Annotated in this window: 52 protein-coding genes; 31 read left to right on the forward strand and 21 right to left on the reverse strand. The window is 55.2% G+C overall.

Annotated elements, in window-relative coordinates; all coding sequences use genetic code 11:
- The coding region (locus V8L70_RS10920) for a helix-turn-helix domain-containing protein (protein WP_336269395.1) at window positions 1–226 on the reverse strand (226 nt) is incomplete at its 3' end.
- Window positions 227–602: 376 nt separating this feature from the next.
- Window positions 603–1598, reverse strand: a complete 996-nt coding sequence (locus V8L70_RS10925) for a tRNA dihydrouridine synthase (protein WP_232774972.1) — start codon at window positions 1596–1598, stop codon at window positions 603–605.
- Between the two features lie 178 nt (window positions 1599–1776).
- On the opposite strand from V8L70_RS10925, the gene V8L70_RS10930 reads away from it, so the two are divergent.
- The 3 genes from V8L70_RS10930 (at window position 1777) to V8L70_RS10940 (ending at window position 5264) form a co-directional block, all read left to right on the forward strand.
- Window positions 1777–2034, forward strand: coding sequence for an OadG family protein (locus V8L70_RS10930; protein ID WP_101147916.1), 258 nt, complete (start codon window positions 1777–1779; stop codon window positions 2032–2034).
- Window positions 2035–2125: 91 nt separating this feature from the next.
- Window positions 2126–3931 (forward strand): sodium-extruding oxaloacetate decarboxylase subunit alpha, encoded by a 1806-nt coding sequence (gene oadA, locus V8L70_RS10935; RefSeq protein WP_101147917.1) that lies wholly within the window; start codon window positions 2126–2128, stop codon window positions 3929–3931.
- A gap of 10 nt (window positions 3932–3941) precedes the next feature.
- Window positions 3942–5264 (forward strand): sodium ion-translocating decarboxylase subunit beta, encoded by a 1323-nt coding sequence (locus V8L70_RS10940; RefSeq protein ID WP_101147918.1) that lies wholly within the window; start codon window positions 3942–3944, stop codon window positions 5262–5264.
- 304 nt (window positions 5265–5568) lie between these two features.
- Here V8L70_RS10940 and V8L70_RS10945 read toward each other — a convergent pair whose 3' ends face one another.
- Both V8L70_RS10945 and V8L70_RS10950 read right to left on the reverse strand, forming a co-directional pair.
- Window positions 5569–6195, reverse strand: coding sequence for an IMPACT family protein (locus tag V8L70_RS10945; RefSeq protein ID WP_101147919.1), 627 nt, complete (start codon window positions 6193–6195; stop codon window positions 5569–5571).
- The gene (locus V8L70_RS10950; RefSeq protein WP_101147920.1) at window positions 6195–6599 is read right to left on the reverse strand and encodes a LexA family protein; all 405 of its coding nucleotides are present in this window, start codon (window positions 6597–6599) and stop codon (window positions 6195–6197) included. Before V8L70_RS10950 ends, V8L70_RS10945 begins: the two co-directional genes overlap by 1 nt.
- A 197-nt stretch (window positions 6600–6796) precedes the next feature.
- On the opposite strand from V8L70_RS10950, the gene ccmA reads away from it, so the two are divergent.
- The 13 genes from ccmA (at window position 6797) to V8L70_RS11015 (ending at window position 22509) form a co-directional block, all read left to right on the forward strand.
- On the forward strand, window positions 6797–7444 hold the full coding sequence (ccmA, locus tag V8L70_RS10955) for a cytochrome c biogenesis heme-transporting ATPase CcmA (protein WP_101147921.1): 648 nt from the start codon (window positions 6797–6799) through the stop codon (window positions 7442–7444).
- 86 nt (window positions 7445–7530) lie between these two features.
- Window positions 7531–8244: a heme exporter protein CcmB gene (gene ccmB, locus V8L70_RS10960; protein ID WP_008957503.1), complete on the forward strand. Its 714-nt coding sequence runs from the start codon at window positions 7531–7533 to the stop codon at window positions 8242–8244.
- 14 nt (window positions 8245–8258) lie between these two features.
- The gene (locus tag V8L70_RS10965; protein WP_008957502.1) at window positions 8259–9026 is read left to right on the forward strand and encodes a heme ABC transporter permease; all 768 of its coding nucleotides are present in this window, start codon (window positions 8259–8261) and stop codon (window positions 9024–9026) included.
- Window positions 9026–9217, forward strand: a complete 192-nt coding sequence (gene ccmD, locus V8L70_RS10970) for a heme exporter protein CcmD (RefSeq protein WP_008957501.1) — start codon at window positions 9026–9028, stop codon at window positions 9215–9217. The genes V8L70_RS10965 and ccmD overlap by 1 nt, the downstream gene beginning before the upstream one ends.
- On the forward strand, window positions 9214–9723 hold the full coding sequence (gene ccmE / locus V8L70_RS10975; protein ID WP_101147922.1) for a cytochrome c maturation protein CcmE: 510 nt from the start codon (window positions 9214–9216) through the stop codon (window positions 9721–9723). The genes ccmD and ccmE overlap by 4 nt, the downstream gene beginning before the upstream one ends.
- 52 nt (window positions 9724–9775) lie before the next feature.
- On the forward strand, window positions 9776–11785 hold the full coding sequence (locus V8L70_RS10980; protein WP_101147923.1) for a heme lyase CcmF/NrfE family subunit: 2010 nt from the start codon (window positions 9776–9778) through the stop codon (window positions 11783–11785).
- Window positions 11782–12309 (forward strand): DsbE family thiol:disulfide interchange protein, encoded by a 528-nt coding sequence (locus V8L70_RS10985; protein WP_008957498.1) that lies wholly within the window; start codon window positions 11782–11784, stop codon window positions 12307–12309. Before V8L70_RS10980 ends, V8L70_RS10985 begins: the two co-directional genes overlap by 4 nt.
- A complete protein-coding gene (locus tag V8L70_RS10990) occupies window positions 12300–12770 on the forward strand; it encodes a cytochrome c-type biogenesis protein (RefSeq protein ID WP_101147924.1) in 471 nt (156 codons plus the stop codon). The genes V8L70_RS10985 and V8L70_RS10990 overlap by 10 nt, the downstream gene beginning before the upstream one ends.
- Window positions 12767–14014 (forward strand): c-type cytochrome biogenesis protein CcmI, encoded by a 1248-nt coding sequence (gene ccmI / locus V8L70_RS10995; RefSeq protein ID WP_101147925.1) that lies wholly within the window; start codon window positions 12767–12769, stop codon window positions 14012–14014. Before V8L70_RS10990 ends, ccmI begins: the two co-directional genes overlap by 4 nt.
- 24 nt (window positions 14015–14038) lie before the next feature.
- Entirely contained in the window at window positions 14039–17533 is a 3495-nt protein-coding gene (smc, locus tag V8L70_RS11000; RefSeq protein ID WP_336269399.1) for a chromosome segregation protein SMC, read from the forward strand.
- Window positions 17534–18182: 649 nt separating this feature from the next.
- Complete coding sequence (zipA, locus tag V8L70_RS11005) at window positions 18183–20045, forward strand: cell division protein ZipA (protein ID WP_101147927.1); 1863 nt, start codon at window positions 18183–18185, stop codon at window positions 20043–20045.
- A gap of 155 nt (window positions 20046–20200) precedes the next feature.
- Window positions 20201–22234, forward strand: coding sequence for an NAD-dependent DNA ligase LigA (gene ligA, locus V8L70_RS11010; RefSeq protein WP_101147928.1), 2034 nt, complete (start codon window positions 20201–20203; stop codon window positions 22232–22234).
- Window positions 22234–22509 (forward strand): YheU family protein, encoded by a 276-nt coding sequence (locus tag V8L70_RS11015; RefSeq protein ID WP_008957491.1) that lies wholly within the window; start codon window positions 22234–22236, stop codon window positions 22507–22509. Before ligA ends, V8L70_RS11015 begins: the two co-directional genes overlap by 1 nt.
- A gap of 502 nt (window positions 22510–23011) precedes the next feature.
- Here V8L70_RS11015 and mnmC read toward each other — a convergent pair.
- On the reverse strand, window positions 23012–25039 hold the full coding sequence (gene mnmC, locus V8L70_RS11020) for a bifunctional tRNA (5-methylaminomethyl-2-thiouridine)(34)-methyltransferase MnmC2/FAD-dependent 5-carboxymethylaminomethyl-2-thiouridine(34) oxidoreductase MnmC1 (protein WP_101147929.1): 2028 nt from the start codon (window positions 25037–25039) through the stop codon (window positions 23012–23014).
- 157 nt (window positions 25040–25196) lie between these two features.
- Window positions 25197–25496: a YciI family protein gene (locus V8L70_RS11025; protein ID WP_101147930.1), complete on the reverse strand. Its 300-nt coding sequence runs from the start codon at window positions 25494–25496 to the stop codon at window positions 25197–25199.
- A 151-nt stretch (window positions 25497–25647) separates the two neighbouring features.
- On the opposite strand from V8L70_RS11025, the gene V8L70_RS11030 reads away from it, so the two are divergent.
- Both V8L70_RS11030 and V8L70_RS11035 read left to right on the forward strand, forming a co-directional pair.
- Window positions 25648–26562: a PHP domain-containing protein gene (locus V8L70_RS11030; protein ID WP_198556151.1), complete on the forward strand. Its 915-nt coding sequence runs from the start codon at window positions 25648–25650 to the stop codon at window positions 26560–26562.
- A gap of 102 nt (window positions 26563–26664) precedes the next feature.
- Entirely contained in the window at window positions 26665–27285 is a 621-nt protein-coding gene (locus V8L70_RS11035) for an L-threonylcarbamoyladenylate synthase (RefSeq protein WP_008959039.1), read from the forward strand.
- A gap of 7 nt (window positions 27286–27292) precedes the next feature.
- Here the strand turns inward: V8L70_RS11035 and V8L70_RS11040 are convergent, their stop codons facing one another.
- Together V8L70_RS11040 and V8L70_RS11045 are read right to left on the reverse strand one after the other, a co-directional pair.
- The gene (locus V8L70_RS11040) at window positions 27293–28171 is read right to left on the reverse strand and encodes an ion transporter (RefSeq protein WP_008959038.1); all 879 of its coding nucleotides are present in this window, start codon (window positions 28169–28171) and stop codon (window positions 27293–27295) included.
- 64 nt (window positions 28172–28235) lie between these two features.
- Window positions 28236–29150, reverse strand: coding sequence for a CYTH domain-containing protein (locus tag V8L70_RS11045; RefSeq protein WP_101147931.1), 915 nt, complete (start codon window positions 29148–29150; stop codon window positions 28236–28238).
- Window positions 29151–29287: 137 nt separating this feature from the next.
- Between V8L70_RS11045 and V8L70_RS11050 the strand changes: the two genes are divergently transcribed.
- The 3 genes from V8L70_RS11050 (at window position 29288) to argA (ending at window position 32794) form a co-directional block, all read left to right on the forward strand.
- On the forward strand, window positions 29288–29968 hold the full coding sequence (locus V8L70_RS11050; protein WP_008959036.1) for a TIGR00153 family protein: 681 nt from the start codon (window positions 29288–29290) through the stop codon (window positions 29966–29968).
- A gap of 10 nt (window positions 29969–29978) precedes the next feature.
- On the forward strand, window positions 29979–31244 hold the full coding sequence (locus V8L70_RS11055) for an inorganic phosphate transporter (protein ID WP_008959035.1): 1266 nt from the start codon (window positions 29979–29981) through the stop codon (window positions 31242–31244).
- Between the two features lie 236 nt (window positions 31245–31480).
- Complete coding sequence (argA, locus tag V8L70_RS11060) at window positions 31481–32794, forward strand: amino-acid N-acetyltransferase (protein WP_101148038.1); 1314 nt, start codon at window positions 31481–31483, stop codon at window positions 32792–32794.
- A gap of 35 nt (window positions 32795–32829) precedes the next feature.
- Here argA and V8L70_RS11065 read toward each other — a convergent pair whose 3' ends face one another.
- Both V8L70_RS11065 and V8L70_RS11070 read right to left on the reverse strand, forming a co-directional pair.
- On the reverse strand, window positions 32830–33396 hold the full coding sequence (locus V8L70_RS11065; RefSeq protein WP_101147932.1) for a carboxymuconolactone decarboxylase family protein: 567 nt from the start codon (window positions 33394–33396) through the stop codon (window positions 32830–32832).
- A 44-nt stretch (window positions 33397–33440) separates the two neighbouring features.
- On the reverse strand, window positions 33441–34766 hold the full coding sequence (locus tag V8L70_RS11070; protein ID WP_101147933.1) for an aspartate aminotransferase family protein: 1326 nt from the start codon (window positions 34764–34766) through the stop codon (window positions 33441–33443).
- Between the two features lie 163 nt (window positions 34767–34929).
- On the opposite strand from V8L70_RS11070, the gene V8L70_RS11075 reads away from it, so the two are divergent.
- Window positions 34930–35817, forward strand: a complete 888-nt coding sequence (locus V8L70_RS11075) for a MurR/RpiR family transcriptional regulator (RefSeq protein ID WP_101147934.1) — start codon at window positions 34930–34932, stop codon at window positions 35815–35817.
- Between the two features lie 9 nt (window positions 35818–35826).
- On the opposite strand, the gene V8L70_RS11080 is transcribed toward V8L70_RS11075, so the two are convergent.
- The 3 genes from V8L70_RS11080 to V8L70_RS11090 form a co-directional block, all read right to left on the reverse strand.
- A complete protein-coding gene (locus tag V8L70_RS11080) occupies window positions 35827–37086 on the reverse strand; it encodes a type II toxin-antitoxin system HipA family toxin (protein ID WP_101147935.1) in 1260 nt (419 codons plus the stop codon).
- A complete protein-coding gene (locus V8L70_RS11085; protein ID WP_008959029.1) occupies window positions 37073–37327 on the reverse strand; it encodes a helix-turn-helix domain-containing protein in 255 nt (84 codons plus the stop codon). The genes V8L70_RS11080 and V8L70_RS11085 overlap by 14 nt, the downstream gene beginning before the upstream one ends.
- Window positions 37328–37553: 226 nt before the next feature.
- A complete protein-coding gene (locus tag V8L70_RS11090) occupies window positions 37554–38408 on the reverse strand; it encodes an SDR family oxidoreductase (protein WP_008959028.1) in 855 nt (284 codons plus the stop codon).
- A gap of 629 nt (window positions 38409–39037) precedes the next feature.
- Between V8L70_RS11090 and V8L70_RS11095 the strand changes: the two genes are divergently transcribed.
- The 4 genes from V8L70_RS11095 (at window position 39038) to V8L70_RS11110 (ending at window position 41791) form a co-directional block, all read left to right on the forward strand.
- Window positions 39038–39649 (forward strand): hypothetical protein, encoded by a 612-nt coding sequence (locus tag V8L70_RS11095; RefSeq protein ID WP_101147936.1) that lies wholly within the window; start codon window positions 39038–39040, stop codon window positions 39647–39649.
- A 23-nt stretch (window positions 39650–39672) separates the two neighbouring features.
- Window positions 39673–40110: a phage holin family protein gene (locus tag V8L70_RS11100; RefSeq protein ID WP_008959026.1), complete on the forward strand. Its 438-nt coding sequence runs from the start codon at window positions 39673–39675 to the stop codon at window positions 40108–40110.
- Entirely contained in the window at window positions 40107–41207 is a 1101-nt protein-coding gene (locus V8L70_RS11105; RefSeq protein WP_101147937.1) for a DUF3618 domain-containing protein, read from the forward strand. Before V8L70_RS11100 ends, V8L70_RS11105 begins: the two co-directional genes overlap by 4 nt.
- 437 nt (window positions 41208–41644) lie before the next feature.
- Entirely contained in the window at window positions 41645–41791 is a 147-nt protein-coding gene (locus V8L70_RS11110; RefSeq protein WP_008959023.1) for a hypothetical protein, read from the forward strand.
- A gap of 78 nt (window positions 41792–41869) precedes the next feature.
- Here V8L70_RS11110 and V8L70_RS11115 read toward each other — a convergent pair whose 3' ends face one another.
- The 3 genes from V8L70_RS11115 to V8L70_RS11125 are packed head-to-tail and all read right to left on the reverse strand — an operon-like array spanning window position 41870 to window position 44842.
- Window positions 41870–42802 (reverse strand): hypothetical protein, encoded by a 933-nt coding sequence (locus V8L70_RS11115; protein WP_101147938.1) that lies wholly within the window; start codon window positions 42800–42802, stop codon window positions 41870–41872.
- Window positions 42803–42846: 44 nt separating this feature from the next.
- Complete coding sequence (gene xseA, locus V8L70_RS11120) at window positions 42847–44190, reverse strand: exodeoxyribonuclease VII large subunit (RefSeq protein ID WP_101147939.1); 1344 nt, start codon at window positions 44188–44190, stop codon at window positions 42847–42849.
- Window positions 44191–44194: 4 nt separating this feature from the next.
- Entirely contained in the window at window positions 44195–44842 is a 648-nt protein-coding gene (locus tag V8L70_RS11125) for a DsbA family oxidoreductase (protein WP_232774973.1), read from the reverse strand.
- Window positions 44843–44957: 115 nt separating this feature from the next.
- On the opposite strand from V8L70_RS11125, the gene guaB reads away from it, so the two are divergent.
- Window positions 44958–46427, forward strand: coding sequence for an IMP dehydrogenase (gene guaB, locus V8L70_RS11130; protein WP_101147940.1), 1470 nt, complete (start codon window positions 44958–44960; stop codon window positions 46425–46427).
- Between the two features lie 96 nt (window positions 46428–46523).
- The gene (gene guaA / locus V8L70_RS11135; RefSeq protein ID WP_101147941.1) at window positions 46524–48101 is read left to right on the forward strand and encodes a glutamine-hydrolyzing GMP synthase; all 1578 of its coding nucleotides are present in this window, start codon (window positions 46524–46526) and stop codon (window positions 48099–48101) included.
- 187 nt (window positions 48102–48288) lie between these two features.
- Here the strand turns inward: guaA and V8L70_RS11140 are convergent, their stop codons facing one another.
- Window positions 48289–48936 (reverse strand): hypothetical protein, encoded by a 648-nt coding sequence (locus V8L70_RS11140; protein WP_101147942.1) that lies wholly within the window; start codon window positions 48934–48936, stop codon window positions 48289–48291.
- Between the two features lie 74 nt (window positions 48937–49010).
- On the reverse strand, window positions 49011–50519 hold the full coding sequence (gene dgt, locus V8L70_RS11145) for a dGTPase (RefSeq protein ID WP_101147943.1): 1509 nt from the start codon (window positions 50517–50519) through the stop codon (window positions 49011–49013).
- 191 nt (window positions 50520–50710) lie between these two features.
- On the opposite strand from dgt, the gene V8L70_RS11150 reads away from it, so the two are divergent.
- Together V8L70_RS11150 and V8L70_RS11155 are read left to right on the forward strand one after the other, a co-directional pair.
- Window positions 50711–51844: a Fic family protein gene (locus V8L70_RS11150; protein ID WP_101147944.1), complete on the forward strand. Its 1134-nt coding sequence runs from the start codon at window positions 50711–50713 to the stop codon at window positions 51842–51844.
- Window positions 51845–51990: 146 nt separating this feature from the next.
- On the forward strand, window positions 51991–52941 hold the full coding sequence (locus V8L70_RS11155; protein ID WP_101147945.1) for a DUF808 domain-containing protein: 951 nt from the start codon (window positions 51991–51993) through the stop codon (window positions 52939–52941).
- Between the two features lie 91 nt (window positions 52942–53032).
- On the opposite strand, the gene V8L70_RS11160 is transcribed toward V8L70_RS11155, so the two are convergent.
- Entirely contained in the window at window positions 53033–54205 is a 1173-nt protein-coding gene (locus V8L70_RS11160; protein WP_101147946.1) for an MFS transporter, read from the reverse strand.
- Between the two features lie 88 nt (window positions 54206–54293).
- Between V8L70_RS11160 and V8L70_RS11165 the strand changes: the two genes are divergently transcribed.
- Window positions 54294–54794 (forward strand): Lrp/AsnC family transcriptional regulator, encoded by a 501-nt coding sequence (locus tag V8L70_RS11165; RefSeq protein ID WP_008957864.1) that lies wholly within the window; start codon window positions 54294–54296, stop codon window positions 54792–54794.
- A gap of 149 nt (window positions 54795–54943) precedes the next feature.
- Here V8L70_RS11165 and V8L70_RS11170 read toward each other — a convergent pair whose 3' ends face one another.
- Both V8L70_RS11170 and V8L70_RS11175 read right to left on the reverse strand, forming a co-directional pair.
- Entirely contained in the window at window positions 54944–55438 is a 495-nt protein-coding gene (locus V8L70_RS11170; RefSeq protein WP_101147947.1) for a hypothetical protein, read from the reverse strand.
- Between the two features lie 160 nt (window positions 55439–55598).
- Entirely contained in the window at window positions 55599–56471 is an 873-nt protein-coding gene (locus tag V8L70_RS11175; RefSeq protein WP_198556152.1) for a flagellar hook capping FlgD N-terminal domain-containing protein, read from the reverse strand.
- Window positions 56472–56680: the final 209 nt, after the last annotated feature.

Consider the following 56680-nt stretch of genomic DNA (forward strand, 5'->3'; position numbering starts at 1 on the left):
GCTCCTCTTGTCTCATCCGTTGCAACACCGACAATTTGAACTCAGCGCTGTAGCGGCTGGACTTCTTCTGCAGGCCGCTCAGGCCATGCTGTTCATAGCTTTTCACCCAACGCCTGACGGTGGCATGGTCAAGACCGTACTGCTTGGCCAGCCTCCTATAACCCTCTTGTCCTTCTGTGTAGCGCTGTACGACTAATAGCTTGAACGCTTCCTTATACTTCGCCATGAAAAACACCCCAATCGCTGGATGAGTGTCCAACTTTTGGGGTGCAGTTCATTAACGAGAGCGGGTTTTCTGTTTCCAGTCTGCCTGCTTGTTTCTAACCTGACTGTCTATTTTCCAGCCTGACCGGTATATAAGCTCGCGCTCCGGTCTTGCGATCGTGTGTAGCGCCCCCGCTTTGCGGTAGGGCGCTTTTTTTTGGCTATAAACTGATAAGGCGTTGCAGAAAGGAGCGCTAGGGCTCTGCCTGAAAGGTCGGCTAGCGAAGACAAGACAAGGCAAAAATTGGCAAAGAAACGGAGTTTACGGGGTGTAAATGAGTATTCTGAGCCAATTTTTAACGCCGTATTGTCGAGCTCAGGCACTTTTCAGACAGAGCCTAAGCCAGGGTGGCGTGCTGCTCGTCAACCACAAGGCTATCGAGCAGGAGATCCAGTTCGGTAATGCGCTTCACCCGCTGAAAGTTCTGCTCGGCTTCGGCGCTGCCTTGGCGCATTTGGGCAAGCCACTGCTTTACTAGAGAGACGACAACGCGGTCAGGCAGCTGTTGGCGCTGTAGGGCGGCGTACTCCTTGAGCACATTGGCGCGCATTGCCCAGCTGCTTTCGGGCAGTCGCTCACCGGTTTGAAGCCAATGGCGAATGCGTGGGGCAAGCCAAGGGTCCGCGAGGGCGCTGCGCCCTAGCATCACATCGCGACAGCCTGAAAGCGTGCGCGCTTTCCAGTAATCTTCCAGCGTCCAGATGTCGCCATTGGCGACCACCGGGATGCTTACGTTGCGGCGAATCTTGCCGATCCACTCCCAGTGGGCTGGGGGGCGGTAGCCTTCGTCACGGGTGCGCGCGTGCACCACTAGTTGTGCTGCGCCACCGGCTTCAGTGGCTTGAGCGCAGGCAACCGCTAAACGGCGATTAGCAAAGCCCAGGCGAATCTTGGCGGTCACCGGGATTTCCCCGTCTAAAGCATCGTGAACGGCTCTAACCGCTTGATAGACGCGATCGGGCTGACGTAGCAGCGAAGCGCCGCCATCGTGGCGATTAACCAGTTTGGCTGGGCAGCCGAAATTAAGGTCAACGCTGACGGCGCCAAGCTTGAGCGCCTGCTGCGCATTCGCCGCTAGAGCAGCAGGGTCAGAGCCCAGTAGCTGTAAATGCACAGGAATACCGCTCGGCGTTGCTACCGGCGGTTGCGCAAGTTCCGGGCAATGCTTATAAAAGACTCTTGGCGGTAGGCGTGCATCGACCACGCGGACAAATTCGGTAACCGTCCAGTCGAAACCCGCATGACGGGTCAGCAGATCTCGGGTCAGTGCATCAATCACCCCTTCCATCGGGGCTAGGCCGATTCTGCCGTTTTGTAGTAAATTAACAACCATGTCTTCCACTATCGCGCCATTGCATTCTATTCTGGGTGTGGCAGGTTAGTGTATTCCCCTCACTGCGCCAAGCGCCTTTATCGGTATTGGCGTAATGATGCGCGTATGAACTATTTAAAAATGGTACACAAAGACGGTACTTAGAGACACGCTACTTAGAGATATAGGAGAGCGCCTTATGCAGAATCAAGAACTCTTACAAGATGGGTTGGCGTTGATGGCGCTGGGTATGGGCGTGGTGTTTGTTTTTCTTACCCTTTTAGTTATCAGCGTCACACTGATGTCGAAGCTTATTGGGCGGTTTCAACCCGTTCCGGTACCTGTTGAAGCGGGCAGAAAATCGCCGCCGCCGCCAGCCGCTTCCACTGAGAAAGATGAGATCATGGCGGTGATCAGTGCTGCAGTGCATCGATACCGTTCAACACGGCGTCGCTAACTTTCTCGATTTTTTTCATTTCAGCCCTCTTTTGGCTATTTTTTTGTTATTTTTACTACAAACTTATAACTCTCTACGGTGAGCCAAGACCATGAACGAAACAAAACGCCCACTAGGCATTACCGATGTCGTGCTGCGCGATGCCCATCAATCGCTGTTTGCCACGCGTATGCGCTTGGACGATATGCTGCCGATTGCTGAAAAGCTTGATCGCGTTGGCTATTGGTCGCTGGAAACCTGGGGTGGGGCGACCTATGACGCCTGTATCCGCTATTTGGGCGAAGACCCGTGGGAGCGTATTCGTGCCCTGAAAGAGGCCATGCCCAATACGCCCCAGGCGATGTTACTACGTGGTCAAAACCTGCTGGGCTACCGCCACTACGCCGATGACGTGGTCGATAAATTTGTCGAACAGGCGAAAACCAACGGTGTTGATGTCTTCCGGGTCTTTGACGCCATGAATGATCCGCGTAATTTGGAGCGCGCCATTCAGGCGGTGCGTAACGTAGAAGGCCATGCCCAAGGCACCATCTCTTATACCGTGAGCCCGGTACATACCCTGGATAGCTGGGTCGATCTCGCCAAAACCATTGCCGGTTTGGGCGCAGATTCATTGGCTATCAAGGATATGGCGGGGCTGCTGACGCCCTACACGGCGTTCGACTTGGTGACGCGGCTCAAGAAAGAGCTGTCGATTCCAGTGCATTTGCACTGTCACGCGACCACCGGCCTTTCCACCTCCACCATTTTGAAAGCGGTGGAGGCGGGCATTGATAACGTTGATACCTCAATCTCCTCCATGTCGATGACCTACGGCCACAGCCCGACCGAATCTGTCGTGGCGATGCTCAAAGACACCGGCCGCGACACCGGGTTGGATCTCGAGCTGCTGGAAGATATTGCCGGTTACTTCCGCGAAGTGCGCAAGAAGTACGCCGCCTTTGAAGGCTCGCTGCGCGGTATTGATTCGCGCATTCTGATTGCTCAGGTGCCCGGTGGCATGCTGACCAATATGGAAGGCCAGCTCAAAGAGCAGGGCGCGGGCGATAAGCTGGACGACGTGCTAAGCGAGATCCCGCGCGTACGCGAGGACCTGGGCTTTATCCCGCTGGTAACGCCCACGTCGCAAATCGTCGGCACCCAGGCGGTGATGAACGTGATGATGGGCGAGCGTTATAAGTCGATCTCCAAGGAAGTTCAAGCGCTGCTAAAGGGAGAATACGGCGCCGCCCCGGCACCGTTTAATGCCGAGCTGCAAAAGCGCGTGTTGGAAGGCGGCGAACCGATTACCTGTCGCCCGGCGGACAATCTCTCACCTGAAATGGATAGATTGGCCGCCGAACTGAAGGAGAAGGCCAGCGCTGAAGGTATCCGCTTGGCCGAAGGCAAGCGCGAAGTCGATGATGTGCTGACCTATGCGCTGTTTCCGCAGATTGGTTTGAAGTTCCTCAAGAACCGCGATAATCCCGATGCCTTTGAGCCCGTTCCCCAGTTAGCTGAAGCAAGCGCTGAAAAGACGCCCGCCAAGGCAGAAAGCAAAGCGCCCGCCACGAGCAGCGGCCCGGAAACCTACACTGTGAAACTCAACGGCAAATCCTTCGTGGTGGAGGTTTCTGAAGGCGGTGAGCTGGGCGAGGTGCAAGAGCAAACGGCAGCCGCACCCAAAGAGGAAGCGCCTGCACCCAGTGGTGAAAGCATTGATGCGCCGCTAGCAGGTAATATCTTTAAGGTGAACGTTCGCCCCGGTGAGCAAGTCGCTGAAGGTGATGTGGTCATCATTCTTGAAGCGATGAAAATGGAAACCGAAGTGCGTGCCAGCAGCGCAGGCACAGTGTCTAAGGTCAACGTCAGCGAGGGCGACAGCGTAGCCGTAGGCGATACGTTGATCGAGCTCTAAGGGCCCAGTAATGGATAAATTAGTGACGTTATGGGAAGGCTCGGGGCTATATAACCTTGAGCTCGGTCAAGCGGCGATGATCATGGTGGGTCTTCTGCTGCTTTACCTTGCCATTTATAAGAAGTTTGAGCCGTTGCTACTGGTGCCGATTGGTTTTGGCGGCATTCTGGCCAATATCCCTGAAGCCGGGCTAGCCATTTCTGCGCTCGACCAGGCGATTGAGGTGGCCAAGCCGGCGGTGCTACAGCAAATGGCAGCAGCGCTGGGTGCGTCCCTTGACCCACTGGCGAACTTAGACGCATGGCGGGAGTCGCTGAAGATGATCGCCCATGATGGCGTCGCACCCGACCAGCTGCGTGCTGCGCGAGACATCGCCGTGGGTGTTGGCTACAGCGACGGCATGCTTTATAACTTCTATAAAGTCGCAATCGGCTCGGGTATCGCCCCGCTGATTATCTTTATGGGCGTTGGGGCAATGACTGACTTTGGCCCGCTGCTGGCGAACCCGCGCACGCTGTTTTTAGGTGCCGCCGCTCAGTTTGGTATTTTTGCTACGCTGTTTGGCGCCGTGGCGCTGACCTCGATGGGCGTCATGGACTTCTCTCTCAATCAGGCGGCCGCGATTGGTATTATCGGCGGTGCGGATGGCCCGACCTCCATCTACGTCTCCAGCGTACTGGCGCCTGAATTACTGGGGGCGATTGCCGTGGCCGCTTACGCCTACATGGCGTTGGTGCCGCTGATTCAGCCGCCGATCATGCGTCTGCTGACGACCGATAAAGAGCGGCAAATCAAGATGACCCAGCTGCGCCCGGTCTCCAAGCTGGAAAAAGTGGTCTTCCCACTGATGCTGTTGATTCTGGTCGCACTGTTTCTGCCCGATGCCGCCCCGCTACTCGGTATGTTCTGCTTCGGTAACTTGATGCGCGAGTGCGGTGTGGTCGAGCGTTTATCGGATACTGCGCAGAATTCCCTGATCAATATTGTGACCATTATTCTGGGGCTGTCCGTCGGCTCCAAGTTAATGGCCGATAGCTTCCTGACGTTTGAAACGTTAGGCATTCTCGGGCTGGGGATTGTCGCCTTCGGGATCGGCACGGCCGCGGGGGTGTTAATGGCCAAGCTGATGAACATGGTCAGTAAAATGCCCATCAACCCGCTGATTGGTGCTGCCGGTGTTTCTGCGGTGCCGATGGCTGCCCGGGTGGCCAACAAGGTGGGGCTGGAGTCGAACCCGCATAACTTCCTGTTGATGCACGCCATGGGACCCAATGTGGCAGGTGTTATTGGGTCGGCGGTTGCGGCCGGGGTGATGATTAAATACCTTGGTTAACTAGTCCTCTGTCATCGCGAGCGAAGCGCGGCGATCTCGGTTTGTGTGCCACCGCAGGACGAGATTGCCGCGTCGCAAGCTCCTCGCAATGACATAGGGGGTGTTCATTGCGAACACAGTGAAGCAATTGTGGATTGGTTTTCAGTGTAGGCTTGAGATTGCTTCGTCGTAGGCTCCTCGCAATGACCGGTGGGTGTCATTGCGAACGAAGTGAAGCAATCTGGGGTTAGTGCTCAAGATAGGATGAGATTGCCGCGTCGCAAGCTCCTCGCAATGACATAGGGGGCCTTTTCGCTCTGCTGCGTCATGCCATTGGTGCAGAGAGAACCTCAATAGCGCTCTTCAAGCGGTTTTCTAGCGGGGAAAGGTCAAGTGGGTTGTCCCGTGGCCAACCAATGGTCAAGCGAACACCGTCGCCATCGTAATCCGCTTGCTCAATGGGGATAGCCTGCTCTTCGCACCAGGCGCGGGCAATCGCTTCATTGGCAAAGCCGAGCCGCAAGGTATAAAGATCGCGCTCGACCACTTCCCGGGTAGGTAGCGTCTCCAAAGCATGACTAACCGCCTGAGCGTAAGCGCGGGCCAAGCCGCCGGTACCTAACTTCGTCCCGCCAAAATAGCGGATCACCACGCAACCAATTTGACCTAATTGGCTGCCCTGCAGAACTTGATACATTGGGCGACCCGCGGTGCCGCCAGGTTCGCCATCATCAGAGAAGCCAATCAAATTTTGCTCGCCGGGTGGGCCAGCAATATAGGCCGTGCAGTGATGGCTCGCATTGGGATGCTCGGCTTTAGCCGCCGCCAGCATGCGGGTGAATGCATCAATGTCTGAGGCGTGGCAGGTCCAGGTAATAAAGTGACTTTTTTCGACTTCGATGTCAGTGGTCTGCCAAGACGAAAGGGGGAGTTCCGGCACCCGGTAACGCATTAATGCTCCGTGATAGTAGCCTTATTTTGCAGGCCAGTTTTTGGATGAGATTCAACACCCATCACCATGCCGAGCACCTGAATATCACGGTTATGCAAAAATAGCGCTGGCTGCAACGTATCCTCAGGCCATAGCTCTACGCCAAAGCGGCTGATCGAGAGCTGCTTCAAGACGATTTTTTGCTGGTTGATTTCGGCAACGGCGGTTTCTGTTTGGGCATCATGCTGATAACGCCGAATAATAATGACATCGCCATCGAACAAGTTGCAATCACGCATTGCGTTACCACGCACTTTAAGCGCATAGGTATTGCGACGAGTAATGCTAGGCGTCGGCGCATAGGTACGCGGGACCGAGTGTAAGTGGTTAGGCTTAACGGTAGGTGCTGCCATCGATATGGTCATTGAGAAATCTCCATTGCATGTTCTTTCATACAGTGGTTTTCAGTATAGACCTGTTTTTGCATACAGTGCTAGCAGTAATTGGTCTTACGCCATATTGATTGAGGTCATGCTGCGACCCAGCGCCGCATAGAGTGAGTGGCGAGAAACGGGCTTTCCGTGTAGAGTTCGACGCGAAATCAATGTGCCTGGAGAGACTCTTGAGCCTGTGTCTACAAGCCCGACAGCTGTCCTGCGAACGTGATGATCGCTCACTGTTTAAGGGGCTGGATCTCGATATTCGCAGCGGTGAAATCGTGCGAATTGAAGGGCCTAATGGCAGTGGTAAAACTAGCCTGCTTAAAATTCTCTCCGGGCAACTGAGCGACTATGAAGGCGAGCTGTTCTGGAATGGCGCTGCAATGCAGAGTGTCCGTGAACATTTTCTCGCTAATTTGCTCTATTTAGGACATGCCCCAGGCATCAAGTCTGGGCTATCCCCCTTAGAAAATTTAGCGTGGTATCAGGCGCTGAGTGGCGAGAGCAGTGGAGGACAGGGCAGCGGGGCACAAGAGGGCGAGGAGCAGCGCCTGGATGCCCTTGAACAGGTTGGCCTGGCAGGCTTTGAAGACGTGCCCGCCGCTCAACTCTCGGCAGGCCAGCAGCGCCGTGTGGCGCTGGCGCGATTGACGCTGACACCCCGCGCGCTGTGGGTGCTAGACGAGCCCTTCACCGCCATTGATCGCCACGGTGTTGCAGCCCTTGAAAGGCAACTGATTAGGCATGCTCAAGCGGGCGGCTGCGTGCTAGTAACGACACACCACGAGTTAGCCGCGTCATCGCTGTTAAGACGCATAGCGCTGGGGTAGAGGAGACCGGATTGCAGGAAACAGGGTTGCAGAAAACAGGCTTGCACAGCTCTTCAGATAGCTCTCTAAACGGATCAGACTCCGTCATGGATGCCCCTTCAGTGCCACTGCTTGAGCATCAGGGCGGGCTGATGATCGCGGTGAAGGCCACGTTGGTGCGTGATTTGACGCTGCTGCTGAGACGTCGCGGTGAAGTGCTCAATCCGCTGGTGTTTTTTGCTCTGGTGATCACCCTGTTTCCGATCGCTATTTCACCCGACCCTGAGCTGTTGGCGACGATTGCGCCGGGGTTGCTATGGGTGGCGGCACTGTTAGCCGCGCTGCTGTCACTAGATAGCCTGTTTCGCAGTGACTACGACGACGGCAGCCTTGAACAGCTGTTACTCGCTCCGCAGCCGCTGGCTGCATTAAGCGTGGCGAAAGTGGCCGTGCATTGGCTGCTGACCGGGCTGCCGTTGGCACTGATGGCGCCACTGCTGGGCATTATGCTCGCACTGCCTGCGGGTAGTTACGCGGTGTTGGCGCTATCGCTGGCGCTGGGCACGGCGAGCTTGAGCCTGATTGGTGCCATTGGGGCGGCGTTAACCGTCGGCTTGGCGCGGGGCGGCGTACTGCTCTCGCTGCTAGTGCTGCCGCTGTATATTCCGGTACTCATTTTTGGCGCAGGTGCCGTCCAGGCGGCTATTTTGGGCGACGGTGTCTCTGCGCACTTGGCTATCTTAGGCGCGCTGCTGGCCGCTTCACTTATGTTAGCGCCGTGGGCGATTGCCGCATCGCTGCGTATCAGTATTAACGGTTAAGGACAGGACACGCTATGTGGGCCTTTATACACAAACTGGGATCACCCAAGTGGTTCTATGGCATTAGCGCCAAATTACAGCCCTGGTTTTGGGCCGCAGCGGTGCTGTTATTGGTCACTGGCTCGCTGTGGGGGCTGGCGTTTGCGCCTGCGGATTATCAACAGGGCAACAGCTTCCGGATCATTTATGTTCACGTGCCGGCGGCCTTTTTAGCTCAATCGATTTTTATCTCCATGGCAGTGTCTGGGCTGGTGTTTATGGTCTGGAAAATTAAAGTCGCCGATATGGCGGCGGCAGTCATGGCACCGCTGGGCGCTGCGATGACCTTTGTCGCGCTATTTTCCGGTGCTGTATGGGGGGTGCCGACCTGGGGTACCTGGTGGATGTGGGATGCCCGGCTTACCTCCATGCTGATTCTGCTCTTTCTCTATTTAGGCGTGATTGCCCTGCGCGGTGCGTTTACCAGCCGCGATAGCGCCTCACGGGCAGCCTCGGTGCTGGCCATGGTGGGCGTCATCAACATTCCCATCATCAAATACTCGGTGGATTGGTGGTACACCCTGCACCAGCCAGCCTCGTTTACATTAACCTCGCGCCCAACGATGCCCACCGAAATGTGGCTACCGCTGGTCATTATGGTGCTGGGTTTCTACAGCTTTTTTATTGCCTTGACGCTGATGCGCACGCGCAGCGAGATCCTACGCCGAGAGTCGAGCAAGCGCTGGGTACAGGAGCTCGTTAACGGCCAGGTAGTGAATGCACAGGCAGAGGAGACGCGCTAATGGCATTTGCCTCATTTTCCGAATTTCTCGCCATGGGTGGCCATGCGCCTTACGTATGGTCTGCCTGGGGAGTAACGGCACTGCTGCTGGTGGCCACCGTTTGGCATGCACGTGTTGAACAACGTCAGTTACTGAATGGCATAAAGCGTCGGGCACGGCGCGCAAATAGCTTGAGAGAGAACGCCCAATGACCCCTAAACGTAAACAGAAACTCTTCGTCATTTTGGGTTTGGTATCGTTAACCGCGATTGCTGTCGGGCTAACGCTGTATGCGCTACGTGCCAACATTAATCTGTTTTTTAGCCCGGTGCAGATCGCCCAGGGCGATGCGCCCGTGGAACGACAGATTCGCGCGGGTGGCATGGTGAAAGAGGGCTCGGTGTCCCGTAACCCTGACAGCCTGGACGTCGCGTTTACCGTGACTGATTATGTCGATGACCTAGAGGTCTACTACAGCGGCATCCTTCCCGATCTATTCCGCGAAGGCCAAGGTGTGGTGGTGGTCGGGGAGCTTCAAACCGATGGCCGTTTGTATGCCGATAAAGTGCTGGCGCGTCACGATGAGAACTACATGCCGCCTGAAGTAGCGCAGGCACTTGAAGAGGCGGGCTATTCGCCAGCCGACTATCAGGCCAAAGCTGCCGAAGTGGGTAAGCGGCTTGATGAAGAGGGCGTCCCTCAAGCAAGCGAGTATTAACCCCCATCGTTTAACCGACTTGCCCTACCGCCAGTGCTAATTCGGAGCGCACATGCTGATTAAAATGATTCCTGAAATTGGCCACTTCGCCCTCATCATCGCGCTGTTGATGGCGATGGTGCAGGCAGTGATGCCCCTGGCCGGTGCAGCGACCCGCCGCCCACTGTGGATGGCGTATGGTCAGCCCATGGCGGCCGGGCAGTTTCTGTTCATTGCCATCGCCTACGCCTGTTTGACCGCGAGCTATATGCTGGATGACTTTAGCGTGGCGAACGTAGCGAATAACTCCAATACGCTGCTGCCGTGGTACTACAAATTCAGCGCGGTGTGGGGCAACCATGAGGGCTCTGTCCTGCTATGGAGCCTAATGCTGGCAGGCTGGGGCTTTGCGGCGAGCCTGTTCACCGGCAACTTGCCGCGGGATATGGTCGCTCGGGTGATGGGCGTCATGGGCATGGTATGTGTCGGTTTCTTACTATTCATCCTGATCACCTCTAACCCTTTTGAACGCTTGCTGCCCGACATGCCGCAAGACGGTGCCGACCTCAACCCGCTGCTGCAAGACTTCGGGCTAGTGGTGCATCCGCCGATGCTTTACATGGGCTATGTGGGTTTTTCCGTGGTCTTTGCCTTTGCGATTGCGGCTCTCATGGGAGGGCGCCTAGACGCCGCCTGGACGCGCTGGGCACGTCCCTGGACGAATCTGGCCTGGGCGTTTTTGACCGTGGGGATCGCCCTGGGCAGTTGGTGGGCCTATTACGAGCTTGGCTGGGGCGGCTGGTGGTTCTGGGACCCGGTCGAAAACGCGTCGCTGCTGCCCTGGTTAACGGGGACTGCGCTGGTGCACTCGCTGGCGGTGACCGAAAAGCGCGGCTCGTTTAAGAGCTGGACCGTGCTATTGGCGATCTCGACCTTTTCGCTGTCGCTGATGGGAACCTTCCTGGTGCGCTCCGGCGTGCTCACCTCGGTACATGCGTTTGCCAACGACCCTGCCCGTGGCTTCTTTATCCTGATGCTGCTGGCGATTACGGTGACGCTCTCGCTGCTGGTATTCGCACTGCGAGCCCCACGGGTCAGCCATAAAGTGGGCTTTAACTGGCTCTCTCGCGATGCGCTGCTGCTGGTCAATAATATCTTCCTGGTCATCATGACGGTCACCGTTTTGCTTGGCACCGTCTACCCGCTGATTCTTGACTCCCTGGGGCTGGGTAAAATCAGCGTGGGCCCGCCTTACTTCAATGCGCTGTTTGTACCGCTCACCGTGATGATGTGCATCTTTATGGGACTAGGCTCGGTAACGCGCTGGAAGGGGATGGCGGTGCGCGACCTAGTCCGTAAGCTCTGGTTGGCGGGCGTTTCTGCGCTGGTATTGGGCATACTGATGCCGCTGCTTTATCGCGGTGAGTGGAACCTGTTTGTCTCCCTGGGGATCGTCTCTGCGCTTTGGATTGTGCTACCGATGGTGCGCGATGTATTTGATAAAACTCGTCACGCCAGCTCGTTTATCGCCGGGTTACGCAAGCTCTCACTCTCTTACTGGGGCATGGTGTTAGGACACATTGGTGTGGCGGTCACGATTGTGGGTGTTGCGGTGGTTTCCAACTACAACATCGAGCGTAACGTGCGCATGTCGCCGGGTACCACGGTTGAAGTGGCGGGCTATCAGTTCACCATGACGGAGTTAGCCGAGCGTCGCGGGCCGAACTTTTTGGCAGACACCACGATCCTTCAGGTACAGCGTGGCGACACCGGTAGCAGTTTCACCATGCGCCCTGAAAAGCGCCTTTATCTCGCGACCGGTATGCCGATGACCCAGGTGGCTTTGCGACCGGGGCTGTTCCGTGATCTCTATGTGGCCATGGGCGAAGACCTTGGCGACGGCAGTTGGGCGATGCGCGTCCAATACAAACCCTTTGTACGCTGGCTATGGCTGGGTGCTCTGTTTATGGCATTTGGCGGCGTATTGGCAGTGCTCGACAAGCGCTATCGCCGCGCGACGGTCACTCGTGAGGCACCGAAAGCGTCCGGCAAAGGCGATACTGCGCAGGAGGCCGCTGTATGAAGCGTCGGTTACTGCTATTACTGCTGCCGGTTTGCTTTTTAGGCTTGGCGTTGTTCTTTTTCCAGGGCCTATCGCTGGATCCTTCCCAGCGCGATTCCGCGCTGATGGCGCGAGAGTTCCCGGCCTTTGAAGCCACCACGCTGCGCGATGAGAATCGGCGCGTGGATCAATCGCTGCTTCAGGGCGACGTCACCCTGGTTAACGTATGGGGCGAGTGGTGCCCCGCGTGTAAGCAGGAGATGCCCCAACTGCTGGAGCTGGCCGATCAGGATATTCGGATGGTCGGGGTTAACTACCGCGATACCCGCGAGAAAGGCATGGAGTTTCTCAGCGAGTTTGGCGATCCGTTTGAAGTGAATATTTTTGATCCAGAAGGCGAACTGGGTTTTGATCTTGGCGTTTACGGCGCTCCGGAAACCTTTCTGGTCGATGCCGACGGCGTTATTCGCTATCACCATAAGGGCTACGTATCGCCACAAGACGTCCGCGAACGAATCCTGCCGGAGGTGGAAAAATGGCGCTAATGCGAACCATGGCAGCGCTACTACTGCTGGTCATAGCGTTTGGTGCAGCGGCGGGGGGGATCGAGCTACGCGAGTTTGACGATCCGGTCATGGAGAAGCGCTATCACGATTTAACCGCCTCGATGCGCTGCCCGCTGTGTGAAAACCAGGCCATTGACGATTCCGATGCCCCTATCTCGGGGGACATGCGCGAGCGTGTCTACCAACTGCTGCAAGACGGCCAGTCGGACATCGAAATCGTCAATCATATGGTCCAGCGATTTGGCGAATATATTCTCTATAACCCGCGTTTGGAAAGCCGCACCTATCTGCTTTGGGGGCTGCCTATTGCGCTGGTGCTGCTAGGCGCGCTGGTGGTTGTGTTAATGATTCGTGCCCGCCGAAATGCCTCTGCTAAAGCGTTGAGCGCCGAAGAGCGCCAGCGTATAGATGCGCTGATTAACCGTAAGAGGTCTTCATGACGCTGCTCTGGATTGCGATTGCCGTTTTACTGCTCCCCGCGCTGTGGCTGCTGGTAGCGCCGCTAAGAAACGCACGTCGATTACATGATCAACAACACGCGTTTGAAACCAATGACACCTCTGCCGAGCAGAACGTGGCGATTTTTAAGCGTCGCTTAACGTCATTAGAAGCGGCGCGAGAGCGTGGCGACATTGACGCCGAGCGCTTTGAAGAAGACCGCTTGGAGCTTGAGCGTAGCCTGCTGGAAGACACCGCCGTGCGTGCGCGCCGGCCGCTCAAACCAGCGGGGGCGGGTCGCCTTGTGGTGCCGGTCGTTATGGTGGCCGTGGTAGTGGTCAGCGTGCTTTGGTATCAGCAAAAAGGTGCCGAAGGCGACCTAGTGCTGCTAGCGGTACAGCAAGAAGTACAGAATGACCCCGAAGGCTCGCTGGAAATGTATATCGAGCGGATGGAAGAGCAGGCCGAGCGTCAGCCGGATAACCCAAACGTGTGGAGCGCGCTGTTTCCGGTCTATCGCGAAACCGGACAGATGCCCCAGGCCGTCGATGCGCTTGAACGCTTGATGGAGATTGAGGGCCGCATTCCACCGCTGCTTGCTCAACTAGCGCAAATTCGTTTCTTTATGGCCGAGCGCGAACTCACCGATGAAGTGCAGGCGCTGGTCGATGAAACGCTGGAACAAGATCCACGCCAGCCGACCGTGCTAGGCATGCTAGGTATTCATGCCTTTGATAACGGTGACTATGAACAGGCTATCGACCGCTGGCGCCGTGCTGTGGCCAACATCGAAGACCCCAATACCGCCGCCTCGCTACGCGATGGCATTCGTGTTGCCCAAGAGCGGATGGGCGTTGCGCCTGAAGAGGCTGCCGTGGAAGCTGCCCAGAGTTCAGGCATTCGTGTGAGTGTCTCGTTAGACGAAAACCTCGCCGATCGCGTTGACGGTGATGACACGGTGTTTATTACCGCTCGTGATGTGGAAGGTGAGTTACCACCGCTGGCCGTGGTACAAGCACAAGTGTCTGAACTGCCCATGACCGTCGTGTTAGATAATAGCGTCGCCATGTCGCCCCAAGCGCAAATCTCTCAGGTACGGGAGGCACGTTTGGTGGTGCGCGTTTCGCCCTCTGGGCAAGCCATGCCCCAACCCGGTGATCTATTTGGTGATCTTGAGAGCGTCAGCGTCGGACCAATCTCAGATGATGAAGCCGCTGAGGTGGTCATTAACCGTGTCTTTGAATAATCGCAACGGGAACGCTGCCTAAGTATGCGCTTAACCTCGATTCGCTTAGTCGGGTTCAAGTCGTTTGTGGACCCCGTGACGGTACCCTTCGATGGCAATATGACCGCCATCGTGGGCCCCAACGGCTGCGGTAAATCCAACATTATTGATGCCGTGCGCTGGGTCATGGGGGAGTCCTCCGCTAAAACCCTGCGCGGCGAGTCTATGGCCGATGTCATTTTCAACGGCTCCACTGGCCGAAAGCCGATCAGCCAAGCTTCAATAGAGCTCAAGTTCGACAACCGCGACGGCAGTATGGGCGGCGTTTATGCGCAATATGCCGAAATCGTCGTTAGGCGCTTGGTAACGCGGGATGGGCAATCCAACTACTTCTTCAACGGTCAAAAGTGCCGTCGGCGCGATATTGCCGACCTATTTATGGGCACCGGCCTGGGGCCGCGCTCCTACGCCATTATCGGCCAGGGCATGATCTCGCGGTTGATCGAGGCCCGCCCCGACGACCTGCGCTCGACGCTGGAAGAGGCCGCGGGTATCTCCAAGTACAAAGAGCGCCGCCGGGAAACTGAAAACCGCATGCGGCGCACCCAGGAGAACCTGGAGCGTCTGGACGATATTCGCGAAGAGCTGGATAAACAGTTAGAGCGTCTCAAGCGTCAGGCCGAAGCCGCCAAGCGCTATCAGGATCTCAAGGAGCAGGAGTATCGGCTCAAGGGTGAGCTGGCGCTACTGCGCGGCCGTACCCTGCGGGCGGAGCAGTCCCATCAGGAGAGCCGCGTTCGCGAGTTGGAAATCGCGGTCGAAAAAGATGTCTTCGGCGTTCGTCAGTGCGAAACCCGCTTGGAACAAGCCCGCGAACAGCACGACGAACTCTCTGAAGTGCTCGACCGTCACCAACAGCAGTTTTTTGAAACCACCACGCGCATTGCCCGTCTGGAACAGGATCAGGCCCACCGCCGCAGCCGTGAAACCCAGCTCGCTAACGATATTGCCACGGCTCGCCGCGAATTGGGCGAGCAGCGCCGGGTTAGCGAAGGCGACCAGACTCGACTCGCCGCCATTGACGAGCGCTTTGACGATCTGCTTCCCGAGCACGAAGCCTTAGAGGAGCAGCTCGAAAGCCTGGAGCAGTCGCTAGCCGACGCGTCTCCCGCCCTGGAAGCCGCCGAGCAGCAGTGGGCCGATGCCGAAACCCGCTGGCGAGATGCCAGCCGCGACGCTGATCGTAGCCAGGATCAACTGCGCGACCTGGAGCAGCGCATTCAGCGGCTGCAAGCCGAAAATCAGCGCCGCCGCCAGCAGCGCAGTGAGGTCGCCGACCTCACCGGGCTACGCGAAGAGCATGCCGTATGCGAAGAGCAGTTAGCGGATGCCCAGCAGCAGGCGGAAGGTTTTCAAGCCCAGCGGGATCAATGGCAGCAGCGCTACGGCGATGCCAAGGCGGCCTACCAGCAGGCGACTCAAACGCGCGATCATCAGCGCGCTGAACTGAGCCAACGTCAGGGGGAGCTGGCCTCCCTGCAAGCGTTGATTGATGCGGCACTGGTGGATCATGACCCTGCGATAGGCACGACCCTGGAAGCGCATGGTTTGGCAGAGGCCCCCCAGCTGGGCGAGGTATTACAAGTAGCACCAGGTTGGGAAGCGCTTACTTCCTGGTTGCTTGCGCCGTGGCTCAATGCACGTTTAGTCACTCGCCATCAGTTAGCGGCCTTGCCAGAGGCCTTAGCCACCGATTGGCGTTTGATCGATCAAACCTCGCCAGCTCCCTCCACCTCAGGTCAGCGATTAGACAGTTTGGTCAAAGGCGCAGGCGCGCTGGGCGAGTGGTTAGCAAGCATTCACTATACGCAAACGGCCGATGAGGCAGAGGCGCAGGTAGCGCATTTGGCCCCCGGCGAAAGCGTGGTGAGCCAGGATGGGGTTTGGTTGGGCCGTGGCTGGCTGCATCAGCAGGCCAACGGCGAAGGCATCGACGGTCTTCTATTGACCCGCCGCCGCTACGACGAGCTTTCCGCTCAGCGCGAAAGTGAAGAAGAGGCCTTGGCGCTGGCAGAGGAGCAGTGTGAGGCGGCCAGTGAGACGATTGAAGCGCTGGAGCAGGCTCGCGAGCAGCAGGCCGAACAGGAGCGTGCTCACGCCACCACCCTGCAGCAGCTGGCGGTAAAAGAGCGTAGTTTGGCCCAGCGCTTGGAACACCTTGAAGGTCGTGCAACGGAGCTCGATGAAGAGCTTGCCCAGCTACAAGAGGATGAAGCAGAGTTAGCGCTTACTCTTGATGAGCAGCGCGCCCGCTGGCATGTAGCGATGGAGCAGCTGGAGAGCACCGCCGAAGCACGGGAAACCAGTGCCGAGCAGCGCAACCGGCAGCGCGAGGCCCGTGATCAACTGACCCAGCAGCATGCGCCGCTCAAAGCGCAGCAGCAGGCGTTGGCACTTGAGCGTGAACGCTTAAGCGCTGAGCGGGATAGCCTGCGCTCTCAGCAGGCGCGCTCAAGTGATTCTGAGGAGCGCCTCTCGCTGCGTATTGCCGAGCTTGAAGAGTCGCGGGAGATGTTGGTCGAGCCCGACGAGCTGGCGGGGGAAGAACTTGAAGAGCTGCTTCATCAGCGTGAGCAGCAGGAGGGGCGCTTAAACGCGACTCGTCAGCAGGCCCAGGCACTGGCTGAGCAACTGCGCAGTGACGAACTTGCCCGTCAGCAGCATGAACGTAACCTGGAGCAGAGTCGTGAGCAGCTCCAGCAGCGGCGTATGGACGTGCAGGCGCTGGCACTTAAAGCCGCCACCCAGGATGAGCAGCTAACGGAGCTTGGCCATAACGTCGAGACCCTCACTGAGCAGTTGCCCCAGGACGCGACGGAAACCCGTTGGCAGGAAGTTCTGGAAAGTACCACGGACAAGATTCGCCGCTTGGGGGCGATCAACCTCGCCGCCATTGAGGAGTATGACCAGCAGGCCGAGCGACGAAATTATCTGGAAGCGCAGCACGCCGAACTGACCGAAGCGCTGGAAACCCTTGAACGGGCGATTAAGCGTATTGACCAAGAAACCCGGGTGCGCTTCCGCGAGACCTTTGATCAGGTCAATGCCGGGTTGCAGGCGCTGTTCCCCCGTGTATTCGGCGGCGGTGCGGCATGGTTAACGCTAACCGGCGATGACCTGTTGGAAACCGGCGTGGCGATTATGGCGCGCCCGCCGGGTAAGAAGAACAGCACCATTCATCTGCTATCGGGCGGTGAAAAAGCGCTGACTGCACTATCGTTGGTATTCGCTATCTTTCAGCTCAACCCTGCGCCGTTCTGTATGCTGGATGAAGTGGATGCACCGCTGGATGACGCCAACGTGGGCCGTTACGCCCGGTTGGTGAAAGAGATGTCTGAGAACGTGCAGTTTATCTATATCACTCACAATAAAATTGCCATGGAAGCCGCCGAGCGCTTGATGGGGGTGACCATGCAAGAGCCCGGCGTATCTAGGTTAGTCTCGGTGGGTATTGAAGAAGCGGCAGCGCTGGTCGATTAAGCGCCTTTTTCCTTCACCTTCAAAAGTCTTGCTGAGCAAGAAATTAACGATAGCCGCTTAGTGCGTGTACTAGATGAGCGTTGGGATATTACGGTGCATATACATCTAACACGACCGGCCGCCCCATCAGTGCGACAGCAGAAGAATTTTGGAAGAGACTGTAACTATAAACAGCAGTTTGTTAATCATGGAGTGATAAACGTTATGCAAATACGCAAAAAAATGTCCTAACGCGCTCAAGTTAACTATATTACCTCTATTAATGTTTGGTATGAGAACGTTAAGCAGCTTATAAATGGATCTTGCCAAGGGGGATGATTAGCACGTTAGTAAGCAAATGGCTGAAACGGTTATGCACTTCCCAACGGTCAAAATGGCTTTTGTAGCTTTCGAGCTTCCTTTATAAAGCGATGTATAACGATTAGATCAAAGGCTCGTGGCACTTTTGGCTGAAGTTAAGGTCGGACTTTTGCCTTAACCGGCTTCAATAACAGTCTCAAAAGCGTGAAAATAGCGTAATTATCAGCAAAAATTGGCCCTTTTCATAGCAATCGCGCTATGCTTGGTGGCAAGTACTTATTAAATAGCAGTTACCCATATTTAGGCATGGTGCCTTAGCAACCGGCAAGATGACCATGGAACGTTCGACATGGAACTAAGAGAGTGGCTAATCATTTTAGGGCTGGCGTTGGTATCGCTCATCGTTATAGACGGTGCGCGAAGACTTCAACGTCAGCGTCGTGTACCCCGTCTGGATCAGGCGGAAAAGGATCTTTCAGCTAGTCAGCTAGAAGATGATCCCGATGAAGCTGCTAAAGCAGCAGAGATCAATTGGGAACTACCCAATGGCGGTGCACGAGTCGTTAAGCCCGCTGACTATAGTGGCTTAGGTAATAAACCAAAGTTAGAGCGTCAAGAGCATCCTGGCCCTTCCAGAGTGCTTTCTGAGTTTAGGCGTTCGGCGTCAGCTAAAGCAGCCAAACGCAAAGCTGCAAAAGCGGAATCCATCGCTAATTCCCAATCAATAGCAGCAGAAAAAGCGGAGCGCCCAGCCGTCGCTAAAGCAAATACTGCGACGACTTCACCCTCCATGCCGACTGAGCATGAGCGCCTTGAGCCCAGTATTTCTATGGCAAGTACTTCAATGAACAGCACTTCAAAGGCCAGTACCTTAAAGGCTGCTGAGGTTCCTCAAGATAGAGAGGCCGTATCGCAACACGAAGCCGAGCCAACGGCGGCCGCTGATTCTGCTGCAATGGCTAACGCAACCGCTTCTAACGCGAACGCTGAAGCAACTGAGCCTGCTCCACAGGCCGCTATAAAAGAAGACTCAACGACCCGTGAGGCAGCTGCTTCGCCTGATGACATGTCTATTCGCGCAAGCGAAACGGATACGGAAGCCTCTGTTCAGCCTGATTATGACGCTGAACCGGTACTGCGTGCTGAGCCAGAAGATGCCGTATTTGCAAAACATGCTAATGATCACTCTCCTAAACGTCGTCAGTTGCGTTCCGATACAGCCGGGGAGCACGACGAGCTGGACGATGACGAAGTGGATGAGTACCGGTTAATCGACTTTGAAGGCATGGGCCGCTCATTGAAGCGCCGGTTGATCGAGCGTCGTAAAGAGAAACAACGTAAAAAGGCTGAGAAAGCGCTGCGAGATAAGGAGCTGGCCAAGCAGAAAGCTGAGCGTAAAGCAGAGGAAGCGGAACAGCGGCGTGAAGCGAAAGAAGCCGCCGATGCTGAGCGTGCTCGCGTAGCCCAAGAGCAGGCGCAGGCACGTGAAGAGGCAGCAGCCAATGCAGCGGCCGCGGATAGACTGGCTGCTCAGCAGCGAGCGGATGATCAAGCTCGTGAAGCGTCTCGGTATGAAGAGCCCCTTTATGAAGAGGGCTACTCTGCTGATTTTGACGAAAACGCCGATTATGCCAGTGATGCTGCTTATGACGATCGCGCTGCTGAGGAGCGCGGGGGGAATGATAGCGTCCGCATACATCCCACATTAGAAAAAGCCCTACGTCACGATGTGAGCGGCGAACACGCCAAAGAGACGCTTTCCAGCGCTGAAGAAGTGGTTGTTATCAGCGTTCTCTCCCGTGATCCCGAAGGGTTTGACGGTAGCAAGCTGCTGGAACTCATGATGGTGTGTGGCTTGCGCTATAGCCGTGAAATGGGCATTTTCCACCGCTTTGAAACGGAAAGTGATGACAGCGAACTGCAGTTCTCCATGGTCAATGTCGTTAAACCAGGCACCTTCCCCATTGAAGAGATGGGCGAGTTCATGACCCCAGGCATCACCTTACTGATGCCACTGCCGGGTGCACTTGATAGCGCAGCCGCGTTCGAGGCGATGGTTGAAACCGCCATGGTCGTGGTACGTCATATGGGCGGCGAACTGAAAGATGAAAACCGCAGTGTGATGACCGCACAAACGATCGAGTTTGCCCGTCAGCGGGTGCGTGAATTTGAGCGTCGCCATCGTCTGCATCGGCATATGCAAGTCCGCTAAATCACACTGGCTGTTCAACACCCGCCTTCTTGCCAGAAGGCGGGTGTTTTTGTTCAATAAACGCTAATTTTACAGTCGTTCAGTTTTCACGTTCGTTCAATTTTTAAATTGCTTAGGTTTTGCGTTGTCGCTGCCGAGTACTGGAACCCATTCTAATGAGCAAGTCTGATTCTCAACCGTTGGAAGAGATTACCCAGCTGCGGGCCGCCCTTGATGAGGCAAACTACCGCTATTACGTGCTGGATGATCCCACCCTTACCGATGCCGACTACGACCGTCAGCTGCAACGTTTACAGCAATTGGAAGCCAGCCATCCAGAACTGATCACCAGCGATTCACCCACCCAGCGCGTAGGCGCCGCCCCCGCCGATGGCTTTCCATCAGTGGCGCACGCAATCCCTATGCTGTCGTTGGATAATGCCTTTAGCCGCGACGATATCCATGCCTTTGCCGAGCGGGTGGCGGAACGCTTGGAGTGCAGTGCGGACGAGGTTGAATTTACCTGCGAGCCTAAGCTGGACGGTGCGGCGGTGTCGCTGGTTTTTGAGCAGGGCGTGCTGGTGAGCGGCGCCACCCGGGGCGATGGACGTACCGGTGAAGGTATCACCTCTAACCTGCGCACTTTGCGTTCGGTGCCGTTAAAGCTGATGGGCAAAAACGTACCCGAGCTGCTGGAAGTGCGTGGTGAAGTGATTATGCGCCATGCAGGGTTTGAGGCGTTGAACGAGCGCGCTCGGGAAGAGGGCAGCAAGGTATTTGCCAATCCGCGCAATGCGGCGGCAGGCAGCCTGCGTCAGCTCGACCCGCGTATTACCGCGAAACGTCCGCTGGAGTTTCACGCCTATCAGGCAGCGCGCTTGGAGCCTGATTTAGGCGATACCACCCACAGCGAACTAATGGCACGGTTATCCACGTTAGGATTTCGCGCCAGTGCAGAGCTGAAAGTCGTCAAAGGCCCGCAAGCTGTCGCCGACTACTGCGAGCAGTTGGGCGAAAAACGCGATGCGCTTGGCTTTGATATCGACGGCGTGGTGATCAAGGTGAATGACCTGCGCTACCAGCGTGAGCTGGGCTTTGTCGCCCGCGCGCCACGTTGGGCGGTGGCGTTTAAGTATCCTGCTCAGGAAGAGGTCACCACGCTTAACGATGTCGAGTTCCAGGTTGGCCGTACCGGGGCAATCACGCCGGTGGCGCGGCTTGAACCGGTCACCGTGGCAGGCGTGACGGTCTCCAATGCTACGCTGCATAACGCCGATGAAATCACCCGCCTGGACGTGATGATCGGTGATACGGTCTCTATTCGCCGAGCGGGCGACGTTATCCCTCAGGTAGTGAGAGTGCATGTTGAACAGCGGCCTGCGGATGCCAGGGCCATTGTTTTTCCTGAACACTGCCCGGTATGTGGGTCGGATATTGAGCGCGTTGATGGCGAAGCCGTGGCGCGCTGTTCCGGCGGCCTCTACTGCGCCGCCCAGCGCAAAGAGGCGTTGAAGCACTTCGCCAGCCGCAAGGCGCTGGATATCGACGGCCTGGGCGAGAAACTGATTGTGCAACTGGTCGACTTGGATTGGGTCAAAACCCCGGCGGACCTGTTTCATTTGACTGTTGAGCAGCTAAAAAGCCTGCCGCGCATGGGCGAGAAGTCGGCCAATAATTTGGTCAACTCACTTGAAAAAGCCAAATCGACCACCCTGGCGCGGTTTATTTACGCGCTAGGGATTCGTGAAGTAGGCGAAGCCACAGCGGCCAACCTTGCTAATCACTTTGGCACGCTTGAAACCGTCCAAACGGCGGAACTGGCAGCGCTGGAAGCAGTCAACGATGTCGGCCCGATTGTCGCCGCCCACGTGCACACTTTTTTCCGCCAGCCGCACAACCAGGAAACCATTGCCGCGCTGATTGATGCCGGTGTGACCTGGCAGGAAGCCGCCGTTACCCAAGGCCCAACGCCGCTGGAAGGCCAGACCTGGGTATTGACGGGCTCGCTTGAGAGTATGACCCGCGATGAGGGTAAGGCGCGCTTGCAGGCATTAGGGGCGAAGGTAGCGGGCAGCGTGTCGAAGAAGACTACCTGTCTCGTCGCTGGCGAAGCTGCAGGCAGTAAGCTAACCAAAGCCGAGCAGATGGGTGTAGAAGTGATCGATGAAGCGACCTTTATGGAACGTTTGGCAGAGTGGGAGCAGAGTTAATGAGCCGTTTTATTGAAGTGCCCGCAAGAATGCTGCCACCGGAAACCCTCAATGCGCTGCTTGAGGCGTTTGTGACCCGCCAGGGTTACGACACGACCGATACCACGGGCGAGGGCATGCATGGCTGGGTAGCAGAGCTCAAAAAGCAGCTTGAGCGTAACGAACTGATCATCGCCCATGACCTTGAGCTGGAGATGACCGAGGTCATGACCCTAGCTCGCTGGCGCTCGTTTGGCCGAGATATCGCCGATGACGAGGAAGAGGGTGATTTTTAGACGCATCTTCCGAAAAGCACTCCGGTATGTCGTTGCGAGGAGTGCAGCGACGCGGCAATCTTTGCTGGCAGTGGCAAGCAAATCCGAGATCGCCGCGCTGCGCTCGCGATGACATTTATCTGAAGCATTGAGTCCTGTCATTGCGAGGAGCGAAGCGACGCGGCAATCTTTGCTGGCAGTGGCAGGCAAATCCGAGATCGCCGCGCTTCACTCGCGATGACATTTAGCTGAAGCATTGAGTTCTGTCGTTGCGAGGAGCGCAGCGACGCGGCAATCTTTGCTGGCAGTGGCAGGCAAATCCGAGATCGCCGCGCTGCGCTCGCGATGACATTTAGCTGAAGCATCGAGTCCTGTCATTGCGAGGAGCGCAACGACGCGGCGAACTTTGCAGGCAGTGGCAGGCAAATCCGAGATCGCCGCGCTTCGCTCACGATGACATTTATCTGAAGCATCGAGTCCTGTCGTTGCGAGGAGTGTAGCGACGCGGCAATCTCAAGCTTGCCTATTGAGCGTTCTCGCCCCGAATAATCGCGCTGATAATGCGTCGCCCTGGGTGCAAGTGATCGACCAGGGGCGCTTCCAGCGGCATCGGTTCATCGCACATTCTTGAAGCAATCACCTCGGCGCATAGCGGCGCGCTGGCTAGCCCGCGTGAGCCATGAGCCGTCGATATCCACAGGCCTGGGTGGTGCTCGCCTGGCGTCTCTGGCACCCGAGTAGCATCTTTAGCTAGCCGCGCATAGTCGGCCTGCCACGCCTCTGCTACCGGCACAGGCCCTGCATAAGGGGTTTTGTCAGGGCTGGCCGCACGCACCGCCGCGCGACCTTGAAGGTGTTCAGGCGTTAATTCACTACCGGCTTTTTCCAGCTCGGCGACTAAGTTGGGCAATGTCTGACGCAGCTCATCAATATTGCGTTGATGATCGTCGGCGGTTACATCGGTGGTTGCATTATTGGGTACAAAGCTGGCGCCAAATGTCAGTACGCCATCCAGAGCAGGCGATACATAGCCACCGGCGCATATCACGCGGGTTGGGCCTGCTACCCCATCGGGTAGTTTTAGCTCGCTAATCTGACCGCGGACCGACTGCAGCGGCAGTTCGCTGGTTTGCGCAAAGCGGTTAGCCAAATGCGCACTGGCAATCACTACCTGATCGACATTAAGCGTGCTGGCATCGTCTAGATTGAGCTGCCACCCGGCGGTTGTGCGGGTAAGGGAGCTAACGTCACCCTGCTGGAAAGTCACTCCTGGCTGACTAAGTAAGTGCTCACATAGTGCCTTGGGCTGAACCCATCCCGCTTGTGGGTAAAACAGCCCATGGGGTGCGTCAATGGGCATGGCCGCTGCTTCGCTTAGCGCCGGGTTGTTTAGCGCAGTGACAACGTTGCTGGGCAGCGGGTGTTGTTCAATAAAACGCTGCTGGCGGCGTGCTTCTTTATCACTACTCGCCAACTGCACCACGCCGCAAGGCTGCCATAAAGGGGGTGTGGATAACGGCTGTGTGGATAGCTGTTGGGTAAGCCAACGCTGGCTGTACAGCAGCCCGGCAAGGTAAACACGGCTTTGGTTATTAGTCTCGGCAGCCAGCTTTACATACAGCGCACCCTGACGATTGCCTGAGCCGCCCGCGCCGGGGGCTTCGCGCTCAACAACCGTTACCTGAATGCCGCGCCGCGCTAACGCTGCCGCCATCGTGCTGCCCGCCAGCCCAGCACCGACTATCGCAACGTGCTTTACAGCCGCCACGGGCGGCGGGGTAAACCAGGGTGTTGCCTGGCGGCGCTGCTCCACAGGCGGCGTTTCGATACTGCCCGCGAGCATTTCCCGCTTGCGACCATAGCCTGGCACTTTCTTCCAGCTAAAGCCTGCGGCTTTTAATCCCCGTTTGACGATACCAGCGCAGGTAAAGGTGGCGAATGTCGCGCCGGGGCGTGAACGGGCGGCCATGGCGTTAAATAGCGCTGGCTGCCACATATCGGGGTTTTTAGAAGGCGCAAAACCGTCTAAAAACCAGGCGTCGACTTGGCCATCTAACTGCTCCAGGCGCTCTGTGGTATCGCCGAAATGCAGATCAAGCGTGACGCGCTCGGTTAAGTGCAGGCGGTGAATGCCGCTCACGGCAGCGGGCCACTGGGCGCATAGCACCTGTGCATAAGCCGCTAGCGAAGGCCAGGCACTAAGCGCCTGTTCCAGCGCCTCATGCTCAAGAGGAAACTTCTCTGTGGATAACAGGTGCAGCCGCGCATTGGGCGCTGCATGCTGCTCAAAACAAGCCCAGGCGCAGAGTATGTTCAGCCCGGTACCAAAGCCGGTTTCACCAATGACGAACGGTCTTGCTGCTTTCCACTCAGCAAAGCGCTGGGGAAGATGGTTGGCACCCAGAAAAACATGTTCGGTTTCAGCGCGCCCATCGCCACGGGTGAAATAGATGTCATCAAATGCGGTTGCGTGGGGTGCTCCCTCGTTCCAGGTAAGTAAAGGCGTGGTTAACGCCGCGAGGGCAGGCAAAGCATTGGGACGTTGGGTCACGCAGATATCCGTTTAATGAAGAATTGGTTAAAAAATGATCAATTTGTCGCCGTCGGCGCTGGCTCTGGCTTAGCGCAAAGCGTCCGCCGGGTTTGCACAGAGTTTTCCACAGGCTCTGTGAAAAAGCGGGCGGACCCTCCACACTCGCCTATTGGGGTCAAGGCAAAACTTTCTTGAACGGCTTAACAATTACCTTGGCATAGACCCCCGCAATCATGTATGGGTCGGCATCCGCCCATGCGGTAGCCTCTTCCAGGCTCTCAAACTCCGCCACGACCAAGCTGCCGGAAAAGCCAGCATCGCCGGGATTTTCAGCGTCGATGGCAGGATGAGGGCCCGCTAACACTATCCGGCCTTCGTCACGCAGCGCTTCCAAACGGGCGAGGTGATCAGGGCGAGCCGCTAAACGACGCTCTAAGCTATTGGGCACGTCTTCACTCATAATGGCGTACAGCATGTAGATATAACTCCTTGAAAAGAAGGGGATGAAAAGTGAGCGTTCATTGACCGCGCAGCCAGATACGCGCACCATATCTTACCCATTGCGAACGATTTATTCACAGCTGAAAAAGCGCATTCTGACAAACTGCTCACACGGCGTCATGCTTATGTCTCGACTTCCTTATACCTTTGATGCCGATCAGCGTTACCCGGTTGATTTGCACATGCACTCCACTGCTTCTGATGGCGCGCTATCGCCCACTGAGCTGGTAACACTGTGCGCCGAACGCGGGCTGACGCATATGTCGCTTACCGATCACGATACCATGGACGGCATTGAAGAAGCGGGCCGCGCTGCCGAGCAAGCAGGGCTATGTCTTATCCCCGGCTGTGAGTTATCCACACGCTGGCAAGGGGTCAATATTCATGTCGTGGCGCTGATGCCCGGTGGCTTGCAGGGGCCGATGGTGGAAGGCTTGATTCAGCAGCGTGAGGCGCGTATCCAGCGTGCGGAAGTCATTGCCGAACGACTGGAAAAAGTAGGTTTACCCGACGCCCTAGAGAAAGCGCGCCTTCACGCAGGCAGCGACCGCCCCCTGGGCCGCCCGGATTTTGCCCGTGCCTTGGTGGCTGAAGGAGTGGTGCCCGACTGGGCAAGCGCCTTTAAGCGTTACCTAGGCAGCGGCAAGAAGGGCGATGTCAAAGCCCACTGGCCGGAAATCAGCGAAGCCGTGAGCTGGATTGTGGAAGCAGGCGGCGTTGCCGTGATCGCCCATCCATTGCGCCATGGACTCACTCGACGCAAGCGTGGCCTGTTGATGGACACCTTCCAGGCGGCGGGCGGCCAAGCGGTTGAGCTGGTTAGCGGCCAGCAGAACCCGGATAGCACCCGTGACTTGGCGCGCCAACTGGTCGAGCGTGAGTTATACGCTTCCTTGGGCAGCGACTTTCACTTTCCCGGCAGCCATGCAGCACCCGGCAGTATGAGCTTGGTACCGCGCACGGCAGCGCCCCCGATATGGCAGCATCCGCGCTTGGTGCATCTACGTGATGCCGCCCCCGGTCTGTTAGCGATTGGCTAAGTTTTCGTTAGCTTAAGTTCTCGTCAGCTTAAGTTATCACCAGCTAAGGTCAGCTATGCTGTAGGAACCGCTAAGACAGTGAGCTATGAAAGGAGCAGTTTTATGAGCCAATATTTCCAGATTCACCCCGAAAACCCGCAAAAGCGGCTGATTGATCAGGCGATTGCGATCATTCGTAAAGGCGGCGTAGTGGCGTACCCCACCGATTCAGGTTATGCCTTGGGCTGCCATCTGGGTGAGAAGAAAGCCATTGAAAAGATTAAATGGCTGCGTTCACTGGACGATAAACACAACTTCACCCTGGTGTGTTCCGATTTATCTGAGATCGGCACCTACGCTAAGGTGGATAACGACGTTTTCCGGTTGTTGAAAGCGCATACGCCGGGGCCGTACACCTATATCCTGGATGCTACTTCAGAAGTGCCGCGGCTATTGTTGCACCCCAAACGCCGCTCCATTGGTGTACGCGTGCCTGATCACCGCATTACACATGCGTTGCTGGCAGCCTTGGGGGAGCCGTTGATGAGCGTGACGCTCATTCCGGTGGGCGATGATTTTCCCATGAACGACCCGGAAGAGATCCGCGAGCGTTTTGGCGCGCATCTGGATGCCATTATCGACGGTGGCGCCTGTCATCTAGACCCCACCAGCGTTATCGACCTGCGCGAACTGCCGCCTACCATCATTCGCGAAGGGCGCGGTGATATCACGCCTTTCGTTTAGATTGAGTCTAGTCAGACGAAGGTTCTTCTTTGGCTTTGCGCGGGTCTTCGCTATTTTCATCAAGCCAAGTACCGCAGCGCAGGCAGTAGCGGGCACGCTTCTCATGGCGGTCGTGCCCGCAGCCGGGGCAGGCTTCCTCGGAGTAACGATCCTCACGTATTGAGCGGATCACCTGAGCGGAGAATACCCCGGTGGGCACAGCAATAATCGAGTAGCCCAGCAGCATCAAGATCATGGTAATCGCTTTACCCAACGCGGTGGCGGGGACGATGTCGCCGTAGCCCACGGTGGTCATGCTAACGATGGCCCAGTACATCGACATTGGAATACTGGTGAAGCCCGCTTCCGGTGACTCAATGGTGTACATCAACGCCGCGAACAGCGTGACCACCATGAAAATGGCAGAAAAAAATAGCAGTATTTGACGCAGACTGCGTTTTAACGCGTCGAGTAGCAGGCTGGCTTCACCGACAAACTCCATCAGGCGCAAAATGCGGAAAATACGCAGCACTCGCAGCAAGCGAACAATCACCAGCCCATGAGCGCCAGGGACCAGTAGCACTAGCCAAGTGGGTAAAATAGCGATTAAGTCGACGATTCCATAAAAGCTTTTTAGATAGAGCAAGGGGCGCTCAAGGCAGTAAATGCGAACTAACAACTCTAAGCTGAACAGTATCGTTAATGCCCACTCGATGTAGAAGAAAATGGGCCCGTAGCGTTCGGCGTAAATCTCGATACTACCCAACAGGATGACCGCGACACTCAACAAAATAGCCCCGATCAAGGCAATATCAAAGGCTTTAGCGCCCGGTGTGTCGGATTCGAAAATAATATGAAACAGTTGAGCGCGTAGGCCTTCCGCACCGGGGGTTAAGTTTAAATTCATCGCATCATCCTGAAGTGGGCCTCAATTCGGTCCTTAAAAACAGTCCTGAAATAGCATTAAGCCGTTAGCGTAGCTCGGTTTGGTACGCCAAGCGATGGGCCAGTGCCAACGCAGCGTTACCGTAAGCCGTGCTGGGCTGACCATGGGCATCTAAGCTGCCGGGTAACGCCTGAGCGTACACGCGGGCGTTGTCATCCAGCGCGGGGTGGTCAGCGAGAGTGACTAACGCCTGTTGGGCATCGCTTAGAAAGCTTGCCTGCTGGCTGTCGTGGTAGGCATCCAGCGCCAGCGTTGCGCGGTGTAGCCACTCAGCCGGTGAGTGCGCCTTGGGAAGTGGCCAGTGCTGGTTGCTAAGTGCATTGCCCCGAGATGCTTTGCTGCTATCTGAAGGGCGCAGCGGTACCTGTTCTGAAAGTGTCAGTGCCAATGCCCACAGCGCTTCCGGGTCGCCGTCCTTTAATTCAAGTTCTACCTCGCGGATGGGCGTGCGGTAGCCACCGCTGATAATTTCGCCCTCATCCAGCACCAGCTCGATATGACTGCGCTGGCCTATTGCGCCTGGGTTTACTAAGCCATCGGTTAGCTGCCAGCTGCGCCGCGTAAAATCGGTGCTGAGTTGGGGGGCGAGGGCATGTAGCACGCTGCTAAGCTGGCCTTGAAAGGGGAGCAGTTCGGCAAGAGCTACCAGATCCAGTTCGTGGTCAGGAACTTGCCACTCCCACTCCTGTCGTTGAGATAATCCGCCGCCGCCCTGGCCTGCGGTTTTCACCGTTTGCAGCACTTTGCCATCTATTTTGCGCAGGCGTAGCGCAATATGCGCCTTCGCTAAATCGCCTTCCGGGGTGTCAAAATAGGTATTGGTCAACGTGTGCTGGTGTGAGGGTTTCGATACTAGAAACGGGTGGTTACACAGCGCGGCAGGTCCCTCTGGTGCAAGGGCAAGTTTCAGTTCTACTTCCATGGGGATTGGGTTTTTCATGACGCTCGCCACCTCGTTATCGTGACATTTAAATGAATATTTGATTACATTTATGAACTTTTCATGACGGCGGCGGGCGCACTCTTTATACTGGCGCCGCCATTTCCAGGCTTCCCGAAAACAGGCTAAAAGGCATTATGGTTACCTCCAATCCTTTTTCTTCGATGTTTGGCCGCTCGCCATTCCAGCCGTTATTGGCCCATATCGTCAAGGCAAATGAATGTGCCGATCTGCTGTTGCCGTTTTTTGAAGCAACGCTGGCTGATGACTGGGACAAAGCGGCTGAGCTGCGCGAAAACGTCACCCGCTTAGAGCATGACGCCGATACGCTGAAAACAGAGCTGCGGTTGAACCTGCCCAACACCATGTTTCTTCCGGTGTCGCGCTCCGATCTGCTCGACCTGATCAGCGTGCAGGACAAGATCGCCAACAAGGTGCGTGACATTACCGGCATTATGTTGGGGCGTAAAATGCGCGTGCCGGATGAATTGGCCGATGCAATGCGCGATTACATCCGTACCAGTGTTGCTTGTGTTGCCCAAGCCCGCCAGGCACTGGAAGAACTCAAGGATCTGCTTGAGTCCGGCTTTGGAAAAAACGTCTCCGACGTCATGCAGAACATGATCCGTGAACTGCACACCCTTGAGCACCAAGCCGATGACCAACAAGTGACGATCCGTCGCCAACTGTTCTCGCTTGAGAGCCAGCTACCGCCAGTGGACGTGATCTTTCTCTACAAAATCATTGAATGGGTTGGCGAACTATCCGATCGCGCTGAGCGTGTGGGTAGCCGTCTGCAGATACTGACCGCCCGCTAAGGGGATCTTCATGCTGATTATTGCCCAGTACGGTGAAATCTTCATTATCCTGGCCTGTTTGTTTGGCTTCTTTATGGCCTGGGGCGTTGGTGCGAATGATGTCGCCAATGCGATGGGAACCTCGGTGGGGTCGAAAGCGATCACCATCAAACAAGCGATCTTGATCGCTGTTGTTTTTGAATTTCTCGGCGCCTGGCTAGCCGGTGGCGAGGTTACCAATACGATTCGTAAAGGTATTATCGACCCCGAACTACTGCAAGACGATCCTCAGCTGTTGGTATACGGCATGCTGGCAGCACTGCTGGCGGCGGGTACGTGGTTGCTTGCAGCGTCTATGAAAGGTTGGCCGGTTTCCACGACGCACTCGATTGTCGGCGCGATTGTGGGCTTTGCTGTTGCAGGGTTAGGCCCCTCCACAGTGGACTGGGGCGCCGTAGGCACGATTGCTGCGAGCTGGGTGGTTTCTCCCTTATTGGCGGGCACCATTGGCTTTTTGCTGTTTAAATCAGTTCACCACCTGATTTTTGAAGATGCCAACCCGTTCACGGCTGCTAAACGCTACGTGCCGGGCTATGTGTTTCTGGTGGGCTTTATCGTTTCGATGGTCACGCTGACGAAAGGGTTGTCCCATGTGGGGCTGGACTTAACCTTTAATCAGAGCCTGCTGCTGTCAATTTTGCTGGGGTTGGTGATTATGGGTATCGGCTTGATTATGCAGCGGCGTATCAAGTTCGAGCACAACGCAAATGATCACTTCGGCTATGCCAACGTAGAGCGCGTGTTCGGCGTGTTGATGATCTTCACCGCCTGTGCCATGGCCTTTGCACATGGTTCAAACGATGTGGCGAATGCGGTTGGCCCGCTGGCAGCGGTGATCAGCGTAGTACAAACCGGCGGCGAAATTGGTGGTTCTGCGCTGGTGCCTTGGTGGGTACTGGTACTTGGCGGCGGCGGTATTGTCGTGGGTCTGGTCACCTACGGCCATAAAGTCATCGCGACCGTGGGTACCGGTATTACCGAGCTTACCCCCAGCCGTGGCTTTGCTGCCACGCTGGCGGCGGCCACCACGGTCGTACTGGCTTCTGGCACGGGCCTGCCGATTTCCACTACCCACACGCTGGTAGGGGCGATTCTTGGGGTGGGGCTTGCACGCGGTATGGCGGCGTTGAACCTGCGGGTTATCGGCACGATTGCCATGTCGTGGCTGATCACGCTACCCGCTGGCGCCGGTCTTGCGATTTTGTTCTTCTTTATGTTCAAAGGCATGTTCGGCTAACCACTAGTTGGCTAATAGCTAATAAGCAGTGCCTATAAAACGCAGTACGCCACGGCTCGAAAGACGTTAAGAAGTACCTGAGCGGGAACATCACAGCGGCATCTTCATGTTTATCTGCATTAGATTCAGCAGATTTGCATTAGAAGGTGCCGCTGTTTTTTGTGCTCTGGTAAAGTAACCCAGTTGGATGTGGTAAACGTCTGATGTTTCTTTCACCTGCTGCCGGAGAGCGGCCCTTGGATACGCGCTTCCCCTTTGTTGATTGGTTTCGTAACGCCTCCCCCTACATTAATGCTCACCGGGGGCGAACCTTTGTCATCTTAATTGAAGGCGAAGCGATGGCGTCTGGCCGCGGGGAGCAACTGATTCAAGATTTAGCCCTGTTGCACACCCTGGGCGTGCGCTTGGTCGTGGTGTTTGGTATTCGCCCCCAGGTGCATGAATCGCTCACCGCCGCGGGCGTTGAGCCCACCCGTATCGACGGCCGCTGGGTAGCGGATCGCGCCGTGATGGCCCATGTAGAGCAGGTCGCCGCCCGCCAGCGGCTGTGGCTGGAAGCGCGGCTGTCGCTGGGCCTGCCCAGCACCCCGCTGCACGGTGTAGAGCTCAGCGTGATCTCTGGCAACCTGGTGACCGCCAAGCCACTAGGCGTGCGTGAAGGCGTCGATTTCGACCACAGCGGTGAAGTGCGCCGGGTGCGTGCCAGCGCCATTGAAGGTCTGCTGGAAAAAGGTTCATTGGTGCTGCTGCCGCCGCTGGGCTTCTCCAGTACCGGCGAAGTGTTCGATTTGGACGCCTCCGAAGTCGCCCAGCACGCCGCCGTCGCGCTGAAAGCCGACAAGCTGATTCTGCTCGGTGAGTCGGAGGGGCTGGAAGATGAGCACGGCGCGCTACTGCGCCAACTCTCGCCAGCAGAAGCCGAGCCGCGTTTAACCAATGCCGTTCCTGGCAGTGAGTTAGCCCGCCATTTACAGGCCGCCTGCACCGCCGCACGGGAAGGCGTGGCGCGCACGCACCTGCTCTCCTGGCACAACCATGACGCCTTACTGGGTGAGCTGTTCACCCGTGATGGCGTGGGTACCATGATTACCCAGCACCGCTACGAACAGCTGCGCCCCGCAACGCTGAACGATGTGGCCGGCCTGCTGGAACTGCTGGAGCCGCTAGAGCGGCGGGGCATGCTGGTCGCCCGCTCCCGGGAGCGCCTGGAGCACGAAATCGATGATTACATGGTGATCGAGCGCGACGGTATGGTGATCGGCTGCGCCGCGCTGCATGTCTTCCCCGATACCAGTATTGCCGAACTCGCCTGCGTAGCCGTGCACGACAGCTACCGTGGCGGCGAGCGCGGCGAGCGCTTGGTGGAAGCCATGGAGCGCCGTGCCCGCCAGCGCGGCTTAAACGAAATGTTCGTGCTGACCACCCACACCGCCCACTGGTTTGTAGAGCGCGGCTTCCGCGCCGCCAGCCTGGAAGATCTCCCGCCACTAAAGCGCGAAACCTACAATCACGCGCGTAAATCGAAGGTGTTAGTTAAGCAGTTAGCGTAATGCGCTTATTCACAGCGCTGGATTAACGGGTTGGATCAACTAGCTTCACGCGGCATCAGCGAAAACATCGCCGGCTGTTGTCGCGCTTCTTGTTGAACAGCTTCATCGATCGGTGTGTCGTAGGTGTTGAGCAGGTAGCCCAGCACCGAATAGAAACCCACCATGGCGATCAGATCGATTACTGCCTTACGCCCGATCGCCTCGGCAAGTTCTGCTTCCTGCGCCTTGGCTAGCATGCGCTCATCGAATAACGCATCCACAGCGTTGACGATAAGGCCGTCGATGCCTTCGGGTGTACCGCGAATAGCCGTAATGCGGTGTTCGGAGAACCCCAGGGCGAGCGCCCGGCTCACATGATGGGCCCACTCGTAGGCGGAGCCCATACGCAGAGCCGCGCGTAATATCACCACTTCGGTCAGCGCTGGGCCTAACGCATTCTCCTTAACGACGTGTTGGCGCAAGGGCGCCCAGGCGCTAAGCAAAGCCGGGTGATGGGCCATGGTGCGATACACATTGAGCGCGCCAGCAAAGCCCTCGCGTAAGTCAGCGATCTCCTCAGGCCAGTTGGCGTCAGAAATGGGCGGGCAGGGGGACGGTGGCATGGGTGAACTCCAGTTAGATCGTTATTCAGATAGTTGTCGTGTTATTACTCTGCAATGGCGGCGTCGATGGCCCCGACGATACGCTCAATGATCAGATCTACTTCGTCAGGCGCAATGATATAAGGCGGTGCCAGCAGGATATGGTCGCCGTGAATGCCATCAATGGTGCCGCCCATCGGGTAGCTGATCAGGCCACGCGCCATCGCCTGCCGCTTGATCTTAGCGTGAAGCTTGCGAGCCGGGTCAAAAGGCGTTTTGCTTTCCCTATCCGCGACAACCTCGATACCGCGAAACAAGCCCCTGCCGCGAATATCGCCCACGTGGGGCGATGCATCGAGCGCCGCTTCAAGGCCGCTCTGCAATCTCATGCCCATTTTATTAACATTCGCCAGTGTCTCCGGCCGGGCAATGATCTCCACCACCTTGTTAGCGGCTGCGGCAGCCACAGGGTGGCCAAGATAGGTATGGCCATGCTGAAAAAGCCCAGACCCATTGGCGAAACTGGCGTAGAGGTTGGCCGATAGCATCACCGCGCCGATCGGCTGGTAGCCGCCACCCAAACCCTTGGCGATCGTGATGATGTCCGGGACGACTCCATCTTGCTCACAGGCGAAGACGGTGCCGGTTCTTCCCATGCCGCACATCACTTCGTCGAGAATCAGCAGTACGCCGTATTTATCGCAAATGGCACGCACGCGCTTGAAGTAATCCGCCTCGGAGGCGACCGCCCCTAAGGTGGCGCCAACGACGGGTTCGGCAACGAAGGCCATGACCTCGTCGGCGCCAAGTTCTAGAATCTTTGCCTCGAGCTCGTCGGCAAGCCGCGCCGCGTAGGCCTCGGGCGATTCATCGCTGCCCTTATCGCGATACGCATAACAAGGCGATACATGGTGGGTTTCTGGCAGGATGGGCTGAAACTGCTGGCGCCGCATGGCGTTGCCACCGGTGGCCAATGCGCCGATGGTATTGCCGTGGTAGCTCTGGCGTCTGGCGATGATATGCCGCCGCTGAGGCTGATTGATCTCGACAAAGTACTGCCGGGCCATTTTCAGCGCCGCTTCAACGGCTTCTGACCCACCCGACACCAGGTAGACGTAATCCAACCCGTCCGGGGCCAAATCCACCAACTTTTCGGCTAGCGCTTCGGCGGCATCGGTAGTGAAGAATGAAGTGTGGGCGTAACAGAGGCTATCGATCTGTGAGCGCATGGCAGCCAGCACTTCCGGGTGGGCATGACCGACGCTGGTGACCGCAGCGCCTCCTGAGCCATCCAGATAGCGGCGCCCCGTAGTATCCGTGATATAGACTCCCTGTGCTGATGCAGCATGAGGCAACTGCGCGCCGATACTGCGGTGAAGAATACGCGTCATAGTCTCTTTTCCTCATGATCAAAACGGTGAGCAGCTCACATGACAATGAGATTGACATACTCACAAAGATATTTGCAACAAATAAATCATTAAAATAACATATGAAACATATAGATCATTTGTTCGCAGAGCCAACCCTTATTTCTTCACAGAGCCAACGACTATGCAGCCGAGCGATTCGCTGAGAGAGCAGATGATTGCCCAGTACGATGCCATGTCTGCACAGCTGCAGCAGGCCGCGCGCTACGTTCTTGAGCATCCGCAGGACGTGGCGCTGGTGTCCATGCGCGAAGTGGCGCGCCATGCCGCTGTACAACCCGCCACCATGACACGGCTGGCTAAATTCTTGGGGTTGCCAGGCTACGACGAACTGCGGGCGCAGTATGCCGCGGCGTTACGCGAGGGGGGCGATGGCTTTGCGGCCAAGGTTCAAAAGCGGGTGGATGAAGGCAGTGAAAGGGGAGTAAGCGATATCGCCTCGCATATGCTTCAGGGGCTAAGTGTCCAGCTTGAAAAGCTGTGTGAGCCCGATTCGCTACGGCGGCTGGAAGCGGCGGCCGATAGGCTAAAGTCAGCGAGAAAGGTGTACGTGCTGGGTTTACGTTCCAGCCATGCCGTTGCCTGGCACTTCCATTACGTGATGACCCTGCTAGGCGAGCGTTCGGTGCACCTGGATGGGCCTGGAGGAACCGGCGGAGACGCGTTAATCCGCGCTACCTCTGAGGATGTCTTGCTCGTTATTTCCATCAAACCTTATGCAACCGGGGCGCTGGAACTGGCCCAGTTGGCAAAAGCGCAGGGGGTAGGCATTGTTTCCATTACTGATAGTGAAGTCTCGCCGCTGGTAGCGCTGTCAGAGCAGGCCGTTTTTTGCCCCACAGAAAGCGATAGCTTTTTCCATACGCTAACCCCGGCATTAGCCGTCTCCGAAGTGCTTTGCAGCTTATTGGCGGAGTTCGATCGGCCCAAAACGCTAGAGGCGTTGCAGCAAGCGGATGAACACCTCTTGCATCTCAATACCTATGCGACGGCTATCCCCATGCGGCGGTGAGAAGCTGACTTAAACCGACCAGCGTTTTGTCATTTTTTGGCAGTTTTGTTTAATGCGCCGAGACAGGCGCTCTAACAATACATGCTCTGTACCTGGCGTTGCGACCTCCTGCAATGCCTCTATCACAGTGGGTAAAACGCTGAGTATTTCATCGGCGAGACGTGCGCCTAAGCTCATGAAGTATGCAGGTTTAAATCCCAACGCCTGGGCGAGAGAAGCAAGGTGTGAGCGTTCGATACTGCCGGGCTGATCAATGCCAGACACTCGAAATGCAAAGCGGTTCGAGAGACCGCTATAGAGCGTCGTGCACATGAGATCGTAAAACGGGGTTAGTTGAACGCCCTGAGGCGTTTGCAATATAGAGAGGTTTTTGGCGTGGCTGTCATTGTTACCAATAAACAGGTTGAAAAAAAACCACTGCGAAAAACGCAGCAGGTCTTTTGCGGGAACACCCGCCGCCTGAAGTAACTGCCGACACTCAATGAGGCCAGGCCCTCCGTCGCTTTCGTATTTGAGGGTGGAAGGTGTCCCTGCTAATTGGCAAATATCTAGCTGGTGATAACGCTGTAAGTTGCCGTGCTCATCATAAAACCGGTCATAGCGCTTAACTAAACAGGCGCGTGTTTGAGGCTGGAAGGTAGCTTCAGCTACCCCTAGCGCTAACGCGGCGGCTAGTTGCATACAGAGCGTTTCATTAAGCGCAGAACACCACACGCCTTTCAAACCACGGATATCCGGTTTCAAAATATGGCTTGAAGGCGCGGCCCCTTCAGGCAGCGCCGGGCTGCCATCAGCGAGTACCATTAGCAGCAGTTTATTTTGAGCGCCCGCTAATGAAATTCGCGCTTGGGGAGCAAGTTGCCCGGTTAATTCACCCTGGGTTTCATTATGCAGAAAGTCGTTTATAGCTTCCCAGTCCGTCTTGCGATAGCTGGCTGGTCGAGGCGTTTCACCTTGCGGGAGTAGGGTGTAGCCACTCGCCGTATCACCGCCAATCGACTTTAAAAGACCAAAAACAGTGGTGGTGTGGTGGCGTAGCTCAATATAGCGACGTAGTTCGCCCTCAGGCAGTAGGTTTTCGAAGTAGGCCAGCACACTATCGCCGCTATGTCGTTGTTGAGTCAGCGGTAGCTGGGGCGAAAGGCTATTCGCTTGGTTATTGGCTAGCCACTCCTGAGTATAGTCAAACCGCAACGGCTGAGTGTTATGCAAACGCCCGACATGCAGTTCCCCCCAGAACAGGTCAAGCGCTTCGCTATGGGCGGCCATGGTGATTCCCTTTGCGCTGTATAATCACTTCCAATCCCATTAGATCCAAAACATCGAGTACTTTTTGTAGCTGCAGGGTTGGCTTGCCGCGTTCAAGATCGACGATAAAGCGGTTGCCTGTACCCGCAAGCCCGGCAATATCACTTTGCAGCAATGATTGATCACGCCGGGTTTGTTGAACTAGCTTGCCCAGCTCTTCACTGCTGCGAATACGTTTTGCACTCTCTATCTGGGAGGTCATAGCGACTGTCCGATAAAATTACCGTACGGTAATGATAGACCATATTAGTGATCAAAACGCTATGATTATTCCCGATCGGTAACTTTCAGTGATTAGAGAGGCTTTCTGGAAGGAAATATTACCGAACGGGAATATTTCGGTGGTCAGTGATTTTATACGAAACGCATTAACGTGGCAGCCCAAGGCCGCCCCGTTAATGTGTGCGCTATATCTGAATAACAAACGCTTAGGTGTTTAAAATCACGCCACCATTGAGGTGCATGGTCTGGCCGCTCATGTAGGAAGACTCTTCGCTGGCCAGATAAACATACGCAGGCCCCATTTCGCTGGGCTGGCCTGCGCGATTCATCGGTACCTGACCGCCGAATGAGGCTACTTTTTCATCCTCAAAGCTGGCCGGAATCAGCGGGGTCCACACCGGCCCTGGCGCCACGGCGTTTACGCGAATGCCGCGATCCATCAGTGACATCGCCAGCGAGCGCACCAACCCCTGAATAGCGCCTTTGGTAGCGGTGTAATCGATCAGCGTCGCGTTGCCCTTAAAGGCGTTGATAGAGGACGTGCAGATGATCGTATCGCCCTTGTCGAGATGCGGCAGGGCAGATTTGGTGAGATAGAAATGGCTGAAAATGTTGGTCTGAAACGTACGCAGCAGCTGTTCATCGGGGATCTCGGTAATATCGTCCCAATCATACTGTTCAGCGGCATTATTGATCACAATATTAATCTTGCCGAAGTGATCGAGCGTGCGCTTAACAATATCGCGGCAAAAGTCTGGTTCAGCCACATCGCCTTTTAACACCAAGCAGCGGCGGCCTTCCGCTTCGACTAACCGTTTGGTCTCTTCGGCATCTTTATCTTCGTCTAAATAGGCAATCGTGCAGTCCGCGCCCTCGCGGGCATAGTGCACGGCCACGGCACGACCAATGCCGCTGTCGCCGCCGGTAATAATCGCGACTTTTTCCAACAGCTTGTCAGTGCCGCGGTAGCTTTCGCGAATGTACTCAGGCTCCGGGTGCATCGCGTACTCATCACCCGGCTGCTTATCTTGATGCTGGGGAGGTTGCTTTTGATCACTCATGTGCGGTCACTCCATTGTTGGCACGGATGTGTGTCGTTCAAACTGATGGTTACTACCTATGACTGATGGTTAACATTGATGGTTAACACCTAAGGCAAACAGCAAATATTCACTCCTCGAATATTCGCCAACCTTCAACGTAGACCAAAGGCGTAGAAACAAGCAAGCCGCCGTTAATTAATGGACTTTTATAGATTTCAGGGATTTAGCTGAGATTCGATAACAGGCGTTAAGGTAAAACCCCATTCTGATAAATAAATAACCTATGTTAAGTAAATAAATGGGTTTTTAAATGGCGGCGCGCATAAATTGACAATAATAGAAAGAGCGCTATGTTTTAAAAGTGCTCGGTTTTAGAGGTGCTCGGTTTTAAAAGAGCTAGGCTTTAAAAGACTAACTTTTATAAGCGCTATATCAAGCACTATGTTTTGGAAGGTAATCAATCTATTAAGGAGGATGAGAATAAGTTCACTAGGATAAGTGCTTATTTTCTCTAAGTGCATAATTTTATTAACGTATTAGGTATTAACATCGTAGCGTTAATGAGGTGCACCCGATAGATTCGCAGTGACGCTGATTGTGTTTCACCACGGATGCTGACAAGTGAGACGACAAGGAGGAAGTGACAGATGACCGATCAAGGAAAGCAGCCCAATCCAGGCGCACCCAACCAGACAAGCCACTCAACGGAGTCGCTCAAACAGCAAGGACGCGATACCGCACATGAGGTGAGTGATGCGGCCCATCATCAAGCTGAAAGCTATTTTAATCAACAGCGCGATAGCGCGGCAGAACAGTCCCACAAGTTCACCAGCGTTTTGCAAAAAATGGCTGATGAGTTCGATAACCAACAGCAGCCCTATTTCTCGAAACAAGCGAGAAAGTTTGCTGATACCACCGAACGGTTTTCCAGCTCATTGCGCGATAAAGATTTACGTACTGTATGTAATGAAGCGCAAAGCTTTAGCCGTCGTGAGCCCGCGCTGTTTGTAGGCGGCCTGATTGCCGCTGGCTTTTTAGCTTCCCGCTTTCTGCGTAGTTCTAGCCAGCACTCACATAATGACGATTCGCACTCACGTTATTCAAATACCACCGACGAGCGCGCAACGGGTCTTCCGATGCAGGAAAACGTACCTGCCGGGCAGGCGTCACCAGTTAGCCAATCATCAAGTCTTTCAGGCAGCTCCGTTGCCGGTAATGGAGCAGTAGGTTCATCGGGTCGAGAAAATGGAATGCCCTAACGTAAGGGCCAGGGAGGCATAGAATGGATTCGGATAACAAACCCACGTCGCAAAGTTCATCGGTCGGTACGCTACTGTCGACGGTGATGCAGGAAATTAGCTCGCTGGTGCGCAACGAAGCCGCGCTCGCCAAGACCGAGATGACCGAGAAAACCCATCAAGCGATGGGCGCCATCGCTTCGATTGCGATGGCCGGTGCGGTACTGATGGGCGGCTTTTTAACCCTGTTGGCAGCGTTAGTCTTTCTGCTTAATGAGGTGCTTCCGCCCGAGACCACACCGTGGCTCTCTGCGTTGATTGTCGGCGTCGTTGTGTCGGTTATCGGTGTGATGATGCTTAAAGCGGGCCAGAAGAAACTGCAGGCGCGTAATTTGATGCCCAGCCGTACGATGCATAGTTTGCAAAGCGACAAAACAACGGCGAAACAGCATCAGCACAACGTCAAGGAGGAGTTGAAATGACGGATCATGACCATCAGCGCAGTCCCGAAGAGATTGAAAAGGATATCAATCAATCGCGCGAGCGCCTTGATTCTACCCTGCATGAAATCGAAGAGCGCTTCTCTCCTCAGCAGCTGTTGAATACCTCCTATGAGTATATTCGCCATGGAGGCGCTAACGAATTTGTGTCTAATTTAGGCACCACCATTAAGCAGAACTCGCTGCCGTTTCTGGTCACCACTGCCGGTCTTGGCTGGTTAATGCTGGCCCAGCGTCACCCAAATGAGGCGCGCCACAAGCAGCAGTACGCGTCTGATATCGACCAGCGCTTTTACACCGGCGGGCAATCTTCATCGGGCACAAGCGGCTCCCATGGCGCGCCAGGTATACCCGTGCATGAAGGCACGCATCCCAACGCTGGAACGCCCACCTACAGCGGTAGTTCAGAAAGCCATAGCGATGGTCAAGGCCGTATGAGCCGGGCGAAAGAAGGTGCCAGCAGCATGAAAGACGGTGCCAAAGGCAAAGCCCAACACTTAGGCGAAAAAGCCAAGCACACCGCACAGCAATGGGGCAGTAAGGCTCACCAAATGGGGGATAATATGCGCAATTCTTCATCCCATCTTCAGCACAGTGCTCACGATCGCATGCACGATATGGAGCACCGTGCTCACCAGTCCGGGAGCCAAGCCTCCGATTTTATCCAGGATCATCCGCTAGTGGTCGGCGCACTTGGGTTTGCGCTGGGTGCCGCCTTAGGCGGTATTTTCCCCGCCACCAAGAAAGAGGATGAGTACATGGGTGAGTATCGCGACCGCGTTATGCATAAGGCTGCCGAAACCGGGCAAGCGCAAGCGGATAAGGCTCAGCATACGATCCATGAAAAAGCCGAATCTGCTAAGGGCGATTCCCATCGCGCTAATGATGCGAACGTAAACGCCCCACAGCATCAGGAAGCGGGAGTTGCAGGCTCACCCACCCCAACGCCCACAACGGAGCGCTCTGCACCTGAGAGCCATGACCAGAAACATGACCATCAGAAACATAGCCAGGGCTTGGCGGGGTCGAGCACACCTTCCGGCAACACCCAAGGGTCGGGGACTAACCACACGCCCTAACATTGCTGATATGGCTGATAAAAAATGAGTGAAACCAGTGGCCGCTTAATGCGGCCACTGCTTTTTAGCAGGGACGGTTTAGCAAGAACGGTTTGGCTAGAACAGTCGGCATAAAAAGCCAGCACAAAAGCCGCTAACAGCGCTAATCGATAGCGGCAAACCATAAGCATTATTGGGATTCCCAATACGGTCCGTTTAATACGCTATTAATTATCCAACTGTCTGTTTTTAAATGGTTATATTTAAAATGGTGATTGGTTGGACGCCGCGCTGCTGCATTGCAAGTTAGTCAGTAACAGCTACAGTAAAAGCAGCTTGGATAGGAGGTGAGATTGATAGCCTTCATTCTTGCGTTTATCACGCTATTCAAGGAGCCCGGTTGGCTGAGATAGCCAGGGCAATAAGGAAACCCAGACCCTCACCATAAGGAAAAAGCGATGACTCAAGCCTCCGAGCACGACAAAAAAGCGCCTAAAGACCGCGACGATCACCACGATGATGCCAATCCAATGCCGGATACCCATCACGTTAACCCCGATTCCGACAGCCAGAAATCAAAGGATGACCAGAAAAAAGGTCACTGAATATGCTTTGAGCGCTGCTGATAACAGCGCTGATACCGCTAAGGCGCTACTGATGAGTAGCGCCTTTTTCATTTAACGCTAAACCTCGATGTTGATAGACGACGTTGATACGGAAACGTCACCTAACGAGGTAGGCAGCAACTGCCCCAATGAGGAGTAGAGGGCGTCAGAAGAGGAGGCTGCAACCGCTTGATCCGTCTTTTCCATGGCTTCTTCCGCTTTCTTTAGCTCACGACGAGCTTCCTTGTCTTCTTCACTCAGCCGAATCTTGAGTTCGTTAACCGCTTCGCGAAGCGCTTTCTGGGCGTCAGTCAGTACGCCGCGTAGTGCATGTTCACTAGCGCTGGCGCCATTGGATTTCGAGCGGTTGTCTTCATTCTGAATGGGGCTGGGTAGGCTAGGTAATAAGCCGAGCTCGCTGGATTCATCGTCTTCAGGCTCGCCCGCTGCTTTTTCGGCCTCTTGTTCCGCCTCTTCCTCTGCTGTTTGCGCATTGGCCTCGGCTTGCTGCGCGTCACTCGACACCGTTGCCTCAGCGCTCTCATCGCCACCCGTTTGGGCCGCAGCTGAATCGGCCCCGCTGGCTTGAGCGACTGTTGTTGGCGCTGCTGCTGTTGGAACCATTGAAGGGATAGCGGTCATGCCAGCACCGCCGCCACCTTGATTGCTCAATAGTTTAGCCGCACCGGCAAGTTCACGGGCGATGCTCTTGAGCTCCTTGGCCATGTTTTTAAGCTGTTCAGGAGAGGCGAAGGCCATCATGGCTTTCAGCATTTCAATCCGCTGCCGCAGGAAGCCCACTTTATCGGTAGCCTGCTGCTGGGAGGCTTCCTTTGGAGAAGGTAAAGACGCCAAGCTCTCCAACGCTTCCTGCTGCTTTTTAAGACGTTTAGTGAACGGGTCGTCTTCAGCGGGCTCGCTCTTTTGGGGAGCGACACGAGTAGGCGTTAAAAACTGTGGCTTATCCTGGCGCTGGTTAATCAGTGTAAATAACGAAAATCCTATCTTCATGGCGATGGCCTCTTCTCATTGTTATAAGGTATCGGCCATTTGGCTTATGTCTTTAGACGCCGCTTAACTTCCACGCTTAGCCTGCCTTCACCTAGCTTCAGTTTCAGCTTCTGGCCGGGCTGGGTATCTTCCGCGCGTCGAATCACCTGGCCCTGCTCATCCTGGGCAATCGCGTAGCCACGCCCCAATACCGCCAGCGGGCTGACCGCATTGAGCTCCCGTGCAGCACTGGTTAAGCGTGCCTGACGGTTTTCGAGCTGGCGCTGCATGGCGGTGCCCAAGCGGCGCTGAAGCTGACTTACCCGCTCGCTTTCTGCACGATGCAGCCGCGTCATATCCTGGCTGGCCAAGCGCCTGCTTAGCTGTGTGAGCTGGGCTTTCTGCAGGCTGAGCGTTTGCTGCATGGCACGATTCAAGCGCTGATCAAGGGCGGTTAAGTGCTGGCGCTGGCGATTGAGCTGCTCGCCAGGGTGGCGCAGCTTGGCGCGCAGGGTATCTAGGCGCTGGCTGTCGCGCTCCAGTCGCGCCTGCATGGCCCGCTGCAGGCGGTTGTGTTGATGCTCTAGCTGGCGCTTGAGGGTGTTCTGATCCGGCACTAAGCGTTCGGCCGCGGCAGAGGGCGTGGGCGCACGCATATCGGCGGCGAAATCCGCCAGCGTAATATCCACCTCATGGCCTACCGCCGACATCACCGGCAGCCGGGAGTGAAAAATCGCCCGTGCTAGGTGCTCGTTATTAAACGCCCATAAATCTTCCAGGCTACCGCCGCCGCGGGTGATCAAGATTACATCCCGCTCGGGGTCTAATCGCGCCTGACGGTTAAGCAACGCCAGCGCAGAGATCATCGCCGGTGCCGCTTCTGCGCCCTGCACCGGCACTGGAATCAACGTTACGTCCGCCAGCGGCCAGCGTGCTTCCAGCACCGCCAGCACATCGCGAATCGCCGCGCCAGTGGCGGAGCTCAAAATCAGCAGCTTGCGGGGCGGGAAGGGCAGCGGGCGGGCGTTGGCAAACACTCCTTCGCCTTCCAGCTGCGCTTTCAAGCGCTCAAACGCCGCCAGCAGTTCCCCCAGCCCCGCAGCCTGCACGGCCTCGGCAATCAGTTGGTAGTCACCGCGGGGCTCGAACAGCGACACACGCCCACGCAGCTTGACCTGATCGCCATCGCGCATCGGCGCCGAGACAAACCGCGCCCGCTGGCGAAACAGCGCGCAGCGGATCTGCGCCCGGTCATCCTTCAGCGTGAAATAGACATGCCCAGAGGCCGGGCGGGAAACGTTAGAGAGCTCGCCCTCTACCCACACTTCGCCCACATCGCGCTCAAGGGTTTGCTTGGCGCGCTGGTTGAGTTGGCTGACGGAGAGTGCCTGGGGAGTCGGGGAGGCCATAGAGTTACGCCCGCTCTAATAAATAACGTTTTAACGCCGCAGGATCGGGCACGCCCTGAATCACTTCGCCATCGATCACCAGCGTTGGTACCGACTGAATACGTGCTTCATCCACCGCGTGGCGCTGCGCCGCTTGGTGCTGCTCGCGGTAACGGCCTTCGGCCAGGGCATTCAGCACCGCTTGGCGCTCCAGGCCTACCGACTCGCCAATATCGGCCAATACCTCAGGGTCGCCAATGTCTCGCTCCTGCTGGAAAAACGCTTTTAAGGCCGCCATGGAGTAGGGGTGACCCAATCCCTGCTCTTCGGCCATGGCAAACACTTCAAAGGCTTTATCCGTACGTGGCTGCGGGGAAATGTTGGGCAGCGTAATGGGCACGCCGAGTTTTTCCGCCATGGGGTAAAGCGAATCGCGCCATACTTGGGGCAGGTAAGGGTCTTCCACCTTCAGCGTAGGCACTGGGGCAGGGCGCAGCTCGAAAGGCCGCCAGCGGATTTCTACATCCATACCGTCGGTTGCTTGAACAATCGCCTCTTCCGCCAGCAGGCAGAAGGGGCAAACATAGTCAGTATATACAATGATTTCCTGAGGCAACAGAACGCCCTCCGCGTCGTAAAATGTCCAGTTCAGCAGCCTAACATTAAACGTCATTAGCAATTGGTATAAGCACAACAGCCTGACTGCATTGCTGGAGCACCCCTCAAAACGCTATAATAGGCGATTAACCTTTCACGCCCCACTTCCTCTCAATCAGGGTGTTGCCGCTATGCTACGTATGGCCCAAGAAGCACTTACGTTCGATGACGTTCTTCTCGTTCCCGGCTTCTCCGATGTCCTCCCCAAGGATGTCAGCCTCAAAACCCGCCTGACCCGCAATCTCTCGCTCAACATTCCGCTACTTTCTGCTGCGATGGACACCGTTACCGAAGCGCGTCTAGCGATTGCGATGGCTCAGGAAGGCGGCATTGGCATCATCCATAAAAGCATGACCATGACCCAGCAAGCCGCTGAAGTGCGCAAGGTCAAAAAGCACGAAAGCGTGATCGTGAAAGACCCGGTCACCGTGAGCCCCAAGGCCAAACTCGAAGACCTGCTCGCCATGGCGCGGGAGTACGGCTTCTCCGGCTTCCCCGTGGTAGAAGGCGAAACTCTGGTAGGCATCGTGACCGAGCGCGACATGCGCTTCCAGCCTAACCACGGCGACAGTGTAGAAGCGATCATGACGCCGCGCGACCGGCTGATTACCGTCAAAGAAGGTACCGATCTCGAAACCAGCAAAGCCAAGATGCGAGAACACCGCATCGAGAAAATGCTGATCGTCGATGATGAGTTCCACCTGCGCGGCCTGGTCACCTTCCAGGATATCGAAAAAGCCCGCACCTACCCAATGGCCGCAAAAGATAGCGACGGCCGTTTGTTAGTCGGCGCGGCGGTCGGCACCGGCCCGGAAACGCCGGATCGCGTCGCGGCGCTGGCTGAAGCAGGCGTGGACGTGATCATTGTCGATACCGCCCACGGCCACTCTCAAGGCGTGATTGATCGCGTACGCTGGATCAAACAGAACTTCCCGGCCATTCAGGTGATTGGCGGCAACATCGCCACCGGCGCCGCTGCCAAAGCACTGGCCGAAGCGGGTGCGGATGCCGTTAAGGTCGGCATCGGCCCCGGCTCGATCTGCACCACGCGTATCGTCGCCGGTGTTGGCGTACCGCAAATCACCGCGGTTTCCAACGTGGCCGAAGCGCTCAAAGAGTTCGATATTCCGCTGATTGCCGATGGCGGCGTGCGCTACTCCGGTGATTTGGCCAAAGCGATTGCCGCGGGCGCCAGTGCCGTGATGGTCGGTGGCCTGCTGGCCGGTACCGAAGAAGCGCCGGGTGAAGTCGAGCTTTACCAGGGCCGCACCTACAAAGCCTACCGTGGCATGGGCTCCATGGGTGCCATGTCCCAGAACCAGGGCAGCGCCGACCGCTACTTCCAGGATAAGAGCGAAGGTGCCGAGAAGCTGGTGCCGGAAGGCATCGAAGGCCGCGTCCCCTATAAAGGCATGATGAGCGCCATCGTTCACCAGCTGATGGGCGGCTTGCGCGCTTCCATGGGCTACACCGGTTGCCGCGATATTCAGGAAATGCGCACCAAGCCGGAATTCGTACAGATTACCGGCGCTGGCTTTAACGAATCCCACGTCCACAACGTGCAGATCACCAAAGAAGCTCCCAACTACCGGGTGAGCTAACCAGCAAGATGAGTTATATGGCGCGGCGGGCATTGCCCCGCCGCTTGCTTTTTGGCCTTACCAGCGGCACCCACACCGCTTAACCGAGACCCCGCCATGAGTGACATTCACGCCCATAAGATTTTGATTCTCGACTTCGGCTCGCAGTACACCCAACTGATCGCCCGCCGCGTTCGCGAGATCGGCGTATATTCCGAAGTCCGCGCGTTTGATATCACCGAAGAAGAGATCCGCGAGTACAACCCCAACGGTATTATCATGGCCGGTGGCCCGGAATCCGTGACGGAACTGGACTCCCCGCGTGCGCCGCAGTGCGTGTTTGAAATGGGCCTGCCGGTGTTTGGTATCTGCTACGGCATGCAGACCATGGCCGAGCAGCTAGGTGGTAAGGTAGAAGGCTCCAACCAGCGTGAATTCGGCTACGCGCAGATTCAGATCGACGAAAACAACGCGCTGTTCAAAGACATCAAAGACCACGTAGACGCGAAAAGCGGCAAAGCCCTGCTGGACGTATGGATGAGCCACGGCGACAAAGTCGCTCAAGCCCCCGACGCGTTCACCGTGACCGCCTCCACGCCGAGCTGCCCGATTGCCGCCATGGCGTGGGAAGAGAAGCAGTTTTACGGCGTTCAGTTCCACCCGGAAGTGACCCACACCCTGCAGGGCCAGCGCATTCTCGAGCACTTCGTGCTGGATATCTGTAAAGCCGAAAAACTGTGGACGCCCGCACAAATCATCGAAGACCAGGTACAGCGCGTGCGCGAGCAAGTGGGCGACCGCCATGTTCTGCTTGGCCTCTCCGGCGGTGTAGATTCTTCTGTAGTGGCCGCGCTGCTGCACAAAGCCATTGGCACCCAGCTGACCTGCGTGTTCGTTGACAACGGCCTGCTGCGTAAAGCGGAAGGCGACCAGGTCATGGAAACCTTCGCCAAGCATATGGGCGTGAAGGTGATCCGCGTAGACGCCGAAGACCTGTTCCTCGGCAAGCTGAAAGGCGAGAAAGACCCGGAAGCCAAGCGCAAAATCATCGGCAACACCTTTATCGACGTGTTCGATGAAGAGGCCAGCAAAATCGACGGCGTCGAGTTCCTGGCCCAGGGCACCATCTACCCGGACGTGATCGAATCCGCCGCCTCTAAAACCGGCAAAGCGCACGTGATCAAATCCCACCACAACGTAGGTGGCCTGCCGGAAACCATGAAGCTCAAGCTGGTCGAGCCGCTGCGCGAACTGTTTAAAGACGAAGTGCGCAAACTCGGCCTGGAACTCGGCCTGCCCTACGATATGGTCTACCGCCACCCGTTCCCCGGCCCCGGCCTGGGTGTGCGTATTCTCGGTGAAGTGAAGAAAGAGTACGCCGACATCCTCCGCGATGCCGACGCTATCTTCATAGAAGAGCTGCGCGCCTCTGGCTGGTACGAAAAAACCAGCCAAGCGTTCGCCGTGTTCCTGCCGGTGAAATCCGTAGGTGTAGTAGGCGACGGCCGCCGCTACGAATGGGTCATCGCGCTACGCGCGGTCGAAACCATCGACTTCATGACCGCCCGCTGGGCGCACCTGCCCTACGAGCTGCTGGAGAAGGTTTCCAACCGGATTATCAATGAGTTGGAAGGGGTTTCGCGGGTGACTTATGATGTGAGCAGCAAGCCGCCTGCTACTATTGAGTGGGAGTGATTACACGTTGCGCATTAACTGGTGCTGACTAGCAAAAAATCGAATCAAGCCCATGTTTTAATGGGCTTTTTTTGGTTCATGATTTAGCAAAGATTAGCAAAGTTGAGAGTGAAAGTAGCCCTATAAGCTGGTTTAGGGTGATCTAATGTTTCTACCTTAAAATGTTTGCAACCTACTGTTTTGTAAGCTAAGAGCGGTGCTGTATTGCTGCGACCAGCATAAGTGATATGTGTAGAAAGGCTTGCTTCAACTCTCGGTAAAGTTCCGGATCTGCATTTTTTTCGCCAGGGCCTAGAGATAACTCAACATGAAGCGAACCGTCGTCTTGTCTGTTAATTGGTTTAGCTTGTTGGAGAAGTTGTGTTATGTGGAAGTCTGAAAAGTGAATGGCTCCTGATGTTCTTTTATAAACATCTGGAATCCATGCTCCTAACCCTTCAATCTGTTCAATTAACCATCGGTCTGTAGCTTTATTTTTTGATCCTCGAAGCTTCATGTTTCTGATGTTTGTACCCTTTGCAACGCTTTGTGCGAATGTCTCTGCAGTCATGCCCTCTGTTTCCTCGGCCCAATAAATTGCATAAAGACGTGCAAGTGTGTCTAAGTTAAGGCGAATAAGTGTCATGGCCATTTGCCCATTTCTGGCTTCAACGGCTTGTATAAAAGCTTCCTCAAGAGAAAGAGTTCTTCTTATGGCAGCGAGCAGGAAGTTTCTTTCATTTTCACGCTCTCTCGGAAATTTAAATAAAAAGTTACAAATTTCATAAAGGTCTCGCCGGGCTCTTTCATATTGTGAGAAATCTCCGAAGATTTCCTTTTTAGGAGGCTTTTCCATAATTTCCCTAGTTATTTTTTAGTTTTAGATCAGTTTAAATGTTGTCGGCTAAGTCAGAATGAGATGTATAATAATTAATTATCACTTGCTACCGTCAGCGTTCTGTACTCATCATAAGCAAACTGGTCTGTCATTCCACTAATAAAATCCTGGATTAAACGACAGCGATAATATATTTCCCAGGATTTGTAATCGTCATTAAGAGACAGTTCGTCAATGGATTTTTTGTAAGCTTTGACATGTCTTTCCGCTAGTCTGCTAGCCAGTTTTTTTAAGTAAGAATCTGTCCCTTTCTCTTGATCTATAATTCTTCTGAATATTTCTTGGCTACATTTTAGTAATGGGCTATATATTTCGATTAGGCCATATATAACTCTATAGCCTTGAAGTTCTAATGTTTCTACTTCTTTGTTGTTGAATACTTTTTTTATGGCGACAGATTTTAGTGCTTCTATTGCATGAGAACCTGGAGAGTTGTCTTCCATTAGCGCTTCATCAAAATCTCCCGTATAAATATGTTCGATGTTGTCAATGAAACGTTGGGCTGCGTGCTGAACAAGAGAGTGTATTAGATTTACTCTTAGCCAAAGGAAAAACTCATTATTTTGATTTATGTTTGCGGCGCTAAATCTTCTGTCGGCATATTCCACTATTTCTCTGAAACTTTGCTCTCCTGCCATAGGGGTGGAGAAAGCCTTAGAGTTAACATCTCCATTTTTTTGAAATTCTTCGATTAACATTTCTTTTAGCTGAGGTATATGAATAATCCCTTTTTCGACAGCATCTTCAATATCCGCAAGTCCATAAGAAATATCGTCAGCCGCTTCCATGATCCAGGTGGCAGGGTGGCGTGCACCTTCTGGCATATCTAGTTTAGACCATAGCTGTTTTACAAATTTTTCTTCTGAAAGATAAAATCCAGGTTTTTTACGTAAATAAGCACCGGGTGACTTTTTTTCAGGCTTTTCAAGGTAAGCCGGCCTCACATACTTTATTAGGCATGCTGTTTGAGTGTAGGTCAAATTTAGCGTTAGTAGGCTGTTAACCAAACGTATAGCTTGAGCATTCCCTTCGAAATTTTTTAAATCAATAACCATTTTTTTTATAAGATTTTGATTGCTGCTTTCAAAATGATTGATCTTTTCAATGTTTTTATCAAACCATGAATTAATGGCATACTCACCGAAATGACCGAAAGGTGGATTGCCAATATCATGGCTTAAACATGCCATCTCTACGATACTTTCTAGTATTCGTTCTAAATCATCTAGGCCATATTGTTTTGTTAAACCTAGTTCTGAGAGTTTTGTGAAAATAGTCCTTGTGATGAAGCGTCCTGTTTGCTGTACTTCTAAAGAGTGAGTCAGGCGACTTCTGACTGTGGCGTTTCTTTCAAGTGGAAATACTTGAGTTTTCTGCTGAAGTCTTCTTATCGCTGGTGAATTAATGATTCTACCGCGGTCACTTTCCATTTGCCTAGTAACATATTCAAGGTAGTCGTCATGTTGCCAAGGCTGTTTAGCTACTCTTTCATATGGCCTTAAAGCATTAATTCTTTTTTTAAAATCTATATTTTTTGACATTTTCTTTCCTTATATTAGATTAACTATTCTTACCATGCTTTGGGTTTCAATTTCAATATTTTGATAGCTGGATGTTTATACCCTGCTCAACGCCTTTTCCGCCGCCTGCGTAGTCCTCCGACTAGCCTATGAGCCGAATATAAACCATAATCGGCTCATAATATGATCTGAATAGGTGGGGCAAACGGCTCATGTATATCTGGGAACAGCAACATTGGCCACATTTTGAGTGGGACGAATCCGTTCTTCGACCTATGTTGGATGCCGTGCGGTTACTGCAGGGCAGGGTGTTGGGTAAAACCGAGGCTGTCCACGGCCAGGCCGATCTGGACGTGGAAATGGATGCGCTGATCCAGAATGCTATTCGTACCAGCGAAATCGAAGGCGAGCGTTTGGACGTTGGCTCTGTGAGGTCATCCGTTGCTCGCCAGTTGGGATTAGAACAGGCTGGTGTTTCCGCTAGAACAACACCTGAGTCTGAAGCGCTGGTCGAGCTATTGCTGCAATCCACACATCAATTGGATGAGCCGCTTTCCCGCGAACAGTTGTGCCTCTGGCAATCCATGCTTTTTGTGCAAGGCCCCGGCGTGCTTGGCAATGTACGTGTAGGCGAGCTGCGTGGCGATCACCCCATGCAAGTGGTGTCGGGGCGGCTTGATCAGCCTAACGTGCATTTTGAAGCGCCGCCCCGTGGGCAGCTGGAGGCTGAGCTGGATGCCTTTATTACTTGGTTCAACCATCCACCATCGTGGCTTGATGGGCTGGTTCGCGCTGGCATCACCCATCTATGGTTGATTACCTTGCACCCCTTTGATGATGGCAATGGGCGTGTTACGCGCGCGGTGACAGATCGTGCGCTTGCGCAAGCAGAGCGGCAATCCGTGCGCTTCTATTCCTTGAGCGCGGCCATCATGGCGCGCCGCCACGCTTACTACGATCACCTTGAAAGCGCTCAGAAAGGCAGCCTCGATATTACGCCGTGGTTGTTGTGGTTTCTGGACACGCTGAAAGAGGCGCTTGAGCAGGCGCTGTTAAGGATCGACCGTGTGTTAATGAAAGCCACCTTCTGGCAGCGCCATGCCACCACCGTGCTGAACGAACGGCAAATCAAGGTGCTGAACCGCTTATTGGATACAGCAGGGGAAGAGTTTGAGCAGGGCATCAATGCGCGTAAGTACCAATCGTTGGCCAAAGTAAGTAAAGCCACCTCAACGCGGGATTTGGCAGAGCTGCTGGAAAAAGGCTGCCTTTCCAAGCTCCCCGGTGGTGGGCGCAGTACGCGCTATCAGGTGTTACTTGGGCAAGCTCATGAAGGCACTCAGTAAGTAGTGAACTTTGTCATTGAGGCCATATCGCTTGCATTGAAAATCGACCAATAGCAAGTGAAAGCCTTTGCTTCAAAACTCTTTGAAGGTAACTCAGCCGCTGTGTGCTTTACTATCTGCAACTGTTATTCACGGAGGAAGCATCCATGGCCATAGGCGGCTTGATAGGATTACTGGATGACATTGCCGCATTGGCGAAGTTGACCGCAGCATCACTGGACGATGTGAGTGCCGCCGCTGGGCGTGCGACGGCGAAGGCGGCCGGAGTGGTGGTGGATGATACGGCAGTGACGCCGCAATATCTGCAGGGGGTGGCAGCGGAGCGTGAACTGTCGCTTGTGAAGCAGATCGCGCTGGGGTCGATCCGCAACAAGCTGATTTTTATCCTGCCGGTGGCGCTGCTGCTGAATCACTTTTTGCCGTCGCTATTGCCGATCATCCTGATGATAGGCGGCACCTACCTAGCCTTTGAGGGCGCGGAGAAAGTCTGGCATAAACTTTCCGGCAAGCATGATGAGGATAAGCCAGCGGTAGAGCAGGGGCCGGAAGCCGAGAAGAAGATTGTGAGTGGTGCCATTCGTACCGATCTGATTCTGTCTGCTGAAATCATGGTGATCGCGCTGGCCACGGTCTCCCATCAAGGCTTCTGGTCACAGCTGGCGAGCCTGGTGGTGGTCGCGTTTTTCATCACCATTCTGGTGTATGGCGTGGTCGCGCTATTGATCAGGATGGATGATATCGGCCTGAAGCTCGCCCAGCGGGATAGTTCGAGCATGCAGACCCTGGGCCGTGGTCTGGTGACGGCCATGCCCAAGGTGCTAGCGACCATCTCGGTCGTGGGCACCGTCGCTATGCTCTGGGTGGGCGGGCATATCCTGATGGTCAATCTGGGTGCCGATGGCACGGGTTGGTTCAACGCGCCCTATGAGTGGGTACACCATATTGAGCTAGGCATTAGCGAGGCCACCGGTGCCTTGGGCGGCACGCTGGGCTGGAGCTTCAATACGCTGTGCTCTGCGGTGATTGGCTTTTTGGTGGGCTCGGTGGTGGTGGGGGCGCTGCATCTCATTCCCACCAAGAAGGCGCATGCCGAGTAGGTGCGCGCCGGGAAGTAAGTATCAGGCATCTAAATGCCCGCCATCAAGGCGGGCATTTTTGTGAGATAGGGTGAAGGTATTTCTCGTGACCTTACTTTGCCAGTGCCGCTGAATACTGCTGACCGGCGCTCGCCCAGGCAATGACAGCCAAGCCTAAAGCGATCAGCGAAAGGATGGCACCCGCCCAGTTTGGAGAGGCCAAACCGAACCCGGCGGCAATCGTCGCGCCACCCACCCATGCCCCGATGGCATTACCCAGGTTGAACATACCGATGTTCACCGACGCTGCCATGGTGGGCGCTCCTGCTTGGCTGGCACGGTCCATCACCAGTTTCTGGATCGGGGAGACGGTGGCGAAGCCAAAGGCGGCCATAAGGAAGACAGAGACCGAGGCCACAACGCTGTTCCCAACGCCCAGCCAGAAGACGAAAAGTACCGCCGCCTGCGCGGCAAGGGTCACAAACAGCGTTCCGAAAAGTGAACGGTCAGCAAAGCGACCACCTATCCAGTTGCCAACCGCCAGACCCAACCCGAACAGAACCATCAGTTTTGCCACACCAGTGTCGGTAAAACCTGCCTCTTCGACCATCATTGGGGCGATGTAGGTAATAGAGGTAAAGAAGGCGGCAGGGCCGAAGACGGTAATGCCCATGGCGAGCAGCACCTGGGGGTCTGCGAAGGCACGTAGTTCACTCTTCAAGGCGATTGCCTTGCCCGCTTTGATCTGGGGCACTAGCAGCGCGATGCTGAGGACGGTGATAAGACCGATCCCGGCGATCAACCAGAACACTAGCCGCCAGCTGTAGGCTTGCGCGAGCCAGGTGCCAGCAGGAACGCCGAACAGGTTGGCCATCGTTAGCCCGGAGAACATGAAGGCGATGGCACTTGCTTGTCGGTCTTTCGCGACCAGCGAGGCGGCGATGATGGAGCCCATGCCGAAGAACGTGCCGTGGTTGAACGCCGTTAAAATACGGCCCGCCAGCGCGATGGGGAGCGTCGGCGCCACTGCCGTGATCACGTTACCTAGCGTGAAGATGAGAGAGAGGCTAATAAGCATCGTTTTACGTGGCACCTTGGCGCCTAGAATCGTCAGGATGGGCGCACCTACGAACACGCCTAACGCATAGGTGGTGGCCATTAAACCTGACGTGGGTATATCGACGCCGAAATCCTTGGCGATTTGGGGAAGGATGCCAGCGACGACGAATTCCGTCATTCCGATACCGAATGCGCCAATCGCTAACGCGAAAAGTGCTAATGGCATAATAGTGTCTCCGTAAATGATATTTTCAATCGAATGTGGTTCGGTTATATTTATTTTATTGAAAATAATATTCGGAGGTAAAACGATAATGGTGCCGTCAGATAAAGAAACAGATGCTATTCGGCAGATAAAGCATCATCCGGCTGAACTTGATTCAATTGACCGAAAAATATTAGGCGCGCTCGCCGAAGATGCGTCGCGTAGCTACGCAGAACTCAGCAAAATCGTGCACCTCTCCGCCCCCGCTGTGCATGACCGTGTAAAAAGGCTTAAGCGTGATGGGGTCATCAAGGGCACCGTCGCCATACTGGATGGCTGCAAGCTTGGCCGAACGCTGCTGACTTTCTTGCTGGTGGATACCAGCAGCTACAGCGCCACGCGCAAACTACTGGCCTTTGCCGACAGACCCGAAGTAGAAGAGCTGCACACCGTGGCAGGAGATGGCTGTGTGTTCATTAAGGTACGTGCTGCTAACACCGAATCGCTTGAGGACTTCCTGATGGAGATTCAGAGCCTTGAAGGGGTCAGGTCTGTCCGCAGCTACATTGCGCTTTCAACCTTCCTGGAAAGAGGCCCATCGCCAGATTAGGTAGCCCGCTCGATAGCATGATGGAAGGGGGACGGCGAGCCAGAAGAGTATCTTTGAGGTGGTGCCCTTGGCAGGACACTGATCTACCCCTCGCCTTGAACGATACAGCCGAGGGAGTCGGTAACCACGCAACTTAGAACTTATTTACCTTAGTTGTTCAGCCTATTTTGAAGCGCTTGTTGTTTGTAGAGCGCCCGCAGCTGCAACGGAATACCAAGAATGAGTGCAAACAACAGTACGCTTTGTACGCCGAGCAATAGCGGGTCATCCAGATTAGTCACGAGTGGATCTCCGACAGGTAGCCGCCTCAAACTTTCACTGACGGTGGGGATCATTAACATGAAAATGCTGATGCTCAGTAAAACAGTTTCGACATATTTGCCGAATCGCTTCGTTTTGGGCCACCTGGCGATACCATATCCCAACAAAACCACCCCGAGCGTGATGGTGGCAACGATCGAGCTTATGGGCTGATGCGCAATAGGATAGACCGTGAGCGCGCCTAGCAACATGAACCAGAAATAAGCGCGACCTGCCTTGGTGTTGGGGGCAACTCGACCATGTTTAACAAGCATATAGATAGCGAGAGGAATGGCCGGAAGGCTTCCCATAGTGTGTAACCAACCAAGAGGTGAAATGTCCATAAAGGGTTCCTTATGATAATTTAAAATACTCTATACCTATCTTCTAGTAGGTAGCGTGTAGTGGATAGTGTGTAGCAGGTAGTTAGTAAGACGCAGCTTTGCTGCGAGGTAGTGCGTGTTTCTGTTTTAGGAGAAGGTGCTGTTGGCCATCTTATTTATTTCATTGAGCAGCAAGCCCAGCAGGCAGCTCGTCTTGCTCCAGGCTGTTGTGTCTACTTGATATCCAATGCTCAGTTAGGCGGGAAGGCGATGACCGGCGTTTCGATTTGGCGCCTGTTCGTTTGGGTAGGGCGGGGTTGTAGAACGGAATCCACACGCCAATGGCCCAGGCGTGGCTCAAATTTATAGAGATACTCACCGGGTCAGGATAATAAACGTCATCCATGAAGGCTTCCCAAGCGAGCGCTTGATCGAGTGCTGCAGGCGCCTGAAGAGGGGGCGTATGTAGGTCGGTTTTTTCAGCCGCTAGGAAAATAACGTCAGCATCCCATTTGCCGCCCTTCAGAAACTGCTCAGCATATCTTTCCTCTAGAGGTGGTGTGGTGGCCTGAAGCGCAATAGTGTCGCAATTGAGCCAACTGGCATCAAAGATGCCGCTGCCTGGATGGGAATGGCACTGTCTCGGCGCTCTGCCCGTATCGTGATATATAGACAACCTTGAGAGGGTGACCAGTTGCGACACTGAGTCGAAGGAGCCTTTTGATTCAAGAAGCTGCTGGTGTTTTATCTGCTCGTTCAGGAAGGCGAGAAACTGTCCACTTTCCGCTGAGGGCGGGATTCTGTCGCTGCGTTCCTGTGTGCTATCAGTCTCTTGAAACGCAGCCAACTCCGATAGGGAGGAGGGCTGCGACACTGCGTTGGAGGAATCCACGGGCTTAAGAGCATCTTGGTGTTTTATCTGCGCAGCCAGCAGGGGGAAGAACGGCTCCTCTGATACTTTAATCCCTCTTTGCCCATGGGCGCTGGTTCTTGTTGTCCCCGTGTGGGAAGTTTTCATTGTTGCTACGGGTGAGCTGCTAATTGGGTACATCATGCGATCCACCTCCTGGCACTGATGAGACATGCTGCTAGCAAAACGGAAATCAGCAAGATAGCTACCGCGAGGGGCAGGCTTAAGCCGCTGCCGTATGGCATTTCCTTTGCTGGCAAGAGGAAATTCGTATCGTTATATCCAGTCATAATCGTCATCTCGCTCCTATTGCTAAATTAATGGCTCGTTCGTGGTGTACCCATAGCCTCAAC

It is taken from the genome of Vreelandella arctica (assembly GCF_037070215.1).
Lineage (GTDB): Bacteria > Pseudomonadota > Gammaproteobacteria > Pseudomonadales > Halomonadaceae > Vreelandella > Vreelandella arctica.

Excerpts from the sequence above, each read along its gene's own strand:
- V8L70_RS11110 (WP_008959023.1), top strand. The coding sequence starts at position 41,645 with ATGACTCAAGCCTCCGAGCACGACAAAAAAGCGCCTAAAGACCGCGAC.
- V8L70_RS11075 (WP_101147934.1), top strand. The coding sequence starts at position 34,930 with ATGCAGCCGAGCGATTCGCTGAGAGAGCAGATGATTGCCCAGTACGAT.
- V8L70_RS11105 (WP_101147937.1), top strand. The coding sequence starts at position 40,107 with ATGACGGATCATGACCATCAGCGCAGTCCCGAAGAGATTGAAAAGGAT.
- V8L70_RS10945 (WP_101147919.1), bottom strand. The coding sequence starts at position 6,195 with ATGCGTTACCGGGTGCCGGAACTCCCCCTTTCGTCTTGGCAGACCACT.
- V8L70_RS11160 (WP_101147946.1), bottom strand. The coding sequence starts at position 54,205 with ATGCCATTAGCACTTTTCGCGTTAGCGATTGGCGCATTCGGTATCGGA.
- ccmI (WP_101147925.1), top strand. The coding sequence starts at position 12,767 with ATGACGCTGCTCTGGATTGCGATTGCCGTTTTACTGCTCCCCGCGCTG.
- V8L70_RS11050 (WP_008959036.1), top strand. The coding sequence starts at position 29,288 with ATGGTTACCTCCAATCCTTTTTCTTCGATGTTTGGCCGCTCGCCATTC.
- V8L70_RS11170 (WP_101147947.1), bottom strand. The coding sequence starts at position 55,438 with ATGGACATTTCACCTCTTGGTTGGTTACACACTATGGGAAGCCTTCCG.
- V8L70_RS11090 (WP_008959028.1), bottom strand. The coding sequence starts at position 38,408 with ATGAGTGATCAAAAGCAACCTCCCCAGCATCAAGATAAGCAGCCGGGT.
- V8L70_RS11055 (WP_008959035.1), top strand. The coding sequence starts at position 29,979 with ATGCTGATTATTGCCCAGTACGGTGAAATCTTCATTATCCTGGCCTGT.
- V8L70_RS11140 (WP_101147942.1), bottom strand. The coding sequence starts at position 48,936 with ATGGAAAAGCCTCCTAAAAAGGAAATCTTCGGAGATTTCTCACAATAT.
- V8L70_RS11095 (WP_101147936.1), top strand. The coding sequence starts at position 39,038 with ATGACCGATCAAGGAAAGCAGCCCAATCCAGGCGCACCCAACCAGACA.
- V8L70_RS11125 (WP_232774973.1), bottom strand. The coding sequence starts at position 44,842 with ATGACGTTTAATGTTAGGCTGCTGAACTGGACATTTTACGACGCGGAG.
- V8L70_RS11025 (WP_101147930.1), bottom strand. The coding sequence starts at position 25,496 with ATGCTGTACGCCATTATGAGTGAAGACGTGCCCAATAGCTTAGAGCGT.
- V8L70_RS11165 (WP_008957864.1), top strand. The coding sequence starts at position 54,294 with ATGGTGCCGTCAGATAAAGAAACAGATGCTATTCGGCAGATAAAGCAT.
- V8L70_RS11015 (WP_008957491.1), top strand. The coding sequence starts at position 22,234 with ATGAGCCGTTTTATTGAAGTGCCCGCAAGAATGCTGCCACCGGAAACC.
- V8L70_RS11045 (WP_101147931.1), bottom strand. The coding sequence starts at position 29,150 with ATGAAAAACCCAATCCCCATGGAAGTAGAACTGAAACTTGCCCTTGCA.
- ccmE (WP_101147922.1), top strand. The coding sequence starts at position 9,214 with ATGACCCCTAAACGTAAACAGAAACTCTTCGTCATTTTGGGTTTGGTA.
- oadA (WP_101147917.1), top strand. The coding sequence starts at position 2,126 with ATGAACGAAACAAAACGCCCACTAGGCATTACCGATGTCGTGCTGCGC.
- ccmB (WP_008957503.1), top strand. The coding sequence starts at position 7,531 with ATGGATGCCCCTTCAGTGCCACTGCTTGAGCATCAGGGCGGGCTGATG.
- ccmD (WP_008957501.1), top strand. The coding sequence starts at position 9,026 with ATGGCATTTGCCTCATTTTCCGAATTTCTCGCCATGGGTGGCCATGCG.
- V8L70_RS11030 (WP_198556151.1), top strand. The coding sequence starts at position 25,648 with ATGTCTCGACTTCCTTATACCTTTGATGCCGATCAGCGTTACCCGGTT.
- V8L70_RS11155 (WP_101147945.1), top strand. The coding sequence starts at position 51,991 with ATGGCCATAGGCGGCTTGATAGGATTACTGGATGACATTGCCGCATTG.
- dgt (WP_101147943.1), bottom strand. The coding sequence starts at position 50,519 with ATGTCAAAAAATATAGATTTTAAAAAAAGAATTAATGCTTTAAGGCCA.
- V8L70_RS10965 (WP_008957502.1), top strand. The coding sequence starts at position 8,259 with ATGTGGGCCTTTATACACAAACTGGGATCACCCAAGTGGTTCTATGGC.
- V8L70_RS11115 (WP_101147938.1), bottom strand. The coding sequence starts at position 42,802 with ATGAAGATAGGATTTTCGTTATTTACACTGATTAACCAGCGCCAGGAT.
- V8L70_RS11040 (WP_008959038.1), bottom strand. The coding sequence starts at position 28,171 with ATGAATTTAAACTTAACCCCCGGTGCGGAAGGCCTACGCGCTCAACTG.
- guaB (WP_101147940.1), top strand. The coding sequence starts at position 44,958 with ATGCTACGTATGGCCCAAGAAGCACTTACGTTCGATGACGTTCTTCTC.
- V8L70_RS11100 (WP_008959026.1), top strand. The coding sequence starts at position 39,673 with ATGGATTCGGATAACAAACCCACGTCGCAAAGTTCATCGGTCGGTACG.
- V8L70_RS10990 (WP_101147924.1), top strand. The coding sequence starts at position 12,300 with ATGGCGCTAATGCGAACCATGGCAGCGCTACTACTGCTGGTCATAGCG.
- V8L70_RS11150 (WP_101147944.1), top strand. The coding sequence starts at position 50,711 with ATGTATATCTGGGAACAGCAACATTGGCCACATTTTGAGTGGGACGAA.
- ligA (WP_101147928.1), top strand. The coding sequence starts at position 20,201 with ATGAGCAAGTCTGATTCTCAACCGTTGGAAGAGATTACCCAGCTGCGG.
- smc (WP_336269399.1), top strand. The coding sequence starts at position 14,039 with ATGCGCTTAACCTCGATTCGCTTAGTCGGGTTCAAGTCGTTTGTGGAC.
- V8L70_RS10930 (WP_101147916.1), top strand. The coding sequence starts at position 1,777 with ATGCAGAATCAAGAACTCTTACAAGATGGGTTGGCGTTGATGGCGCTG.
- zipA (WP_101147927.1), top strand. The coding sequence starts at position 18,183 with ATGGAACTAAGAGAGTGGCTAATCATTTTAGGGCTGGCGTTGGTATCG.
- V8L70_RS10980 (WP_101147923.1), top strand. The coding sequence starts at position 9,776 with ATGCTGATTAAAATGATTCCTGAAATTGGCCACTTCGCCCTCATCATC.
- xseA (WP_101147939.1), bottom strand. The coding sequence starts at position 44,190 with ATGGCCTCCCCGACTCCCCAGGCACTCTCCGTCAGCCAACTCAACCAG.
- V8L70_RS11035 (WP_008959039.1), top strand. The coding sequence starts at position 26,665 with ATGAGCCAATATTTCCAGATTCACCCCGAAAACCCGCAAAAGCGGCTG.
- V8L70_RS10985 (WP_008957498.1), top strand. The coding sequence starts at position 11,782 with ATGAAGCGTCGGTTACTGCTATTACTGCTGCCGGTTTGCTTTTTAGGC.
- V8L70_RS11175 (WP_198556152.1), bottom strand. The coding sequence starts at position 56,471 with ATGATGTACCCAATTAGCAGCTCACCCGTAGCAACAATGAAAACTTCC.
- V8L70_RS10925 (WP_232774972.1), bottom strand. The coding sequence starts at position 1,598 with ATGGTTGTTAATTTACTACAAAACGGCAGAATCGGCCTAGCCCCGATG.
- V8L70_RS11065 (WP_101147932.1), bottom strand. The coding sequence starts at position 33,396 with ATGCCACCGTCCCCCTGCCCGCCCATTTCTGACGCCAACTGGCCTGAG.
- V8L70_RS10950 (WP_101147920.1), bottom strand. The coding sequence starts at position 6,599 with ATGACCATATCGATGGCAGCACCTACCGTTAAGCCTAACCACTTACAC.
- V8L70_RS11080 (WP_101147935.1), bottom strand. The coding sequence starts at position 37,086 with ATGGCCGCCCATAGCGAAGCGCTTGACCTGTTCTGGGGGGAACTGCAT.
- V8L70_RS10940 (WP_101147918.1), top strand. The coding sequence starts at position 3,942 with ATGGATAAATTAGTGACGTTATGGGAAGGCTCGGGGCTATATAACCTT.
- guaA (WP_101147941.1), top strand. The coding sequence starts at position 46,524 with ATGAGTGACATTCACGCCCATAAGATTTTGATTCTCGACTTCGGCTCG.
- V8L70_RS11070 (WP_101147933.1), bottom strand. The coding sequence starts at position 34,766 with ATGACGCGTATTCTTCACCGCAGTATCGGCGCGCAGTTGCCTCATGCT.
- V8L70_RS11085 (WP_008959029.1), bottom strand. The coding sequence starts at position 37,327 with ATGACCTCCCAGATAGAGAGTGCAAAACGTATTCGCAGCAGTGAAGAG.